Annotated in this window: 49 protein-coding genes (1 of these 49 only partly in view); 24 read left to right on the top strand and 25 right to left on the bottom strand. The window is 73.5% G+C overall.

Going from position 1 to position 56,825, the window contains the following annotated elements:
• Positions 1-86: 86 nt before the first annotated feature.
• Positions 87-1,076, top strand: a complete 990-nt coding sequence (locus AB0C12_RS35130) for a serine/threonine-protein kinase (RefSeq protein WP_360554469.1) — start codon at positions 87-89, stop codon at positions 1,074-1,076.
• Positions 1,077-1,091: 15 nt separating this feature from the next.
• On the opposite strand, the gene AB0C12_RS35125 is transcribed toward AB0C12_RS35130, so the two are convergent.
• The 3 genes from AB0C12_RS35125 to AB0C12_RS35115 all read right to left on the bottom strand — a co-directional run bounded on the left by AB0C12_RS35125 (position 1,092) and on the right by AB0C12_RS35115 (position 4,152).
• Positions 1,092-1,715 (bottom strand): hypothetical protein, encoded by a 624-nt coding sequence (locus AB0C12_RS35125; protein WP_360554467.1) that lies wholly within the window; start codon positions 1,713-1,715, stop codon positions 1,092-1,094.
• A gap of 71 nt (positions 1,716-1,786) precedes the next feature.
• Positions 1,787-2,668 carry a universal stress protein gene (locus AB0C12_RS35120; RefSeq protein WP_360554466.1) on the bottom strand — a complete coding sequence of 294 codons (882 nt, stop codon included), beginning with the start codon at positions 2,666-2,668 and terminating at the stop codon, positions 1,787-1,789.
• Positions 2,665-4,152 carry an amino acid permease gene (locus tag AB0C12_RS35115; protein WP_360554464.1) on the bottom strand — a complete coding sequence of 496 codons (1,488 nt, stop codon included), beginning with the start codon at positions 4,150-4,152 and terminating at the stop codon, positions 2,665-2,667. The genes AB0C12_RS35120 and AB0C12_RS35115 overlap by 4 nt, the downstream gene beginning before the upstream one ends.
• Positions 4,153-4,521: 369 nt before the next feature.
• On the opposite strand from AB0C12_RS35115, the gene AB0C12_RS35110 reads away from it, so the two are divergent.
• From AB0C12_RS35110 to AB0C12_RS35090, 5 genes are all read left to right on the top strand, one after another.
• Complete coding sequence (locus tag AB0C12_RS35110; RefSeq protein WP_360554463.1) at positions 4,522-4,872, top strand: STAS domain-containing protein; 351 nt, start codon at positions 4,522-4,524, stop codon at positions 4,870-4,872.
• 41 nt (positions 4,873-4,913) lie between these two features.
• A complete protein-coding gene (locus tag AB0C12_RS35105) occupies positions 4,914-5,939 on the top strand; it encodes an alpha/beta hydrolase-fold protein (protein WP_360554461.1) in 1,026 nt (341 codons plus the stop codon).
• Positions 5,940-5,950: 11 nt separating this feature from the next.
• Positions 5,951-7,186 (top strand): hypothetical protein, encoded by a 1,236-nt coding sequence (locus AB0C12_RS35100; protein WP_360554459.1) that lies wholly within the window; start codon positions 5,951-5,953, stop codon positions 7,184-7,186.
• 79 nt (positions 7,187-7,265) lie between these two features.
• On the top strand, positions 7,266-7,589 hold the full coding sequence (locus tag AB0C12_RS35095) for a metalloregulator ArsR/SmtB family transcription factor (protein WP_360554457.1): 324 nt from the start codon (positions 7,266-7,268) through the stop codon (positions 7,587-7,589).
• The gene (locus tag AB0C12_RS35090; RefSeq protein ID WP_360554455.1) at positions 7,586-8,068 is read left to right on the top strand and encodes an SRPBCC family protein; all 483 of its coding nucleotides are present in this window, start codon (positions 7,586-7,588) and stop codon (positions 8,066-8,068) included. The genes AB0C12_RS35095 and AB0C12_RS35090 overlap by 4 nt, the downstream gene beginning before the upstream one ends.
• On the opposite strand, the gene AB0C12_RS35085 is transcribed toward AB0C12_RS35090, so the two are convergent.
• The gene (locus tag AB0C12_RS35085; RefSeq protein ID WP_360554453.1) at positions 8,065-9,336 is read right to left on the bottom strand and encodes an MFS transporter; all 1,272 of its coding nucleotides are present in this window, start codon (positions 9,334-9,336) and stop codon (positions 8,065-8,067) included. The genes AB0C12_RS35090 and AB0C12_RS35085 overlap by 4 nt on opposite strands.
• Before the next feature lie 94 nt (positions 9,337-9,430).
• On the opposite strand from AB0C12_RS35085, the gene AB0C12_RS35080 reads away from it, so the two are divergent.
• From AB0C12_RS35080 to AB0C12_RS35070, 3 genes are read left to right on the top strand one after another with little or no spacing between them, the layout of a single operon-like run.
• A complete protein-coding gene (locus AB0C12_RS35080) occupies positions 9,431-9,874 on the top strand; it encodes a DUF5990 family protein (protein WP_360554451.1) in 444 nt (147 codons plus the stop codon).
• Entirely contained in the window at positions 9,871-13,203 is a 3,333-nt protein-coding gene (locus AB0C12_RS35075; RefSeq protein ID WP_360554449.1) for an SNF2-related protein, read from the top strand. The genes AB0C12_RS35080 and AB0C12_RS35075 overlap by 4 nt, the downstream gene beginning before the upstream one ends.
• Positions 13,196-13,939, top strand: a complete 744-nt coding sequence (locus AB0C12_RS35070) for a hypothetical protein (protein WP_360554448.1) — start codon at positions 13,196-13,198, stop codon at positions 13,937-13,939. Before AB0C12_RS35075 ends, AB0C12_RS35070 begins: the two co-directional genes overlap by 8 nt.
• A 203-nt stretch (positions 13,940-14,142) precedes the next feature.
• Here the strand turns inward: AB0C12_RS35070 and AB0C12_RS35065 are convergent, their stop codons facing one another.
• On the bottom strand, positions 14,143-15,189 hold the full coding sequence (locus tag AB0C12_RS35065) for an NAD(P)-dependent alcohol dehydrogenase (RefSeq protein ID WP_360554446.1): 1,047 nt from the start codon (positions 15,187-15,189) through the stop codon (positions 14,143-14,145).
• Positions 15,190-15,382: 193 nt separating this feature from the next.
• Between AB0C12_RS35065 and AB0C12_RS35060 the strand changes: the two genes are divergently transcribed.
• Entirely contained in the window at positions 15,383-15,688 is a 306-nt protein-coding gene (locus tag AB0C12_RS35060) for an aldo/keto reductase (RefSeq protein ID WP_360554445.1), read from the top strand.
• Here AB0C12_RS35060 and AB0C12_RS35055 read toward each other — a convergent pair.
• The gene (locus tag AB0C12_RS35055) at positions 15,672-16,028 is read right to left on the bottom strand and encodes a nuclear transport factor 2 family protein (RefSeq protein WP_360554443.1); all 357 of its coding nucleotides are present in this window, start codon (positions 16,026-16,028) and stop codon (positions 15,672-15,674) included. The two genes, AB0C12_RS35060 and AB0C12_RS35055, sit on opposite strands and share 17 nt — an antisense overlap.
• Before the next feature lie 59 nt (positions 16,029-16,087).
• Positions 16,088-16,783 (bottom strand): M23 family metallopeptidase, encoded by a 696-nt coding sequence (locus AB0C12_RS35050; RefSeq protein ID WP_360554441.1) that lies wholly within the window; start codon positions 16,781-16,783, stop codon positions 16,088-16,090.
• A 213-nt stretch (positions 16,784-16,996) separates the two neighbouring features.
• On the opposite strand from AB0C12_RS35050, the gene AB0C12_RS35045 reads away from it, so the two are divergent.
• Complete coding sequence (locus AB0C12_RS35045; RefSeq protein WP_360554439.1) at positions 16,997-17,641, top strand: class I SAM-dependent methyltransferase; 645 nt, start codon at positions 16,997-16,999, stop codon at positions 17,639-17,641.
• A gap of 124 nt (positions 17,642-17,765) precedes the next feature.
• On the opposite strand, the gene AB0C12_RS35040 is transcribed toward AB0C12_RS35045, so the two are convergent.
• Positions 17,766-18,068: a hypothetical protein gene (locus AB0C12_RS35040; RefSeq protein WP_360554438.1), complete on the bottom strand. Its 303-nt coding sequence runs from the start codon at positions 18,066-18,068 to the stop codon at positions 17,766-17,768.
• A gap of 51 nt (positions 18,069-18,119) precedes the next feature.
• On the opposite strand from AB0C12_RS35040, the gene AB0C12_RS35035 reads away from it, so the two are divergent.
• The gene (locus AB0C12_RS35035) at positions 18,120-18,275 is read left to right on the top strand and encodes a hypothetical protein (RefSeq protein ID WP_360554436.1); all 156 of its coding nucleotides are present in this window, start codon (positions 18,120-18,122) and stop codon (positions 18,273-18,275) included.
• Here the strand turns inward: AB0C12_RS35035 and AB0C12_RS35030 are convergent.
• From AB0C12_RS35030 to AB0C12_RS35020, 3 genes are all read right to left on the bottom strand, one after another.
• Positions 18,254-19,720 carry an SDR family NAD(P)-dependent oxidoreductase gene (locus tag AB0C12_RS35030; RefSeq protein WP_360554833.1) on the bottom strand — a complete coding sequence of 489 codons (1,467 nt, stop codon included), beginning with the start codon at positions 19,718-19,720 and terminating at the stop codon, positions 18,254-18,256. The genes AB0C12_RS35035 and AB0C12_RS35030 overlap by 22 nt on opposite strands.
• 144 nt (positions 19,721-19,864) lie before the next feature.
• Complete coding sequence (locus AB0C12_RS35025) at positions 19,865-23,146, bottom strand: MMPL family transporter (RefSeq protein ID WP_360554434.1); 3,282 nt, start codon at positions 23,144-23,146, stop codon at positions 19,865-19,867.
• A 77-nt stretch (positions 23,147-23,223) separates the two neighbouring features.
• Positions 23,224-24,192: a hypothetical protein gene (locus AB0C12_RS35020; RefSeq protein WP_360554432.1), complete on the bottom strand. Its 969-nt coding sequence runs from the start codon at positions 24,190-24,192 to the stop codon at positions 23,224-23,226.
• A 345-nt stretch (positions 24,193-24,537) separates the two neighbouring features.
• On the opposite strand from AB0C12_RS35020, the gene AB0C12_RS35015 reads away from it, so the two are divergent.
• Positions 24,538-25,149, top strand: coding sequence for an FKBP-type peptidyl-prolyl cis-trans isomerase (locus AB0C12_RS35015; protein ID WP_360554431.1), 612 nt, complete (start codon positions 24,538-24,540; stop codon positions 25,147-25,149).
• Between the two features lie 9 nt (positions 25,150-25,158).
• Here the strand turns inward: AB0C12_RS35015 and yaaA are convergent, their stop codons facing one another.
• Genes yaaA through AB0C12_RS35000 form a run of 3 tightly spaced genes read right to left on the bottom strand, consistent with a single transcriptional unit; the run spans position 25,159 to position 28,006 of the window.
• Positions 25,159-25,965 (bottom strand): peroxide stress protein YaaA, encoded by an 807-nt coding sequence (yaaA, locus tag AB0C12_RS35010; RefSeq protein WP_360554429.1) that lies wholly within the window; start codon positions 25,963-25,965, stop codon positions 25,159-25,161.
• A 9-nt stretch (positions 25,966-25,974) separates the two neighbouring features.
• Positions 25,975-26,319, bottom strand: a complete 345-nt coding sequence (locus AB0C12_RS35005; RefSeq protein WP_360554427.1) for an STAS domain-containing protein — start codon at positions 26,317-26,319, stop codon at positions 25,975-25,977.
• A 43-nt stretch (positions 26,320-26,362) separates the two neighbouring features.
• Positions 26,363-28,006 carry a copper resistance protein CopC gene (locus AB0C12_RS35000; RefSeq protein ID WP_360554426.1) on the bottom strand — a complete coding sequence of 548 codons (1,644 nt, stop codon included), beginning with the start codon at positions 28,004-28,006 and terminating at the stop codon, positions 26,363-26,365.
• Positions 28,007-28,168: 162 nt separating this feature from the next.
• Here AB0C12_RS35000 and pgm point away from each other — a divergent pair, with 162 nt between their 5' ends.
• Positions 28,169-29,812, top strand: a complete 1,644-nt coding sequence (gene pgm / locus AB0C12_RS34995) for a phosphoglucomutase (alpha-D-glucose-1,6-bisphosphate-dependent) (RefSeq protein WP_360554424.1) — start codon at positions 28,169-28,171, stop codon at positions 29,810-29,812.
• A 41-nt stretch (positions 29,813-29,853) separates the two neighbouring features.
• On the opposite strand, the gene AB0C12_RS34990 is transcribed toward pgm, so the two are convergent.
• Both AB0C12_RS34990 and AB0C12_RS34985 read right to left on the bottom strand, forming a co-directional pair.
• Positions 29,854-30,501, bottom strand: a complete 648-nt coding sequence (locus AB0C12_RS34990; RefSeq protein WP_360554423.1) for a response regulator transcription factor — start codon at positions 30,499-30,501, stop codon at positions 29,854-29,856.
• Positions 30,501-32,909: a sensor histidine kinase gene (locus tag AB0C12_RS34985; RefSeq protein WP_360554421.1), complete on the bottom strand. Its 2,409-nt coding sequence runs from the start codon at positions 32,907-32,909 to the stop codon at positions 30,501-30,503. The genes AB0C12_RS34990 and AB0C12_RS34985 overlap by 1 nt, the downstream gene beginning before the upstream one ends.
• A gap of 175 nt (positions 32,910-33,084) precedes the next feature.
• Between AB0C12_RS34985 and AB0C12_RS34980 the strand changes: the two genes are divergently transcribed.
• Positions 33,085-35,409, top strand: a complete 2,325-nt coding sequence (locus tag AB0C12_RS34980) for an EAL domain-containing protein (protein WP_360554419.1) — start codon at positions 33,085-33,087, stop codon at positions 35,407-35,409.
• 36 nt (positions 35,410-35,445) lie between these two features.
• On the opposite strand, the gene gndA is transcribed toward AB0C12_RS34980, so the two are convergent.
• Positions 35,446-36,876 (bottom strand): NADP-dependent phosphogluconate dehydrogenase, encoded by a 1,431-nt coding sequence (gndA, locus tag AB0C12_RS34975; protein ID WP_360554417.1) that lies wholly within the window; start codon positions 36,874-36,876, stop codon positions 35,446-35,448.
• Positions 36,877-37,036: 160 nt separating this feature from the next.
• Between gndA and AB0C12_RS34970 the strand changes: the two genes are divergently transcribed.
• Both AB0C12_RS34970 and AB0C12_RS34965 read left to right on the top strand, forming a co-directional pair.
• Complete coding sequence (locus AB0C12_RS34970; RefSeq protein WP_360554416.1) at positions 37,037-38,449, top strand: GGDEF domain-containing protein; 1,413 nt, start codon at positions 37,037-37,039, stop codon at positions 38,447-38,449.
• Between the two features lie 42 nt (positions 38,450-38,491).
• Positions 38,492-38,806: a type II toxin-antitoxin system PemK/MazF family toxin gene (locus AB0C12_RS34965; protein ID WP_360554415.1), complete on the top strand. Its 315-nt coding sequence runs from the start codon at positions 38,492-38,494 to the stop codon at positions 38,804-38,806.
• On the opposite strand, the gene AB0C12_RS34960 is transcribed toward AB0C12_RS34965, so the two are convergent.
• Complete coding sequence (locus tag AB0C12_RS34960; protein ID WP_360554413.1) at positions 38,807-39,637, bottom strand: transglutaminase family protein; 831 nt, start codon at positions 39,635-39,637, stop codon at positions 38,807-38,809.
• A 286-nt stretch (positions 39,638-39,923) separates the two neighbouring features.
• Between AB0C12_RS34960 and AB0C12_RS34955 the strand changes: the two genes are divergently transcribed.
• The gene (locus AB0C12_RS34955; protein ID WP_360554411.1) at positions 39,924-41,780 is read left to right on the top strand and encodes a SpoIIE family protein phosphatase; all 1,857 of its coding nucleotides are present in this window, start codon (positions 39,924-39,926) and stop codon (positions 41,778-41,780) included.
• On the opposite strand, the gene AB0C12_RS34950 is transcribed toward AB0C12_RS34955, so the two are convergent.
• From AB0C12_RS34950 to AB0C12_RS34935, 4 genes are read right to left on the bottom strand one after another with little or no spacing between them, the layout of a single operon-like run.
• The gene (locus tag AB0C12_RS34950; RefSeq protein WP_360554409.1) at positions 41,762-42,499 is read right to left on the bottom strand and encodes a 3-keto-5-aminohexanoate cleavage protein; all 738 of its coding nucleotides are present in this window, start codon (positions 42,497-42,499) and stop codon (positions 41,762-41,764) included. The genes AB0C12_RS34955 and AB0C12_RS34950 overlap by 19 nt on opposite strands.
• A complete protein-coding gene (locus tag AB0C12_RS34945) occupies positions 42,496-43,254 on the bottom strand; it encodes a DUF427 domain-containing protein (RefSeq protein WP_360554407.1) in 759 nt (252 codons plus the stop codon). Before AB0C12_RS34945 ends, AB0C12_RS34950 begins: the two co-directional genes overlap by 4 nt.
• A 1-nt stretch (position 43,255) precedes the next feature.
• Entirely contained in the window at positions 43,256-44,104 is an 849-nt protein-coding gene (locus tag AB0C12_RS34940) for an alpha/beta hydrolase (protein WP_360554406.1), read from the bottom strand.
• Positions 44,105-44,132: 28 nt separating this feature from the next.
• Entirely contained in the window at positions 44,133-44,588 is a 456-nt protein-coding gene (locus tag AB0C12_RS34935) for a DUF1772 domain-containing protein (RefSeq protein WP_360554404.1), read from the bottom strand.
• A gap of 73 nt (positions 44,589-44,661) precedes the next feature.
• Between AB0C12_RS34935 and AB0C12_RS34930 the strand changes: the two genes are divergently transcribed.
• Positions 44,662-45,060, top strand: a complete 399-nt coding sequence (locus AB0C12_RS34930; protein ID WP_360554402.1) for a helix-turn-helix domain-containing protein — start codon at positions 44,662-44,664, stop codon at positions 45,058-45,060.
• Positions 45,014-46,066, top strand: coding sequence for an alpha/beta fold hydrolase (locus AB0C12_RS34925; protein ID WP_360554401.1), 1,053 nt, complete (start codon positions 45,014-45,016; stop codon positions 46,064-46,066). Before AB0C12_RS34930 ends, AB0C12_RS34925 begins: the two co-directional genes overlap by 47 nt.
• Before the next feature lie 55 nt (positions 46,067-46,121).
• Here AB0C12_RS34925 and AB0C12_RS34920 read toward each other — a convergent pair whose 3' ends face one another.
• Positions 46,122-46,994 (bottom strand): alpha/beta hydrolase, encoded by an 873-nt coding sequence (locus tag AB0C12_RS34920; RefSeq protein WP_360554832.1) that lies wholly within the window; start codon positions 46,992-46,994, stop codon positions 46,122-46,124.
• 149 nt (positions 46,995-47,143) lie between these two features.
• Between AB0C12_RS34920 and AB0C12_RS34915 the strand changes: the two genes are divergently transcribed.
• From AB0C12_RS34915 to AB0C12_RS34900, 4 genes are all read left to right on the top strand, one after another.
• Positions 47,144-48,571, top strand: a complete 1,428-nt coding sequence (locus AB0C12_RS34915; RefSeq protein WP_360554399.1) for a phthalyl amidase — start codon at positions 47,144-47,146, stop codon at positions 48,569-48,571.
• Positions 48,572-48,642: 71 nt separating this feature from the next.
• The gene (locus AB0C12_RS34910; protein WP_360554397.1) at positions 48,643-53,196 is read left to right on the top strand and encodes a glycoside hydrolase family 2 TIM barrel-domain containing protein; all 4,554 of its coding nucleotides are present in this window, start codon (positions 48,643-48,645) and stop codon (positions 53,194-53,196) included.
• A gap of 25 nt (positions 53,197-53,221) precedes the next feature.
• Positions 53,222-53,638, top strand: a complete 417-nt coding sequence (locus AB0C12_RS34905; RefSeq protein WP_360554395.1) for an NUDIX domain-containing protein — start codon at positions 53,222-53,224, stop codon at positions 53,636-53,638.
• Positions 53,639-53,745: 107 nt separating this feature from the next.
• The gene (locus tag AB0C12_RS34900) at positions 53,746-55,464 is read left to right on the top strand and encodes a cellulase family glycosylhydrolase (protein WP_360554393.1); all 1,719 of its coding nucleotides are present in this window, start codon (positions 53,746-53,748) and stop codon (positions 55,462-55,464) included.
• Here AB0C12_RS34900 and AB0C12_RS34895 read toward each other — a convergent pair.
• Positions 55,445-55,858 (bottom strand): group II truncated hemoglobin, encoded by a 414-nt coding sequence (locus AB0C12_RS34895; protein WP_360554391.1) that lies wholly within the window; start codon positions 55,856-55,858, stop codon positions 55,445-55,447. The two genes, AB0C12_RS34900 and AB0C12_RS34895, sit on opposite strands and share 20 nt — an antisense overlap.
• A 61-nt stretch (positions 55,859-55,919) precedes the next feature.
• A protein-coding gene (locus AB0C12_RS34890) for a hypothetical protein (protein WP_360554390.1) crosses the window boundary here: on the bottom strand, positions 55,920-56,825 show its 3' portion. Its footprint extends 294 nt past the window's final position; 906 of the gene's 1,200 nt are visible here — the last part of the coding sequence; the start codon falls outside the window, past its right edge; its stop codon occupies positions 55,920-55,922.

The raw sequence follows: 56,825 nt of genomic DNA, 5'->3' as shown, positions 1-56,825 counted from the left end.
GGGAGCGTTTGCCCTGCCGGAGGCGGGGGTACGTCGCCTGCAACCTCGAGGGGGGCGAACTCGCGGTGACGGAACAGGGGGCGGCAATGCGGACGCTGGGCGGGCGGTATCAGCTCCAGCAGCGCATCGGCATCGGCGGTATGTCCGAAGTGTGGCGTGGACACGACCAGGTGCTGGACCGGCCCGTCGCCGTCAAGATCATGGCGCCCGCGGTCGAGGGCACGCTGGGTGAGGTCAACGGCGTCGACCTGGTCCGCACCGAGGCGCGCTCGGCCGCCCGGCTGGCCCATCCCAACGTCGCCGGGGTGCACGACTTCGGCACGTCGTTGTCGCCGGGCCGCGAGGTGCCGTACATCGTCATGGAGCTGGTCGACGGGCAGACGCTCAGCGAGCACCTCGGCGCCGGGCTCTTCGACTGGCGCATCGCCGTACGGGTCTGCGCCGAGGTCGCGGCCGCTCTGGCCGCCGCCCACGCCGAGCACGTCGTGCACCGCGACATCAAGCCGGCCAACATCATGCTGACCCCGGCCGGGGCCAAGGTCCTGGACTTCGGCATCGCGGCGGCGGTCGGCAGCCACGACCCCGACCCGGACGGCCCGGTCATGGGCACGCCGGCCTACGTCGCCCCGGAACGCTTCGAGGGACTGCCCGCGACCCCGGCCTCGGACATGTACTCCCTCGGCGTGCTGCTCTACCACTGCCTGTCCGGGCGGCTGCCCTGGCAGGCGGCCAGCCACACCGAGCTGGTCGAGGCCCAGCGCCACCGCGACCCGGACCCGTTGCCGGCCATCGAGGGCATGGCGCCGGAGGTGCTCGACCTCTGCTCGCGTTGCCTGCACCGGGACCCGGCCGAGCGGCCCACCGCCCTGGTGGCCGCCCTGCTGCTGGCCGAGGCCGTGGACGCGCGGGTCTACGTGCCGCTGGTGGACCTCAGCTCGGTCATGCCCCGGCCCTCGCGGGTGTCGGCCTGGGACGAGCGCGCGGCCGAGGCCCCGACGAACATGGCGCTGCCGGCCGAGGCCGAGCCCGACACCTCGTACCTCGGTGACCGCCCGGGCCGCCACCGGGCCGGCTGAGCCGGCCCGCCCGCTTCAGCCGCCGATGCGCCCGGCCAGCCAGCGCGGATAGCTCGTGCGGGTGATCGTCCGTTCGGGATGCGCGAGCACGTGCCGCACGAAGCCGGCCCGTTCGTCGTCCAGCTCCGCGAGCTGCCCGGCCGGCGGCGCGACGTGGCGCAGCAGGCCGGCGTACATCCAGTCCTTGCACCGGTACGGCCGCCGCAGCGCCGCCATCGTCAGCTCCGCGAGATCGGCCTCCTGCTCGGCCGGCACCCCGTCGCGGATGAAGTCGCGCAGCACCACCTCCTTGGTGGTCCACGGCGAGCAGCCCCACGACCGGCGCAGCTCCGGCAGGAAGCGCTCTTCCCAGCGCAGGTAGAGCACGGCGTAGGGCGCGTAGTGGGCCCGCACGGCCGGGTCCTGGGCCGCGCAGAACGCGCCGATCAGGCCGTCGAGGGTCAGGTCGAGGCGGCGCTGGGCCGTGTGCACGACGGCCCGGTTGAAGCCCTGCCGGAGCACGATGTGGTCGGCGCGCCGCCGCGACTGCCACGCCTCGGCCAGCAGCGCGTCGTGCCGGGCCAGCGCGGCCGCGCGCCGGGCGTCGTCGGGGGAGACCAGGCCGAAGAGCCACGGCTGGTCGTCGGGGAGCGCGCGCACTGCCGCAGCATGTCAGGTATGAGCCCGGGCCGCCCGGCGGGAGCGCTCCGCGCGGCGGCCCGGGACACCTCTCAGCCGCTGCGCGGGACCACCACGACCGGCCGCCGGGCCCGGCGCATCAGCCGCGCCGACACCCCGCCGAGCAGCACCCGCCGGGCCGGCCCGTAGCCGCGGGAGCCGCAGAAGAGCACGTCCACGTCCTCCAGGTCGGCGAGCGACTCCACCACGTCACCGGTACGGACCTCCCAGTCCGCCTCGACCCCGGCGACCGTCTCCGCCGCCCGGGTCAGCGACAGCTCGTAGGTCTCCCGGGCGGTGTCCAGGAACGCGTGCTCGGCGTCCTGGCCGACCAGGAACGGCAGCGTCGCGTCGGCCTCGGCGACGACGGTGTAGAGCCGCAGCGGGCTGCCCGTCCGCCGGGCCAGCCGGGCGGCCGTCTCGAGCGCCGCGCGGCCGTCGGGCGTGTCCACGTACGCGACGCCGATGCGGCCCACCGCACCCGGCGGCGTCTGCATCCCGGCCGGGGCGACCGCGACCGGGCAGAGGCTGCCGGCCAGCAGCCGGTCGGCGGTGCTGCCGGCGAAGAGGCGGTGTTTCGGGCCGGCCCGGCCCGAGCCCACCACGATCGTCTCGGCCGACAGCTCCTCGGCCAGGTCGTGCAGGCCGTGGGCGGCCGAGGTGGAGGCGACGACCCGGTAGGTGACGTCACTGTGGTCGCCACTCAGCACGGACCGGGCCTGGTCCAGCACCGCCTCGGCGGCCCGGTGCCGGTCGGCCACCCACTCGGCGTCGACCCGGCCCGAGCCGAGCGCGGACGGCGCCGGGTGCACCACGGCCACCACCAGCGGCGCGCCCAGCGTCGTCGCGGCCCACCGGCCGAACACCAGCGCGTCCTCCGCGGAGGGGCCGCCGTCCACCCCGACGACCACCGGGGCGGCGGCCGGGGCGGTCACCGCTGGTCCCCGGGCGGCGTGTCGGGCGTGGTGTCGCGGGCCCAGCTCGGTGTCCCGCCGTCGTCCGGGCGAGCGGTGCGCAGCTTGGAGTGGCGGTAGCCGTACAGGAAGTAGATGGCCAGGCCGAGGACCAGCCAGACGACGAACCGGATCCAGGTGCTCAGCGGCAGGTCCGACATCAGGTAGACGGCGAACAGCACGCCGACGATCGGCAGCACCGGCGACCACGGCACCCGGTACGGCCGCGGCATCTCCGGCCGGGTCCGGCGCAGGATGATGACGCCGATGTTGACCAGGACGAACGCGAACAGCGTGCCGATGTTGACGAGCTTGACGATCTCGGACAGCGGCACCAGCGCGGCGAGGATCGCGATCAGCACGCCGAGGCCGATGGTGAGCCGGGCCGGGGTCCCGTACCGCTGGTTGACCACGGCGAAACGCTGCGGCAGCAGGCCGTCGCGGCACATGGCGAAGAAGATGCGGGTCTGGCCGTACAGGATGACCAGCACCACGCTGGTGATCGCCACGACCGCGCCCAGCGCCAGGATCGACGCCGCCCAGCTGATCCCGGCCCCCTGGTCCAGGGCCGCGGCCAGCGGCGCGTCGGTGGCCTCGAGCTGCGCCGGGCTGGCGATGCCGATGGCGCCGACCGCGGTCAGCACGTAGAAGATCGTGCAGATGATCAGCGAGCCGATGATCGCCAGCGGCAGGTCGCGGGCCGGGTTGCGGGCCTCCTCGCTGCCGGTGGAGACCGCGTCGAAGCCGATGTAGGCGAAGAAGATGATCGCCGCCGCCGCGGTGACCCCGTCGACGCCGCTCGGGGCGAACGGCTGGAAGTTGCCGGTGCCGAAGTTGAACAGCGCCACCACGATGAAGAACAGCAGCACCGACAGCTTGACGCCGACCATCACCAGGTTGACCCGGGCGCTCTCGGTGACGCCCCGCACCAGCAGGGCGGTGATCGCCAGCACGATGAAGACGGCGGGCAGGTTGAAGATGCCGCCGTCCTCGGGTGACTTGGCGATCGCGTCCGGCAGGGCCACCCCGAACGCCGAGTCGAGGAAGGCGTTGAGATTGCCGCCCCAGCCGACCGCGATGGCGGCCACCGAGACCCCGTACTCCAGGATCAGGTCCCAGCCGATGATCCAGGCCACGATCTCGCCCAGGGTCGCGTACGTGTAGGTGTAGGCGCTGCCGGAGACCGGGATGGACGAGGCCAGCTCGGCGTAGGACAGCGCGGAGAACGCGCACGCCACCGCGGCGAGCACGAAGGAGAGGATCACCGCCGGGCCGGCCACGCCGGCCCCCTCGCCGATGACCACGAAGATGCCGGTGCCGATGATGGCGCCGACGCCCATGGCGGTCAGCTGGGTGGCGCCGACGGCCTTCTTCAGGCCGTGGCCTTCCTCGGTGGTCTCGGAGATCAGCGAGCGGACATCGCGGATCGCGAAGATCCCCGGCCTTCGGTTCGAGCCTGTGACCATGCTGGGTCCACCCTCCACATGCCTCGGCGGCCGCGTGGAGACCGCCGTCGTGGACACCTCCCCGGCCGCGCCCCGGGAGTGGCCGGATGCGAGCGGGTGCATCGGTGACCACCGCTGTCACCGTGGCCGCTCACCTGCGGAAACCGCAAGATGATCTGCATGATGTGGCGAACTTGCCCGCTCAGGTTGCTCTTTGCCTTTCGTGATGGGTGGCGCTGCTGCTCTTTGCGCCTCGCGGTGGGTGACGTCGCCATGACGCTCGGCGCACCGGCTGTCCGCTCGGCGCACGGAAACGTCCGGCAGCCTGCGAGGTGAACGGCGGGCGTTGTAGCGTGGGCCCACGGGTAACCGGGTGCGGAGGACGAGACCATGGGCGAGGCCGTGATGACCACGCGGCGGCAGGCCGACGGCGCGATCGTGGTCGACGTGCGCGGCTCGCTGGACGCGGCCACCGTGGACGCGCTGCGGCACGCGCTGGTCAGCACCCTGCACGGCGAGCGCCCGGTCTCGATGATCGTCGATCTGACCTTCGTGACGTTCATGGATTCGATGGGCGTCGGCGCGCTGGTCTCCGGCTACAACGCCGCGCGCGAGACCGGTAGCCGGTTCGTGCTGCGCAACCCCAGCGAGTTCGTGCACCGCCAGCTGCGGATCACCGGCCTGGCGGAGATGTTCGGGCTGCCGTCGGCGTCGCCGGGCCCGCAGACATACACCCCCTGAGACTGCTGCCGGGCGGGCCGTCGGCCGGTTATGGTGCCGTCATGGAACCGGCGGTGGGGGCGTGGTGCGACGGCACCGAGGTCTGCTTCCGGCTCCAGGATCATGAGCATCGGCTGACCGCGGTCCGGCTGCGTTCCGGCGTGGCCGCCGGCGACTTCGCCTACGACGGCGAGAGCCGCACCTGGCAGCTGCGCCTGCCCCGCCCGGCCGTGCACCGCATCGAGTACCGGCTCGAACTGGGCCACGGCGACGGCAGCACCGAGACCGTGGCCGATCCGGACAACCCGCGGCGCGAGGGCGACGCCTCGGTCCTGTGGTGCCCCGGCTACCGCGAGCCCGGCTGGCTGCACCTGCCGCAGACCACCGGCCAGTGGCGTGACGTCTACCTGCCGCTGCCCACCCTGCACGGCGAGATGGTGGCCCGGATCTGGTCGCCGGACACGCCCACCGACCGGGTGCTGGTCGCGCACGACGGGCCCGACTACCACCGGTACGGCGAACTGGGCCGTTACACCGCGGCGATGATCGGGGCGGGTCGGGTGCCGCCGTACCACCTCGTGCTGCTGCCGCCGGGGGAGCGCTTCGAGTGGTATTCGGCCGGTCCCGCGTACGCCCGGGCCCTGGCGCGCGACGTGCTGCCCAAGCTCGCCGCCGAGCTCGGCACCGACCGGCCGGTGCTCGGCGCCGGCGCCAGCCTCGGCGCCCTGGCCATGCTGCACGCCCAGCGCCGCCACCCACAGCGCTTCGCCGGGCTGTTCCTGCAGTCCGGCAGCTTCTTCCAGCCCCGCTACGACCGGCAGGAGTCGGGCTTCCGGCGCTACCTGCGCATTGTTCGGTTCACCGGCCGGGTGCTGCGCGCCCCCTCGTTCGCGAGTCCGGTCCCCACGGTCATCACCTGTGGTGCGGTGGAGGAGAACCTGGCGAACAATCGCGACATGGCGGCGGCACTGGGCCGCCAGGACTACCCGGTCAGCTTCACCGAGGTCCCCGACGCGCACAACTGGACCGGCTGGCGCGACGCCCTCGACCCGCACCTGACCACGTTGCTGCAGACAGTGTTCCACTAACAGGAGGCGCCATGGCCGACGTCGAGCACACCATCGGACTGCTGCTGGGCACCGAGGACGACTGGCCGCGGGCGTACGAGGCGTTGCTGCGCCGCGTCGGACTGGTCACCGACGCGCAGGGCCGTACCCACCGCACCCGCAGCGTGCGGGTCACCATCGAGCCGTTCAACCTGCGCGACTCGCCGAAGCACGACCTGGTCATCGACCGGCTCGCCTACTGGTACTACCACCCGCGCGAGTGGCTCAAGAAGATCGCGCTGATGGACGACGTGTACCTGCTGAACAGCCCGTTCACCTTCCAGTCGATGGAGAAGCACGCCGCGTACTGCGCGATGCTGCGGCTCGGGCTCAAGGTGCCGGAGACCGTGCTGGTGCCGTTCAAGAACCCGCTGGACAACTCCCGGTACGCCTACACCGCGGCGCGCTACAACCAGTCGTTCGACCTGGAGGCGCTGGCCGAGTCGGTGGGCTACCCGATGTACATGAAGCCGTACGACGGCGGGGCCTGGGTCGGCGTCTCCAAGATCCGCAACGTGGCGGAGCTGCACGCCGCGTACGACGCCTCCGGCGAGCGGCTCATGCACCTGCAGGCGGCCGTCGAGGACTACGACGTCTTCGCCCGCTCGCTGACCATCGGCCCGGAGACCATGGTCATGAAGTTCCGGCCCGAGCTGCCCATGCACGAGCGCTACGCGGTGGACCACAACTTCCTCACCCCCGAGGTGGGCGACGAGGTGGTGACCATCTCGCGGCTGGTCAACGCGTTCTTCCGGTGGGAGTTCAACAGCTGCGAGTCGCTGGTCAAGGGCAGCGAGGTGCACCCGATCGACTACGCCAACGCCTGCCCCGACGTGGCGGTGACCTCGCTGCACTACTACTTCCCGTGGGCGATGTCGGCCCTGCTGCGCTGGACGATCTACTGCGTCGTCACCGGGCGCAAGCCGCGGCTGGACACCGACACCGCCGAGTACTTCGCCGTCGCCGACGATCCGTCGCTGGACTACGGGCAGAAGCTCGCCCGCTACCGCCGGCTCGCCGACGACTACTTCGAGATCGAGCGGTACGAGGAGTTCTGCGCCAAGTACCTGGGCCACGTCGACGAGATGGTCGCCGACTGGGTCGGCTCGGAGGAGTTCCGCTCCCTGCTGCGCGAGACGGTCCGGGCGATGTACCCGCCGCACGAGCACGAGCGCTTCCTCGGCCACTTCAACGGCCTCATCGACGCCTGGCTGCGTGACCACGGCTGAGTCGCGCCGGGCCGCCGCTTCGGTGGCGCCCGCACCCGCCCCTTGACGAGGACCATCGGTAAGTCGTAGCTTTCCGTTCGTGGCTACTTACCAAGCGGAGGACGGGTGGGACGCGTTGGGCGATCCCAGCCGGCGCGCCATCCTCGAGTGCTTGGCCGTACGGCCCCGGGCCGTCGGGGAGCTCGCCGACGAGCTGCCGATCAGCCGGCCGGCGGTCTCCCAGCACCTGAAGGTGCTCAAGGAAGCCGGGCTCGTCACCGATCGCGCGGCCGGCACCCGCCGGGTCTACCGGCTCAACCCGGCCGGCGTGGGTGCGCTGCGCGATCAGCTCGAGACGTTCTGGACCCGCGCGTTGGAGGGCTATCAGGACGTCGCCGACCAACCGACCGAGGAGACGTCATGACCGGGACAGCCGACCAGGTGGTCCGCCGCCAGATCGTCGTGCAGGCACCCATCGACCGCGCGTTCACCCTGTTCACCGAACGCTTCGGCGGCTTCAAGCCGAAGGAGCACAACCTGCTGGGGGCGCCGATCGTCGAGACCGTGTTCGAGGCCAAGCCCGGCGGGCACATCTACGACCGGGCCGCCGACGGCAGCGAGTGCCGCTGGGCCCGCGTGCTGGCCTGCGACCCGCCGGACCGGGTGGTCTTCAGCTGGGACATCAGCCCGCAGTGGCAGCTCGAGACCGACCTCGCGCACGCCAGCGAGGTGGAGGTCCGCTTCGTCGCCGAGACCCCGCAGCGCACCCGCGTCGAGCTCGAACACCGCCACCTCGACCGGCACGGCCCCGGCTGGGAGTCCGTCCGCGACGGCGTCGCCCACGACGAGGGCTGGCCGCTCTACCTGAACCGCTACGCCGCCCTGATCGACCAGGCAGGCTAGCCGGGCATCCCGGCGGCGGCGGCGGGCCGTCGCCGGGTGGTGGCGTACAACGCGAGCAGCAGCAGCGACAGCACGATCAGCGCCGGGCCGAGGACCTGCGCGCCCATCCGGTCGATCAGGACCCCGACGCCGGCCGGGATGAGGGCGCCGCCGAGGCCCGACGCGCCGATCTGCACGCCGATCGTCCGGTCGGCGTGCAGCGACCCGACCCGGTCGGCGGTGGTCAGCGTGAGCAACGGGAACACCGGCGCCGCCGCGAACCCGATGACCATCAGGCCGGCCACCGCCAGCCAGCCCGGGCCGGGCAGCGCCACCAGCACCGACCCCGCGACCAGGCCCAGCAGGCTGCCGACCAGGATGCGGGTGGTGCCGACCCGCTCGACGACGAACCCCTGCACGACCCGGCCGACGAACAGGCTGGCCCAGTACGCCGACACGCAGATGCCGGCGACCGTCGCGCTGATCCCGCGCTCGCCGGTGAGGAACAGGAACGCCCACAGCCCGGCGCTGATCTCCAGCGCCACATAGACGGCGAAGGCCGCCGCACTGATCCACACCGCGGGGATCGCCAACGTCACGGCGATCCGCGTCGGGACGGGTGCTCCGCTGCCCGCCGCCTGCTCCCCGGTCGTCGGCCGGGTGCGGTGCTGAGCCCAGGAACGACGTGTCAGGGCGAACGCGACCGCGAGCAGCGCCTGGCCGGAGGCGACGATCCCGTAACCCCAGTGCCAGGAGATCCCGCCGCTGAGCACAGCGGTCATGATGAGCGGCCCGATGGCGACGCCGAGGCCGAAGAAGGCGTGCATCCAGTTCATGTGGCGGGGCCCGAACGCGCCGGCCGCGTACGCGTTGAGCCCGGCGTCGATGGCCCCGCCCCCGAAGCCGGCGATCAGGGCACAGGGCACGAGGAAGGCGAAGGCCGGCGAGATCGCGTACCCGGCCAGCGCCAGACTCGCCAGCGCGGTGCTGACCGCCAGGAGCGGGCCCACCCCGAGGCGGGCGATGCTGAAGCCGGCCGCGACGCTCGACACCAGATAGCCGGCCGTACCGGCGAACAGCAGCAGGCCGACGGTGTCGGTGCCGACCCGGAACTCCGTGGCCATCGACGGCCAGCCGACCCCGAGCAGGCCGTCCGGCAGGCCGAGGCTGATGAAGGCGAAATAGGCCAGCACCAGCACCGACAGGCGAACAACCGGCGCCGCGCCCGGCGCCCCGGCCGGCGTCGGCGGAAGGGCATCGGCAGCGGCGTCGGGCGGCAACGAAGTCACCGGGCCATGGTGGCACGCGAGCGGGGCCGCGCGATGCCCCACGGGGATCGGCGCCGCGGCGGAATTGTCGGGGGGTCGGCCTAGAGTTCAGGACGTGCATATCCGGATCGAGGGCAGCGACCTGCCCGGGCGCCGCACCGGCGCGCAGGCCGACGAGCTGCGGCTGAGCAACGTGCAGGTCGGCGTCCAGCGCAAGCAGGAGGTCGTCGAACGGATCAGCGCCACCGCGGCCGCCGCGGTCTGGGAGTTCGAGATCACCAGCCGCGAGGTCGACGACCTGCTCGACGTCGGCGGGCCCTACGTGCACGGCCGGCCCGGCGCCCGCTTCCTGTACCTGAGCTGGGGCGCGGTGCACGGCGAGACCTTCGCGGGGTTCCGGCGGGCCAAGCTGATGTTCGGTGACATACCGACGCCGCTGCTGCGCGCGGCGCACGACAACGACGGCACCCTGGTGGCCCGGCTGGGCCTGACCGACGCGGCCGGCGGCCCACGCTGCGCCCGGGTACGCCCACCCGACATCACCTGGCAGCTCGCATGACGGCACCCCGGGCCGACGGGGTCACGGTCCTGCACGGCTTCATCGCCCGCGACGGCACCCTCTGCCTCTGGGCCGAGACCGACCACGCCCCGCCGGGTGCGGCGCCGGAGAGCGGTCACGCCTTGCGGGACGCCGGCTCTGAGGCCGGTCATGTCGCGGAGGTCGAGGTTCTGGAGGGCGGTCACGCCTTCCGGGACGCCGGCTCCGAGGCCGGTCATGTCGCGGAGGTCGCGGTTCTGAAGGGCGGTCACGCCTTCCGGGACGCCGGCCCTGAGGCCGGTCATGTCGCGGAGGTCGCGGCTCCGGAGAGCGGTCACGCCTTTCCGGACGCCGGCTCCGAGGCCGGCCACGTCGCGGTTTCCGGGACGGCTGTGGGTCCGGCAGTCCCGTCCGAGGGCTTCGGGCGTGCCTCCGTAACCGTGCAGCGGCGTTCCGGCGCCAGGCGGGCGCGGCCGCGCGGGGCCGTGCCCGAGCACGGCTTCGCCTTGCGGCTGGCCGGGCCGGGGCGGGCCGCGACGCTGGTGCTGCCGTCGACGAGCACCGGGCCGTTGCCCTCGCCGCAGCTCGGGCTGCCGCCGCGACGCGGCGAGCCCCGCCTGCGGGCCTGGTCCGTGCCCGCGGTCACCGTGCCGTTCGTGACCGCCGACCTCGCCGACGAGTACGGCGGTCGCGCCGCCCCCTCGTTCAGCTATCTCGCCGAGGTCTGTGCCTTCGCCGCGTCGCTCGTCGCCCGCGGCCGGGTCCTGCCCGGCGTGCTGCGCGACGGCCCGCGTCCCCGCGCGGTCTGGCGGCTCGTGTTGACCGGGGCCGACGCCGCCCGGCACGCCGACCTGGTGCGCCGCATGCCGGCCGCCTGCCGCGCCGAACGCGCCCGCCCCGGCGACGTCGACGGGCTGCCGGCCGCCGACACCCTGCACGCCGGGCTGCACCGGCTCGTCGACGGGCTGGTCCGCACCCGGCTCGCCGAGGCCGGCGTGTCCCTCGACGGCGCCGTCTGGCTGACCGCCCTGGCCGCCGAGCCCGAGTTCGACGCGCGGCCCGGCGAGCTCGATCCGCTCACCGACGCCCTCGACGCCTGGCATGCCGAGGCGACCAGCGGCGCCGCCGTCCGGTTGTGCTTCCGGCTCACCCACCTCGACGACCTGGAGCCGGAGGAGCCCGATGCCACCGGCACCCCCGAGCCGGTCGTGGCCGAGGACGCCTGGCTGCTCGAGTTCCTGGTGCAGCCGCTGGACGAGCCCAGCCTCCTGGTCACCGCCGAGGACGTGTGGCGGGACCGCAGTGCGCCGCTACGGCGCTGGACCCACCACCCGCACGAGCGGTTGCTCGCCGGCCTCGGCCGCGCCGCCCGCCTGTTCGGTGACCTCGACGCCGCCCTGCGCGTGGCGCGGCCCACCGAGCTCGTCCTCGACACCGAGGGCGCGCACCGCTTCCTGAGCCACGCCACCCTGCTCGAACAGGCCGGTTACGGCGTCCTGCTGCCCGCCTGGTGGCGTGAGCCGCAGAGTCTCGGCCTGGCGCTGGAGGTCCGGCCCCGCGACGAGACCGCCCCGGTGTTGCGCGACGACGCCGCCGACCTGGCCACCATCGTCGGCTACAACTGGGGTCTCGCGCTGGGCGGGCGCACGCTGACCGAGGACGAACTGGCCGACCTGGCCCGGGTGAAGGTGCCGCTGGTGAAGCTGCGCGGCCGGTGGGTCTACCTCGACCCGGAACGGCTGCGGGCCGGGCTCGAGTTCCTGCGGCGCGGCGGCGGCACCATGACCGCCGGGGAGGCGCTGCGCCTGATCCGGCTGCTGCCGCCCGAGGAGCTGCCGCTGCCGGTGACCGCCTTCGGGGGCAACGGGTGGCTCGCCGACCTGCTCTCCGGGCGGCTGGGGGAGCGGCTGGAGCTGCTGGAGCCGCCCGCGGGGCTGGCCGGTGAGCTGCGGCCTTACCAGTTGCGGGGTTTCTCCTGGCTGGCGTTTCTGGACGGGCTGGGGGTGGGCGCCTGCCTGGCCGACGACATGGGTCTGGGCAAGACGGTCCAGCTGCTGGCGCTGCTGCTGCACCGCGGGGGCGGGCCGACGTTGCTGATCTGCCCGCTGTCGGTGCTGGGCAACTGGCAGCGCGAGGCTGCCCGTTTCGCGCCCGGGCTGCGGGTCCGGGTGTTGCACGGCGCCGATCGGCCCGAGCCGGCCGAGCTGCTCGACGGGGCGGAGGTGGTGCTGACGACGTACGCGATCGCCGCCCGCGATGCCGACCAGCTGGCCGCCGTGGCCTGGGACCGGGTGGTTCTCGACGAGGCGCAGCACATCAAGAACAGCGCGGCGGGCGTGGCCCGGGCCGTCCGCCGTTTCCCGGCGCGGCACCGGGTCGCCCTCACCGGCACCCCGGTGGAGAACCGCCTGGCCGAGCTGTGGTCCATCCTGGACTTCCTCAACCCCGGGCTGCTGGGCAGCGCGCACACGTTCCGCGCCCGCTACGCGGTCCCGATCGAGCGGTACGCCGACGAGGACGCCGCCGCCCGGCTGCGCCACGCCACCCGGCCGTTCATGCTGCGCCGGGTCAAGGCCGACCCGGCCGTCATCCAGGATCTGCCGGACAAGCGGCACACCCGGCACCTGTGCGGGCTGACCGTCGAGCAGGCCACGCTCTACCAGGCGGTGCTCAACGAGATGAGCGAGCGGCTCAAGGAGGAGACCGAGATCCGCACCAAGGGCATCGTGCTGTCCGCGATGACCAAGCTCAAACAGGTGTGCAACCATCCGGCGCAGCTGCTCGGCGACGGTTCCCCGCTGCCCGGGCGCTCCGGCAAGCTGGAACGGCTGGAGGAGATCCTCGACGCCGCCCTGGCCGACGGGGAGAGCGTGCTGTGCTTCACCCAGTTCGCCCGGTTCGGCGCGATGCTGGTGCCGCACCTGGCCGCCCGGTTCGCCGTACCGGTGCGTTATCTGCACGGCGGCACGCCGCGCCGCGAGCGGGACGCGATGGTGGCGGCGTTCCAGGCCGACCGCCGCCCCGGGATCTTCGTGCTGTCGCTGAAAGCCGGCGGCACCGGCCTCAACCTGACCGCCGCCAACCACGTCGTGCACGTCGACCGCTGGTGGAACCCGGCCACCGAGACCCAGGCGACCGACCGGGCCTTCCGCATCGGCCAGCACCGGGACGTCCAGGTGCACACCCTGGTGTGCCTCGGCACCCTGGAGGAACGCATCGACCGGCTCATCACCGACAAGGGTGTGCTGGCCGAGCGGGTGGTCGGCAACGGCGAGGGCTGGCTGACCGGCCTGAGCACCGACGACCTGCGGTCCCTGCTGGCGCTGTCCCCGGAGGCCGTCGGTGAGTGACCGTTTCTCGGCGCCGTTCATCGCCATGTTCGAGTCCCTGCGGATGGCGCCGACGTTCGCCCGCGGCCGCCGCGACGCCCGGGCCGGGCACGTGCGGCACCTGGCGATCTCCGGCAGCCTGGTCGCCGCGCAGGTGCGCGGCCCGGACGACCCGGCGGCGTTCCGGTCCCGGATCGCGGTCCGGGCCTTCGGCGCCGCGGAATGGGCGCGGATCGAGGACGACCTGGCGGCCCAGGCCCGGTACGTGGCCGACCTGCTCGCCGGACGGATGCCGGACGACATCGACGCGGTGTTCACCCGGGCCGGGCTGACCCTGCTGCCGTTGTCGCTGGACGAGGTGGCGATGGACTGCTCGTGCGAGCGCTGGCCGATGCCGTGCGTGCACCTCGCCGCGACCTGCTACGCGCTGGCCGAGTCGTTCGAGACCGACCCGTTCGGCGCGTTCACCTGGCGGGGGCGGGGCCGTGACGAGTTGCTGACCCGGCTCAGCCAGCTGCGCGGGACGGTGACTCCCGCGCCGGAGCCACGGGAGGAGGCGGCGGACGCGGGTCTGGGCGAGCTCGCCGATTTCTGGGGCGGCGCCACCACGACGATGACCCTGCCGGTTCCCGACGCCGGCCGGCCCGACCTGTTGCTGGATCAGCTCGACCCGCCGCCGCTGCGCCCGGGTGGCGTGCCGCTGATCGAGGCGCTGCGGCCCGCGTACCGGGCGCTGCCGGGACAGCCTGGAGAGTGAGCCGTCCGGCGTGACGCCGCCGCCGGGGAGCGGCCGACGACGTCACTGGTGCAGATACTCCGGATCCGGGGCGGGCTGATCGTTCGGGTCCGGGACTGCTTCGCGTCGAGCTGACCGCTCGACGGCCTGCGCGCAGCCGGCCCGGTCGACGACCGGGCCGGCTGCGGGAGTGGGCCGGCTGCGGGAGTGGGCCGGCAGCGGGATCAGGCGAAGGTCGCCGCGTCGATGACGAAGCGGTAGCGCACGTCGGAGTTCACGACCCGCTCGTACGCCTCGTTGATCTGCTCGGCCGGGATGGTCTCGATCTCCGCCCCGATGCCGTGCTCGGCGCAGAAGTCGAGCATCTCCTGCGTCTCCCGGATCCCGCCGATCGTCGATCCGGCGAACGCCCGCCGCTTCGGGATCAGCGAGAAGACCTGCAGCGAGAGCGGCTTCTCCGGGGCGCCCACGTTGACCATCGTGCCGTCCACGGCCAGCAGCGACAGGTACGCGTCCAGGTCGAGCGACGCGCTCACCGTGTTGATGATCAGGTCGAACGAGTCCGCCAGCTCGGTGAACGTGTCCGGGTCGGAGGTCGCGTAGTAGGCGTTCGCGCCCAGGCGCAGCCCGTCCTCCTGCTTCTTCAGCGACTGGGACAGGACCGTCACGTCCGCGCCCATGGCGTGGGCGATCTTCACGGCGACGTGGCCGAGCCCGCCCAGGCCGACGACGGCGACCTTCTTGCCGGGGCCCGCCTGCCAGTGGCGCAGCGGCGAGTACGTGGTGATGCCCGCGCACAGCAGCGGTGCGGCGACGTCGAGCTCGAGGCCGTCGGGGATGCGGACGACGAACCCCTCGGTGACGACGATGCTCTGCGAGTAGCCGCCCTGGGTGGGCCGGCCGTCCTTGCCGACACCCGCGTACGTGCCGGTGTTGCCCTTGGCGCAGTGCTGTTCCTCGCCCGCGGTGCAGTACCGGCACTCGCCGCAGGAGTCGACCATGCAGCCGACGCCGACGCGGTCTCCGACGGCGTACTTCGTCACCTGGTCGCCGACCTCGGCGACGATCCCGGCGATCTCGTGCCCGACCACGATCGGGTACGGGGTCGGTCCCCACTCGCTGCGCGCGGTGTGGATGTCCGAGTGGCAGATGCCGGCGTACTTGATGTCGATCCGGACGTCGTGCGGGCCGACGTCGCGGCGCTCGATCGTGGTCGGCGCCAGCGGCTCGGTGGCCGACGGGGCGGCGTATGCCTTCACGGTGGTGGTCACGGTTCTCCTCGGTGTTCCGGTGCTGTGCGTCCAGGTAACCGCCGGCCGTCCGGATGTGGGAGGGCCTGACGATGGGGGTACTGGTGGAACCTCCCAGCGCGGCCCGGCCCGGCACGACGTCCGGGGCGGGACACCGCGCCCGGCTGTAGGTGCCCTCACGAGCTCCCGTTATGCCTGCCGAAGGGGTAGCGCGGTGGAGAGGCGACCGCTGGGCCGGACCGGAGTGCAGGTCAGCCAGCTGTGTCTCGGCACCGTGACGTTCGGCGACGGAGGGACCAGGGACCACGACGAGAGCATCAAGATCGTACATCGGGCGCTGGACGCCGGGATCACGTTCGTCGACCTCGACGGGACGCCGGGCGCGCTCACCGACCTGGTCCGGGCCGGCAAGATCCGCTGTCTCGGCCACTCCACGGAGAACCCGGCCGGCAACGGCTGGGCCGGCCCGGCTCTGCTGCCCGCCGCTGAGCCCGGCGACCATGTCAGCTCATGGAGCTGAACTGGACCGCGGCCAGCTTCCAGGCGCCCGCCTGCCGGACCCACACGTGACTGACCCGGACGGTCAGGTCGATGGGTGTGCCCTGCCAGGTGGCCCGGCACCGCTGCACGCCGCGGACGATCGCGGTGCCGTCGTAGTGCCGGACGTCCGTTTCGGTATTGTCGACGGAGAGGAACCGGAAATCGTCGTGGCGGGCGATCCACTGCTGTCTGCCGAGCACGTATCCCTGTTCGCCGATGGACCGGAAATCGTCGGCCAGCAACGATTCCAGCCGGCCGGTGTCGCCGTGCAGCTCCGCCTCGTCGAAGGCGGCCTGCAGGGTCAGGATCTCGTCCGTCATGATTCCTCGGGTCCGGTCCGGGCCGCCGCGGCAGCGCGTCACCGGGCCACCCTAGCGGCTCAGGCGGGGAAGTCCCCGGCGACCGGTTCGACGATCTCGGACTCGTGCGGGACGCCGTGGGCGACCAGGACCGGGGTGGCGCCGGGCCGCCGGTGGGCGCGATACCCTCCGAACGCCATGGGTACGCCGCGCGCGGTGAACGGATCCACGTTGTCCATCACCTGGATGTGCAGGTGCGGCTGGAGCGAGTTGCCGGAGTTGCCGCAGTCGCCGAGCGGCTCGCCGGTGCCGACCTCGTCGCCCGGCCCGACCCGGATCGAGCCGGCGCGGAGGTGGGCGAGGACCACGTACCGCCGCTGGTCCCGCAGTTGCAGGATCACGTGGTTGCCGGCGATGGCCCCCGCGCCCTGCCGGGCCCGGGCCGCCTGGGTCACGGCGTAGGCAACGCGGGTGAGCTGGGAGCGCCGGGCCTCGTGGTCGGGCTCGCCGTCGTGGACCGCGACGACCGTGCCCGCGGCGGGGGCGAGGATGGGCAGGCCGAACGCGTGGAACCGGTCCGGCGGTTCCGTGGCCAGCAGCGTGCGCCAGTCCCGTACGCCGGCCGTCCGCCGTCCCCGCACGGCGATGAAGTCCATGGCGTAGGTCGTGGCGAACAGGTGGGTGCCGTGGCTGGGCACCCGCCGGGCCGGGCTGTTGCGGGCCAGCCAGGTGCCCCGGAACGGCAGCGTGAGGGTGACCTGGTCGAGATCGGACATGCGCTTTCCCCCGGTTCGCGAATCGTTCACCGTACCGGCGGGACGCATCGACCGCGCTGCAAACGTTTGCGGCAGGGCGGCGCTGCCAGTGGGCGCAAAGCGGTCCAGAGTGGGTAGTCCGGGCCGCCCCGGGGTTCAGCTCGGCGCAAAGCTTCGCCGGGGCACCTGGAAACCCCTGCATATCGGCGGGGTCGGGCCGTTAAGGTGGCCGGCATGGACTGGGCCGCCTGGCATGCCGGCTACGACAACCCGGACTCCGTGCTGGCCGGGCGGCTCGCGGCCGTGCAGGCGGTCATCCGGGCCGCGCTCGACCAGGCGCCGCCCGGACCGCTGACCGCAATCAGCATGTGCGCCGGTCAGGGCCGCGACCTGATCGGCGCGCTGGCGACCCACCCGCGCCGGGACGACGTGCGGGCCCGGCTGGTCGAGCTCGATCCGCGCAACACGGCGGTGGCCGAGCAGAGCGCCCGGGAGGCGGGCCTGACCGGGATCACGGTCGTGCCGGGCGACGCCGGGCTGATGCGCCACTACCGGGACATGGCGCCGGTGGACCTGGTGCTGGCCTGCGGGATCTTCGGCAACCTGACGGACGCGGACGTACTGCGCACGGTCGAGGCGTGTGCCCAGCTGTGCCGCGAGGGCGGCACGGTGGTGTGGACCCGGCACCGGCGGCCGCCGGACCTGGTCCCGGTGATCGCGGACTGGTTCTCGGCGCGAGGCTTCGAGCAGGTGTTCGTGAGCGACCCGGCGGCCGGCTTCGGGGTGGGCGCGCACCGTCTCTGCCACCCACCGCGGGCGTTGCAAAGCGCCGACCGCATCTTCACCTTCGTCCCGGAGAAGCAGCCGGCCCAACCCTGACCGCCCGCCCGCGCCTGACCCGCCCGGCCGGGCCGCGCAACGGCTGGGACGTGGCGCCGCACGGTCGGGCAACTCAGCGGAAGGCGCCGCGTGGTCGTCCGCCCCCGCGGCGAACGAGCGCGGATCACGACCGAGCAGCTGCGCCACGTCCCCGCTGACCTGCTGTTCGCTCCGGGATGGCGGAGCCCAGGATCTCCAGAGTGCCCGCCACGGCCTCCGGCGGCATGACGGCGCCCATCGCGGCCGCCGTTTCCCCGCGGGTCAACTCCACGAAGGTCACCTCCTCGCCGATCGTCGCCACACCGCCCGCCACCAGCACGAACGGCGCCTCGGCGCCGGCGAGCGCGGGGCGCAGCGAGCCCGGGTCGGTCAGGTCGGCCGACGCGTGCCGGACCCCGGCCGGCAGGACCGCCGGCCGCCGCGACACCGCCGTCACCTGCTCGCTCGCCGCGACACCGCCGTCACCTGCTCGCCCGCCGTGGCCAGCCCGGCCACCAGCGGGGCGCCCATCAGCGAGCTCGGCCTGACCCGGACACCCCCGTTCGCCGCCCTGGCCGACTGCGGCTCGGGCCACCTGGCCCGCGTCGCGCAGGCCCGCGCCGACTTCGACGGTCACCAGGCGATCGGGGCGTAGTCCTTCAGGAAGCAGCCGTACAGGTCCTCGCCCTGCTCGCCGCGCACGATCGGGTCGTACACCCGGGCCGCGCCGTCGACCAGGTCCAGCGGGGCGTGGAAGCCCTCGTCGGCCAGCCGCATCTTCGTCGGGTGCGGGCGCTCGTCGGTGATCCAGCCGGTGTCCACGCTGGTCATCAGGATGCCGTCGGTGAACATGTCCTCGGCGCTGGTGCGGGTCAGCATGTTCAGCGCCGCCTTGGCCATGTTGGTGTGCGGGTGGCCCGCGCCCTTGTAGCCGCGGGCGAACACGCCCTCCATCGCGGAGACGTTCACCACGTACCGGCGGGGGAAGGGCGATGCCGTCATCGCCGCGCGCAGCCGGCTGACCAGGACGAACGGGGCCGTGACGTTGCAGAGCTGCACCTCCAGCAGCTCCAGGGCGTCGACCTCGTGCACCCGGTCGCTCCAGCTGTTGGTCGGTGCCAGGTCCGGCACCAGTCCGCCGGCGTCGATCGCGGTCAGCGCGGCGATCCGGTCGGGGCTGGCCGAGCCGCTGGTCAGCGCCAGGGCGGTCAGCGCGTGCGGGCTGAACGAGGAGCCGTCGGTCAGTGACGCCGGGTGCGCCGCCATCGCGTGGCCGCCGAGATATTCCAGCTCCGGCAGCGGACCGTCGGGCAGCGGCGCCGACTCGGCCGCGACCAGCGCCGAGTAGGAGCCGGGCGAACGCCGTACCGTCTGGGCCGCGTTGTTGATCAGAATGTCGAGCGGGCCGCGGGCCGCGACCGAGTCGGCCAGCGCGACCACCTGCCCCGGATCCCGCAGGTCGATGCCGACGACCCGCAGCCGGTGCAGCCAGTCCGCGCTGTCCGGCATCGCGGCGAAGCGCCGCACGGCGTCGTTCGGGAACCGCGTGGTGATGGTCGTGTGCGCGCCGTCCCGCAGCAGCCGCAGCGCGATGTACATGCCGATCTTGGCGCGGCCGCCGGTGAGCAGCGCCCGGCGCCCGCTCAGGTCGGTGCGGGCGTCGCGGTGGCTGTGGTTCTTCGCCGCGCAGGCCGGGCAGAGCTGATGGTAGAACGCGTCGACCTGCACGTAGCGCTGCTTGCAGATGTAGCAGCCGCGCGGCTGGCGCAGGACGCCCGCGCTGGTCGTGGTGGTCGCGGTGGCCAGCGGGATGCCGGCGGTCTCGTCGTCGATGCGGCTGGGCGCGCCGGTCGCGGTCGCGGCGGTCACCGCACGGTCGTTGGCCAGGATGGCGTCGCGGCGGTCCCGGCGGCGGCGCAGCTTCACCGTCTTGAAAAGACCGGCGGTCGCCCGGCGTACGGCCACAGCGTCGGGGTGCTCCGGGTCCAGCTCCTCGGCCTCGGCGATGACCTGCAGACAGAGCGCGAGCCGCTCGGGGTCGATGCGGGTGGTGTCTGCGGGCGCGCCGGCGTAACCGCCTGACGTGGCGGACTCGTCCATGGTCGCGGTCATGCTCATTCCCGTCCCGGTAGAACCCCGACTTCCCCGGGGCATGGTACTGACTGCGCCGGGCGCACGGCTGATCCGTACGGCCCGGCGGGCCACAATAGCCGCAGGACCGCCGAAACGGTCAGCCGGTGGTGGTCAGGAGGACGACTCCGTCCGGCCTGGGGGTAGTTCGAGGATGGCGGTGGTGTCGACGCCGGGCTCGCGGCGCTCGGCGCCGTTGTCGCCGGCCGGATCGTCGTCGCTGGTGGCTGAGGAGCGGCCGGTCGTGTGGCGGTCGGCCTGATCGCGGTCGGTCTGATGGCGGTCGGCCGCGGTGGGGTAGGCGGAGGTCGGACCGGCCGGACCTGGGCCGGCCGGAGCTGGGCCGGCCGGAGCTGGGCCGGCCGGGGCCGTGCCGGCCCGGGCCGGGCCGGTCGGGGCGGGATCGGTCGGCGTGACCCGGCCGGAGAGGTCGACGGTGACCGGCGGGTCGTCGGCGGTGTCGGCTCCGGCCCGGCGGCGTTCGGCCGCCGGTGGCCAGGCCGGCGGAGCCGGAGGGCTCGTCGGCGCCGGGAACGCGCCGCCCTCCCCGGAGGCCAGCGGTGAGCGACCGGCGGCGAATGGCGATGGGCCGGTGGGAGATGGTGATGGGCCGGCGGGGGATGGTGATGCGCCGCCGGAGGACGGCGGCCGACCGGCCGCGGCGGCGGCATCCGGATCCGGCGACGACCCGGCACGCGGAACGGAATCACTCGCCGCCGGGCGGGGCCTCCACGAGGTGTCCCCGTCGTCCCGCTCGTCCAGGGTGATTCGCGTGGACGAGGGATGCGGGGCGGACCCGGCGACCGGGTAGCCGGACGAGGCGCCGCCCGAGACGGGCGCACTGGCGGAGAACCGCCGTCCGGGTGACGCCGCCGAGTCCGATCCGGCGGCCGGCGACCCGGATGGCGCGGCCGGCGAGTCCGACCCCGCGTCCGGGACCGGAGATGCCGCCGGGGAGACCGATGCGGTTCCGGAGAAATGGTCCGCTCGGGCCGGGACGCCGGGCGAGACGGGAGCTGTCGCGGCCAGGTCGGAAGCGCTCGGGGACACCGGAGCGTCATCATCGTCGGCGAGCGGCGTTGCCGGGGACACCGACCGTGACGCCGGCTGCGGAGGCCATGCCGACGCCGTGCCGCCCGCCCCGGCCGGCGGCTCGAACCAGGACGACGCCCGCACCGGCTCCGCCACCCGGCCACCGGAAGCCGCTCGCGAACCCACTGCCTCCGGAGCCGCGTGCCGCCCCACCGACACCGTCGGGAAGAGCTCCTCGTCCTCGTACTCCTGGAGCCCGGCCCGCTGCTGCAGGCGCCGCATCGGGCCCGGTGCCCACCAGGCCGCGTCGCCCATCAGCTTCAGCACCGCCGGGACCAGCAGCATCCGGACCACGGTCGCGTCCAGGAACAGCGCCACGATCATGCCGACGCCGATGAAGCGCATCGTGGTCACCGACGACAGGGCGAACGCGCCGGTCACCACGATGAGCAGGACCGCCGCCGCGCTGATCACGCGGCCGGTGCGGGCCAGGCCGGTGGTCACCGCCTCGGCCGTGGTCGCGCCGCGGGTGCGGGCCTCGACCATGCGGGACAGCAGGAAGACCTCGTAGTCGGTGGACAGGCCGAAGACCACCGCGGCCATCAGCACCACGATGCCGACCTCGGGCGGCGCCGGCGTGACCCGCAGCAGGTCCGCGCCGTGGCCGTCCTGAAAGATCCAGACCAGGATGCCGAACGTCGCGCTCAGGCTCAGCGCGCTCAGCACCACGGCCTTGACCGGCAGCAGGATCGAGCCGAAGGCCAGGAACATCAGCACCAGCGTCGCGCCGACCAGCAGGCCGATCATCAGGGGGAGCTGGTCCGCGGTCGCGCTCAGGCTGTCGACGTTGCGCGCGGTCGTGCCGCCGACCAGGACCTCGGTGCCGGGCGGGGCCCGCAGCGAGCGGATGTCCGCGACCGCGTCGCGCGCCGCCGTGCTGAACGGGTCGGTGCCGGTCAGGGTGGCGGTGTAGAGCAGCACGTCGCCGCCGCTGCCCGTGGGCGTGACCGCGGCGACGCCCGGGACCTTCTTGACCTCGTTCGCGAACGCCGTACCGTCCGGGGCGGCCGGTGCGGCACCGCGGGTGCCGCGCAGCACCACCTGGACGCCCGCGCTGCTCAGCGCCGGGAAGTCGGTCTTGAGGGTCTCGATCGCCTGCCGGGCCGGGTCGCCCGCCGGCAGGATGCGCTCGTCGTTCTCGCCGAAGCGCACCCCGGTGATCGGGGCGGCCAGCACCAGCAGCCCGGCCAGGATCGGCAGGGCGACCAGCACCGGGTGGCGCAGCACCGCGCCGGCGAGGCGGGCCCAGCCCGTGCCGGCCGGCCGGGTCCTGCCGCGGCGCGGCAGCCGCACCGGCAGCTTGTCGACCCGTGGGCCGAGGACCGCCAGCAGGGCGGGCAGCAGCGTCAGGGACAGCAGCGCGGCCAGCGCGACCGCGGCGAGGCCGCCGTAGGCCAGGGACTTGAGGAAGCCCTGCGGGAAGAGCAGGAGCCCGGCCAGGGCGATCATCAGCAGCGTCGCGGAGAAGATCACGGTGCGTCCGGCGGTCGCGACGGTACGGGCCACAGCCTCAGCCGGCGTACGCCCGAACCCCTGCTCCTCCCGGAACCGCCCGACCATGAACAGCCCGTAGTCGATGGCCATGCCCAGCCCGAGCAGACTGGCCACGTTGACCGCGAACGAGTTGACGTCGTGCCCGTACGCGATCGCGTGCAGCACCCCCAGCGAGCCCAGCACCGCGCACCCGCCCACCAGCACCGGCAGCGACGCGGCGACCAGCGAGCCGAAGATGAACAGCAGCAGGATCAGCACGATCGGCAGCGACACGGCCTCGGCGAACGCCAGGTCCCGCGTCGACAGCGTGGACGACGCGTCACTGAGCGGCGCGCCGCCGGCGAGCTGGATGCTCGCACCCTCGACCGACAGCTTGTCGTCGATCTCCCGGTACGCCTCCAGCTTCGCGCCCTCGTCGTCGCCGGCCAGCGTCAGCACCGCCACAGCCCGCGACCGGTCGGCCGACGCGTACTGCGCGACCTTGTCCGGCCAGTACGACGCGACGGCCGTGACCGCCGACGGCGGCAGCGCCCCGAGCCGGGTCCGTACCCGCTGGCCGAGCCCCGCGTCGTCGATGGTGCCCGAGGTGGGCGTGTAGATGACGACGACGTCGCCGCCCTGCGTGCCCAGCTCCGCGCGGACCACCTCGGCGGCCCGGGTCGACTCGCTGCCGGGGTCGTTGTAACCGCCCTCGGTCAGCTGGCCGAAGACGCCCAGCCCCCACATCCCGGCCGCGGCCACCGCCACGACCGTGCCCACCAGCACCGGCCACCGGAACCGGGCCACCCATGATCCCCAGGCGGCGAACACACCGATCTCCTTAACACCCGCGTCCCGCACCCCACGGAACGCCCGGCTCCCCCCACCCCAGGGGGAGCCGGTTCACTTCAGCGCAGCGTGGCCGCTTCGAGCGCGACGCCGCCGCAGTCCTGGCTGAACGCCTCCTCGGTGACCCAGCTCAGGTTGATCCTGCCGTTCTTCGGCGCGCGGTACGTGATCACGAAGACCGCCGTGTCGAGATTGTTGCTGCGTTCCTCGAAGGTCGAGCTGGCCGCGGCCGAGCCGGTCGTCAACTTGGCCGTCAGCTTGCCGCGGCCGGCCAGCGCGCCCACGTAGAGCCGCAGGGTCCGCGCCGAGTTGCCGGCCGGGGCCGAGATGGTGAAGCCGTTGCCCTTGCCGCAGGTGCGGATGCCGGTCGGCGTGCCGTCGCTGTTGTTCACCGGCGAGCCGTCGCGCCAGCTGAAGCGCTCCGGGCTGAAGCCGTGCCGGAAGCGCGGCGCGGTGGGGGAGCCCTCGAGGATCTGGAAGTCGCCGTCGGCCCGGCGTTCCAGCGAGAACGTGCTCTGCTCACCCCAGTGCACCCAGTCGCGGCTGCCCTCGCCGGTCAGGTCGACCCGCGACGGGACGTCGTTGCGGTCGACCTTGACCGAGCCCTGGTCCGGCGGCTTCGGCTTGGTCGTCGTGGGCGCCGGCTGCGTGGTGCGGCTCTTCGACGGTGTGGGCGACGGCGTGGGCGAGGCGTCGTCGGAGGCGCTCGGCAGCGGGATCGGGAACTGGTCGGCCGGGTTCAGCGACACGTCCCCGAGCGCGGGCGGCTGCACCGGCGGGATCGCCTGCTGGTCGTCGTCGCGCATCGCCCGGCTGATGATGAAGCCGAAGGCCACCACGATCAGCACGCCCGCGAGGATGACCGCGGCGGGCATGAGGAACTCGGTCAGCCGGCGCCGCCCGTCGTCGAGCAGCAACGGTGGCACGGCCGCCCCCCGGCGGCCGGTCGTGCGGTAGCCATAGCTGGTGCGCGGGTTCGGTGCGGCCGGGTAGGGCCTGCGATGCCCCACGTCGGCCGGTCGTCCCACGGACTCAGGCTGGCGACCTGTCGTACGGTCGTCGTCCGGCAACCGACCCTCCCCGGTCGTTCGCGGGCGCGCGCCGGCTGCCGGTGGCGGCCGCGCGGGTTGTCCCTGGTGCTGTGCTGCAATAAGCCGGTGTGCCGGCGACGAGCGGTCGCCGTGGTGCTGTGGGGAGGTACACCGTCTCACCTTCCGTGAGTGACGGAGAAGAGCGAAATGAGTAACCAAGCCGTCCGGATGATCACCGGGGTCGGCGGTTCGGCGGAGGTTCGCCCCGGGTCCCGCAGGTGTGGCGAGTACGGTGTCCGGAGTCTGCCAGCATGTCCCGTCCGACAGGAGAGTCCGATACAGATGAGCGTCCAGGACAAGACCGGTACCAGTCGCCGGGGCCAGGCCCTGACCGGCGCCTTCGCGGGTGTGGCCGTGATCGCCGTACTGGTCGCGGTCTATATCGGCATCCAGGTGTCCGACGGCGACGACAAGCCGGCGACCCCGGCGGCCGCCTCCGCTCCCGCCGACCCGGCCGCCGCGGCGCCGACCGAGCCCGCTCCCGCGCCGAGCCAGCCGCCGGCCGCGGCGCAGGTCCCGCTGGACCCGGCGCTGCAGCAGCCGCCGGTGGTCAAGGCCGGCAAGGGCAAGGTCGCCGAGCTCAAGGTCACCGAGATCATCGCCGGCAAGGGCCCGAAGCTGCAGGCCGGCCAGACCATCCAGGCCAACTACGTGGGCGTGACCTACGCCGACGGCAAGGAGTTCGACTCCTCCTGGAAGACCGGGCAGCCGGCCCAGTTCCCGGTCGGCGCCGGGCAGCTCATCGAGGGCTGGGACAAGGGCCTGGTCGGCGTGGCCGTCGGCAGCCGGGTGCAGCTCGACATCCCGGCCAAGATGGCCTACGGCGACCCGGCCCCCGAGGGCCGTCCGGGCGGCGACCTGCGCTTCGTCGTCGACGTGCTGGCCGCCCAGTAACCAGCTCGGTCAGAGTTCCCGCACGATCACGTCCACCTGCCGGGGGCGGCCCGCCGCGACGGGCCGTTCCTCGGCGGTGTACTTCAGGTCCCGCAGCGCGGCCAGCAGCTCGTCCACCGACGCCGGCCGCACCCCGGCCTCGGCCAGCGAGCGCACCAGCCGGCCCTTGGTGGCCTTGTTGAAGTGGCTCACCACCGAGCGTCGCGGCTCGCCGCCGACGATCCGCTCGTGCAGCACCCGGACGGTGGCGGTGCGCCCGGCGAGCGCGCCCGAGGGCGCCCACATCGCCGCGTAGGCGCCGGACCGCAGATCCAGCACCGGGCCGTCGGCGGCCGCGCGGTCCAGCGCCGGGCCCAGCGCCTTCTTCCAGTACGCGGTGAGCCCGCCCAGCACGGGCAACGTGACCCCGACCGAGCACCGGTACGCCGGGATCCGGTCGGTCAGCCGCAGCACCCCCCACAGCCCCGAGAAGACCACCGCCCGCTCGTCGACCCAGGCCCTGGCCTCAGGCGCGAGCCCGGCCGGGTCGAGCGCCTCGTAGAGCACCCCGCTGTAGACCTGCGCGGCGGGCGCGGCCGGTGCCGTGGCCAGTCCGGCGTTGCGGGCGACCTCGGCGTGCTGGGCGGCGCTGAGGCCGAGCACCGCCAGCGAATCGGCGACGCCGCGGGCACTCGTGCGCCGGCACAGCGCGACGAGCCTGGACAGCACCCGGCGCCGGGCCGGGACGAGCCGGGGGAGCCACAGCTCCGCGGGGTCGGCGGGGGCACCGGTGGCCGGTGCGGTCTTGCCCTCGGACGGCGGCAGCAGGATGAGCACGCCGCGAGGTTACAAGTCCGGCTCGGTGGCCAGCGCGTCGGCCACGCTGGGATAGACCGCCAGCACCGGCAGCAGCCCGGCGACGTGCAGCAGGCTGCGCAGTTGCTCGCCCGGGGCGGCCAGCCGCAGCCAGCCACCGGCGGCGACGGCGCGTTCGTGCCCGTTGACGAACGAGCGCAGGCCGGTGGAGTCGCAGAACCCGATGCCGGAGACGTCGACGACCACCCGCGGCACCGGCCGGTCCAGCACCTGCTCCAGGGTGGTGCCGAGCACGGTGTCGGTGCCGCCGTCCAGGTCGCCGCGCACAGAGATGATCACCGAGTCGTCGGGGTTACCGATGACGGACACTTGCACGACTGAGCCTCCCAGGCCACGACGGAGACCCTTCTCTGCCCAGTCAGGAGGCCGGTGGAACCTGTGGCACCGTGATCGTCGTACGGACCGTCGCCTGGTCGATCTCGCTGACCCGGACGGTGAAGCTGATCTCGTACGTGCCGGGCAGTGGGAACGTCAGCGCGCCGACCGCGTCGTTGCGGGGCGTGAGCGGCAGCATCGGCTCGGACACCGGTTCCAGATCCTGGCCCTGCAGGCGGGTCGTGACGGTCCACTCGGGGGCCGGCAGCGGCTTGCCCTCCGGCGTGTAGGTGAAGCCGTGCACGGTGTTGTTCTCGCCCAGCTCCACCGGGTAGACGTAGTACTGCAGCGTGAACAGCTCCGAGGTGAGGGTCTGCGAGACCCCCTTCTCCGTGCTCGCGGCCCGCTCACCGGTGGCGCTGCGGCCGGGCGTCACCTGCACCAGTACGGCGCTGAGCCCCAGCACCAGCACGGTCGCGGCCACCTCGGCCCCGACCGTACGCCGCAACGTGGCCACCCCACCGGCGCGCACCTGGGCCCGCCGTACCATGCGCCGCGCGAAGGCCGCCGCGGCCAGCACCCCGGCCAGGATCGCGATCTTGCCGAGCAGGAGGCGGCCGTACCCGGTGCCCCACAGCGCGCCGACGGACCCGACCTGGACCACCGCCTGCACCGTGCCCGCGCCGACCAGCCACACCACGGCCAGCGCCGCCCAGCGCGACCAGGCCGGCAGGATCACGCCCAGCACCCGGGGATGGGCCCCGCGCAGCAGGAACACCGTGAGGGTGATCAGCCCACCCAGCCAGACCGCCATCGCGGCCAGATGCACCACGTCGGCGGTCACGATCGCCGCGGCCAGCGGCGAGTCGGCGGCGTGCCCGGTCAGCGGCCAGGTGGTCAGCCCGGCGGCGGCCAGCGCGAGCAGCGCCCCGCTGTGCCACCGCTTACCGGTGCCGTGCAGAACCGGCGGCAGCAGCGCGGTGGCCACGGCGAGCACGGCCAGGCGGGCCAGCAGGACGACGCCGAACGGGCTGGCCAGCACGTCGGCGAGCTCGGTGACCGAGACGTCCCACAGCGGGGCGCCGCTGCTGTTCGGTGCCTGCGTCCAGAGCGCGCCCAGGGTCGACGCCGCGGTGCCGATCACCCCGGCCCGGACCAGCAGGATCGGCCCGCGACGGGACAGGCGGCGGGGCCACAGCAGGGCCAGCAGCAGGGCGGGGCCGATGATGAGGGTCAGTCCGGCGTACCCGATGAACTTTCCCGCGGGGACCGCGACCGCGACCGACGGGTGCACGCTGCCGGGATCGCTCTCCGGCGGGCGCGCCGAGGGCGCGCCCACCGAGAAGGTCATGGCGCCGCCGACCGGGTGGCTGTCGCTGGAGACGATCCGATAGCTGACCAGGTACGTGCCCAGCGGCTGGTCCGCGCGCCGCACCTGGATCCGCAGCGTCGAACCGATCGCGGCGACCGCGCCGGTGATCCGCTTGCCGTCCGGCGCGAGCACCTGGGTGCGGTCCGGCACCGGGGTGATGCCCTCGGTGAAGGTCAGAGTGATCTCGCCGGGTGCCGTCGCCACCACACTGCCGGGCTCCGGCGTCGCCGTCGTCAACGCGGCGTGCGCGCTCGCCGGCGCCGCCGGAAGCAGCACCGCACCCAGTCCGATCATGGCCACGATGAGCACGCGCACGATCCGCGGCCCCCCAGCCGCTGCAGCCCCAGTCACGACAGGTAGTTCGGATCATCGGGGGGAAAGGTTCAATCCGCGCACGGCGGCTTACCGATCCGCCCGGCCGGGTACCACCCGGCGATACGATCCCGGGCAGGTCCACGCCCTCAAGGAGGCTCCTCGATGTCCGTGCATCCCCGCGCCGGCACCCCCGCCGAATCCCGCGACCGAATCGACGTGCCCCGGGTGGTCCTGAGCTACTACACCGACCACCCGGATCCCGGGATCGCGGAGCAGCGCGTCGCCTTCGGCACCTCCGGGCACCGCGGTTCCAGCCTGAAGACGGCGTTCAACGAGGACCACATCGTGGCCACCAGCCAGGCCATCGTCGAGTACCGCCGCGAGCAGGGCACCGACGGCCCGCTCTACCTGGGCCGCGACACGCACGCGCTGAGCGAACCGGCGATGATCTCGGCCCTGGAGGTCTTCGCGGCCAACGACGTGCGCGTGCTGATCGACAGCCGCGACGGCTACACCCCGACGCCGGCGCTGTCGCACGCGATCCTGACCTACAACAAGGGCCGCACCTCCGGGCTGGCCGACGGCGTGGTCGTCACCCCCTCGCACAACCCGCCGGACGACGGCGGCTTCAAGTACAACCCGCCGCACGGCGGGCCGGCCGACACCGACGCCACCAAGTGGATCCAGGACCGGGCGAACGCGCTGATCGCCGCCGGCCTCAAGGATGTGCGCCGGGTGCCGGCGGCCCGGGCCCGCGCCTCGGAGCTGGTCGGCGGCTACGACTACCTGGCCACGTACGTCGACGATCTCGGCTCGGTCATCGACATGGAGGCGATCCGCTCGGCCGGCATCCGGATCGGCGCGGACCCGCTGGGCGGCGCCAGCGTCGCCTACTGGGGCGAGATCGGCTCCCGGTACGGACTGGACCTGACCGTGGTGAACCCGGACGTCGACCCGACCTTCGGCTTCATGACGCTGGACTGGGACGGCAAGATCCGGATGGACTGCTCGTCGCCGTACGCGATGGCCTCGCTGATCGCCGGCAAGGACAAGTTCCAGCTGGCCACGGGCAACGACGCGGACGCCGACCGGCACGGCATCGTCACCCCCGACGGCGGCCTGATGAACCCCAACCACTACCTGGCCGTGGCGATCTCGTACCTGTTCAAGGTCCGCACGGACTGGCCGGCCGCGGCGGCGATCGGCAAGACCCTGGTGTCCTCGTCGATGATCGACCGGGTGGCGGCGGACCTGGGCCGCAAGCTGGACGAGGTGCCGGTCGGCTTCAAATGGTTCGTGCCGGGCCTGCTGGACGGCTCGGTCGGCTTCGGCGGTGAGGAGAGCGCGGGAGCGTCGTTCCTGCGCCGCGACGGCAGCCCGTGGAGCACGGACAAGGACGGCATCCTGCTGGACCTGCTGGCCTCGGAGATCGTGGCGACGACCGGCCGCACCCCGAGCGAGCACTACCGCGACCTGACGGCGAAGTTCGGCGACCCGGCGTACGCCCGCATCGACGCCCCGGCGACCCGCGACGAGAAGGCGATCCTGGGCAAGCTGTCGCCGTCGCAGGTGACGGCCAAGGAGCTCGACGGCGAACCGATCACGGCGGTGCTGACGTCGGCGCCGGGCAACAACGCGCCGATCGGCGGCCTCAAGGTGACGACGGAGTCCGGCTGGTTCGCGGCCCGGCCGTCGGGCACGGAGGACGTCTACAAGATCTACGCGGAGTCGTTCCGGGGGCCGGACCACCTGGCGCGCATCCAGGAGGAGGCGCGGGCGGTGGTCTCGGCCGCCCTCAAGGGCTGAGCCCCGGACATCCGGCCCGGACCGCTCGCGGTCCGGGCCGCTCAGGGGTTGGGGCGGACCAGGCCGAGGTCGTAGGCGGCGATCGTCGCCTGCACCCGGTCGCGGACGCCGAGCTTGGCCAGCAGCGCGTTGACGTGCACCTTCACCGTGCCGGTGGTGATGCCCAGGGCGGTGCCGATCTCGGCGTTGGACATGCCGGTGGCGATGCTGACCAGGACCTCACGCTCGCGCGGAGTGAGGCCCTCCAGCCGCCGCCCGGGCTCGGCCGGTCCGGACAACCCACCGCTGGCGAACGCGTCGATCAACCGCCGCGTGACAGCGGGACTGAGCATCGCCTCGCCGTCGGCGACGACCCGGATGGCGGCGAGCAGATCGGCGGGCAGCACATCCTTGAGCACGAACCCGGCGGCGCCCGCCTTCAGGGCCTCGAAGACATACCGGTCCTGGTGGAACGTCGTGAGGACCAGCACCTTGGTCTCCGGCGCGGCGGCGGTGAGCAGCGCGGTGGCCGTCAGCCCGTCCATACCGGGCATCCGGATGTCCATGAGCACCACGTCGGGCCGCAAGCGGGCGGCCAGGTCGAGCGCGGCCTGCCCGTCGGCGGCCTCACCGACGACGTCGAGCCCTTCCTCGGCATCGACGATGGCGGCGATCCCGGCGCGCACCATGAGCTGGTCGTCAACGACCATCACCCGGACGGCGATGACGCCACCTCCTTGTCGTCCCCGGCCGGCGTACCCGGCCCGTCGTCGGCAGGAATGGTCCCAGCCGGCGGTGTCGGGCTCGAAACCGGGCGGCTCTCGCCCGGATGGGCGGCCGCCGGGAGGAGGATCTCCGGGAGGCCGTCGCCCGCAGTGGCCATGCTGCCGCCCACCGCGGCCAGCCGGGCCCGCAACCCGGCCGCGATCTCCCCGCCCTCGTCCGCCGGCATCGGCCGCACGCTGATCCGCAGCAAGTCCCCGCTCAGATCCACCGACACACTCACCGGCCCGGTGTCCCCGGCCAGCAGCAGCTCCACCACCCGGAACGCCGACAGGTCCACGTCCGCCGGCAGCACCCGCCCGGCACCGCGGATTTCCAGGCCGACTTCCCGCCCGTTCGCCCGCCATCGGTCGGCCAGGCCGGGCAGGGCCGCCGTCGTCGGCTGGGGATCGCGCTCGCCGGCGTCGCGGGCCGGGTCCGGTTCGGCGCGCAGGCCGTTGAGGAGGCCGCGCATCGCCTCCAGGGCGGCCCGGGCCGAGGTCAGCACCTGGTCGAGGTCGCCCGCGTCGGCCGCCGTCGCCACCCGGGCCGTGTCGCGCAGGACCGCCGCCTGCAGGCCCGCGGCCACCCGGGCGCGTTCGAGGCCGGCTTCCCAGATCGCCTGGGCCGTCGAGGACGCGACCGCGTCGTGCTCCCGGGTCTCCAGCTCGGCGCGGCGTCGGCGCACCAGGAAACCGGTCAGCCAGGAGCCGGTCATCGGCACCGCGAGCGGGCATCCGACGACCACCGACATGAAGATCACCCATACGGCGAACGGGACGTCCTCCTCCGGTGGCGCGTCCAGCGCCAGCGTGAACCCGGCGGCCAGCACCGCCGCGGTGAGCGCGGCCGGGATCGCCATGGCGGTCAGGTTGTTGCGGGGGGCGTAGCGGGCCACCGCGTACACCGCGACGGCTTCCGCACCCAGGCCGGCCAGCATGAACCAGCCCAGCGCCGGTGCGACCAGGCCCGCCGCCATCAGCGCCGGCAGCAGCCAGGAGGTGAGCGCCACCGCGGCGAGCACGGCCCAGGGGCGGGTCCGGCGCCAGATCACCGGTACGGCGTGGGCCGACGCGACCAGGATCAGCAGCGGCACCGGCGCACCGGCCGTATCGGGGTCGTCGTCGGAGATCAGCAGTGCTCCCACCGGCACGAACAGCGCCAGCAGGAACACGACCACGTCGATGACGTGCTCGGCCCCGGGCAGCTGCCGGCGGCCAGGGGCCGGGGCCGGAGCGCTGGTCACGGGCAGCACCGCGCGGACGCGCCAGCCGCCGCCGGGGCGGGGGCCCGCGGTCAGGGTGCCGCCCAGTGCCGTGGCGCGTTCCCGCATGCCGGTGATGCCCCGTCCGGAGCCCATGCCGGTGACGCCGTCGGTGTGGGCGCCGTCGTCGTCGACGGTGAGCTCCAGGCCGCCGGTCACGGGGGCGAGCCGGATGTCGACGCCGCCGGCCGGGGCGTACCGCAGGGTGTTGGTCAGGGCCTCGCGGGTGATGCCGCAGACCGCCTCGGTCGTCGCGGGCGGCAGGTCGTCCGGGGCGGCCCGCACGGTGACCCGCTGGCCGAGCAGCCGGAAGCCCTCGGCCAGCTCCCGCAGGCGGGCGGCGACCGGGCCGGGCCGTTCGTCGGGCAGTTGCAGCAGCGCGACCAGCCGGTGCAGCGCCGCCAGGGTGTCGCGCCCGGTCCGGGCGGCGAACTCGCGGGCCTCGGCGACCAGGTCGGGACGGGTGCCGCCGAGGCGCTGGGCGGCCGAGGCGATGACCACGATCGAGGTGAGGTGGTGGGCGGTCACGTCGTGCAGCTCGCGGGCCAGGCGGTGGCGTTCGGTGTCGGCGGCCCGGGCCCGCCGGTCCTCCGCCTCGGCGAGCCGGCCCGCGGCCTTCGCGCGCTCGGCGTGCCAGCGGTGCCGGGCCCGGCCGAACGCGACGACGGTCGAGTAGAGCACCAGGATGCTCACCAGCTCGAGGGCGTACTCGTCGTTCAGGCCCGTGGTGGTGGCGATCAGCGCGGCCTGCCAGAGCATCACCGCCGCCGCGATGCCCAGCGTCAGCCGCAGCGGTCGCAGCACGGCGATGCTGTACAGCGTGATCAGGTCGGCGAGCGAGACGACCAGCAGCGCGTCCGCCGGCACGCCGTACGTCCCCACCGTCAGCGCCGCGGCCACGACGCCGAGGGCGGCCGGCGGGGCCGACCGCCGCCACAGCAGCGCCACCGTGGCGACCAGGGTGGCCGCGACGCCGGTGGCCCCGGCGGGCGCGGAGAGCCGGTCGTCCGAGGCCAGCGGGATACCCGGCCAGACCGCCAGCTGGGTGACGGCGAGGACCAGCGGCAGCAACCAGACCGGAATGCGCTCCATGACGCACCGACCCTAAGGGGGCCCGGCCACGCCCCGCATCGGTCCCGGGTGCCACCGGCGTCTATATCCTCCGGTGGAGACGGCCCGGCCCGCGGCGGGAACGCTCAGCTTCGGCTCCCCATCGCCGACTGGTACTGCGCCAGGAGTGACAGAGACCAGGGAGCCGAGCGCAGCGATGAGTCCAGCCGACAAGCGGGTAGGCCGCCGGCGCGCGGTCCGGCCCGCCCGTCCGGGTGTGCTGCCGCTGGCCCTGGCGTTGCTGGCGGTGGCCTGGGTGCTGGGGTGGCTGGTGACGCACCGCGGGGGCACTGTGATGCCCGGGTACGCCGGGGGACCGGTGGCCATGGTGGCCGCGTTCCTGGCCTGCCGGCGGATCGGCTCGATGATCGTGGTGCCGCGGCCGATCCGGGGCTTCTGGCGGCTCTTCTCGCACGCGGCGATCTGCCTGGGGATCGGCTCGGTCGGTGCGTTCGCGTTCGCCAACAACGATCCCGGGCTGTCGCCGTACATGGCCGTGCCGACGATGCTCGGCGTCGTCATGGTGGTGCTGGCCTTCGTACGGCTGCCGGTGGAACACCGGTCGGTGCTGCGCTGGGCCCAGCTCATGCTCGACGGCGCGACCGTCGCGGTGGCCGGTGCGCTGATCTACTGGTACGTCGTCCTCGACCTCGCCACCGCGGCGACCTCGACGCTGACCCAGAACGGCGCCGCCGTCACCGGGGTCGGTTCGCTGATCGCCCTGGTCGTGATCGGCCGCGCGGCGATGAGCCCGGCCAGCGCCGTCGACTCCGTGTCGCTGCGCATCCTGACTGTCGCGCCGCTGGTCGCCGTGGCCACCACGGTGCTGCTCATCGCCGGCGGGGACACCGGACGTCTGATCATCTCGGTGCTGGGCGTGCCGCTCGTCGGTGCGGCGATGGCGCTGGCCGCGTACCGTCAGGAACTTGTCCTGCGCCGCCCCGCGGCGTCGCCCGCCGCCCCGTCGGCGCGCAGCATCTACAACGCGCTCCCGCTGGTCGCGGTCATCGCGACCGCCGCCCTGGTGATCACCGTCTCCGCCCGCCAGCTCGGCTGGCACCAGCGCGTCGTGATCATCGGCGCCGTGCTCATCGCCGCGTTCGTGGTGGCCCGGCAGCTGCTCGGGCTGCGGGCCAACGCCCGGATGCTGGCCGGCATCCGCCGGCAGCAGGCCGAGCTCGAGCACCTGGCGATGCACGACCCGCTGACCGGACTGGCCAACCGCGCCCGCTTCGGCGCCGTCCTCGCCGAGCGCCTCGACGCGCACCGCAGTGCCAGCGTGCTGCTGGTCGACATCGACGACTTCAAGATGGTCAACGACACCATGGGGCACGCCATCGGTGACCAGCTGCTCTTCGAGGTGGCCCAGCGGCTGCGCCACCACAGCGCGGTCAGCCACCTGCCGGCCCGCCTGGGCGGGGACGAGTTCGCGGTGCTGATCGACGTGGACGAGCCGGCCGTGGCCGAGGAGGCCGCCGCGCGGATCCTGGCCGCGCTCGCGGTGCCGTTCCGGGTCGGCGAGCACCAGCTGCTGGCCCACGCCAGCATCGGCGTCGCCCTGGCCGGGCCGGGGGACAACGCCGACGAGGTGCTGCGCAACGCCGACATCGCCATGTACGCGGCCAAGGCCTCCGGCAAGGCGTCCTGGGCCCGCTTCGAACCGCGGATGCACAGCGAGGTCGTCAACCACGCCCGCCTCGGCAGCGAGCTGCACAACGCGATCATCCGGCACGAGCTGGAGCTGGCCTACCAGCCGGTGTTCGACCTGGTCACCGGCCTGATGTCCGGTGCCGAGGCGCTGGTGCGCTGGCGGCACCCGGTACGCGGGCTGGTCTCGCCGGCCGACTTCATCCCGGTCGCCGAGCGATCCGGACTGATCGTGCCGCTGGGCGCCTGGGTGCTGCGCGAGGCCTGCGAGCAGCTGGCCAAGTGGCACGCCGAGTACGGCGCCGCCGCCATCCGCTCGATCAACGTCAACGTGGCGGCCCGGCAGCTGCGCGAGTCCGGCTTCGTGGACGAGGTCGCGGCCGTGCTCAGCGACACCGGGCTGATCCCGGCCAACCTGGTGCTGGAGGTCACCGAGTCCTCGGTGCTCGACGGCCGGCAGGTCCGCGAGACGCTGCAGGCCCTGCACGAGCTGGGGGTGCGGCTGGCGCTGGACGACTTCGGCACCGGCCAGTCGAGCCTGAGCCTGCTGCGCGCGTTCCCGGTGGACGTGCTGAAGCTGGACAAGTCGTTCGTGGACGGCATCTGCGACGGCGAGGACCGCGGCCGGCTGGCGGTGGCCGCGGCGGTCGCCCAGCTCGCCGAATACCTGGACCTGTACGCGGTCGCGGAGGGCATCGAGACGGCGGCGCAGGCCGAGCGGCTGCGGGAGATGGGCTACCGGCTGGGCCAGGGCTACTTCATGGCCAGGCCGCTGCCGCCGGTCGAGATGGCCGAGCTGATGATCCGTACGGTCCTGCCGGTCACCGCGGCGTGACGGGCCGGCCCGCGCGAACGGGCCGGCCCGGCGCTGTTACGCGGAGACCTCGTTGCGCTCGGCGCCCCACATGGTGTGGAAGGCGCCGTCCTTGTCGACGCGGCGGTACGTGTGCGCGCCGAAGAAGTCCCGCTGCCCCTGGATCAGGGCCGCCGGCAGGCGCTTGGCCCGCAGGCCGTCGTAGTAGGCCAGCGCCGACGCGAAGCCGGGCGCCGGGATGCCCTGCTGGGCCGCCGTGGCCGCCACCCGCCGCCAGGCCTCCTGGGCGCCGCTGACGGCGTCCAGGAAGTATTCGTCGACCAGCAGCGACGGCAGGTCCGGGGACTTGTCGTAGGCGTGCTTGATGAAGTCGAGGAACTTGGCCCGGATGATGCAGCCGGCCCGCCAGATCTTGGCCATCTGACCGGGGTCGATGTCCCAGCCGTACTCCGCGCTGGCCGCCTGGATCTGCTGGAAGCCCTGCGCGTACGCGACGATCTTCGAGGCGAACAGCGCCTGCTCGACGTCGGCCTGCAGGTCGGCGCCGCCCGCACCCGCGGTGGCCGTGGGGCCGGGCAGGTGTGCCGCCGCCGCGCGGACCTTCGGGTCGCCGGACAGGGCCCGGGCGAAGACCGACTCGGCGATGCCGGACACCGGCACGCCCAGGTCCAGGGCCGCCTGTACGGTCCAGCGGCCGGTGCCCTTCTGCTCGGCCTCGTCCACCACGATGTCGACGAACGGCTGACCCGTCTCGGCGTCGACCTGCTTGAGCACCTCGGCGGTGATCTCGATCAGGTACGAGCCCAGCCGGCCCTCGTTCCAGCCCTTGAAGATCTCCGCGATCTCCGCCGGCGAGTGCCCGCCGACCGAGCGGAGCAGGTCGTACGCCTCGGCGATGAGCTGCATGTCGGCGTACTCGATGCCGTTGTGCACCATCTTGACGAAGTGCCCGGCGCCGTCGGGACCGACGTGCACGCAGCACGGCTCGCCGTCGACCTTGGCCGAGATGTCCTCGAGCAGCGGGCCGAGCGACTCGTAGGACTCCTTGGAGCCGCCGGGCATGATGCTCGGGCCGTGCAGGGCGCCCTCCTCGCCACCGGACACACCGGTGCCGACGAAGTGCAGTCCTCGCTCCCTCAGCGCGGCCTCGCGCCGCCGGGTGTCGGCGAAGTGCGCGTTGCCCGCGTCGATGAGCATGTCGCCCTCTTCGAGCAGCGGGGCGAACTCGTCGATGACCGCGTCGGTGGCCTTGCCGGCCTTGACCATGATCACCACGCGGCGCGGGCGCTCCAGGCTCGCGACGAAGTCCTCGGCGCTCTCCGAGGGGATGAACGTGCCCTCGTGGCCGTACGACTCCACGAGTTCCTTGGTGCGCCCGTAGCTGCGGTTGTGCAGCGCGACCGTGTGGCCGTGGCGGGCGAAGTTACGGGCCAGGTTGCGACCCATCACCGCCAGCCCGGTTACGCCGATTTGGGCCTTTTCCGTCATGAACGTCCTTCCTCCACGCGAGCGCCGGACCATGGGTCCCGGCGATCGCAAGCCGTCGCGCTCATTCTTACGTGTTCGCGGGTCCGAGGGTTCGACTGTCCCGCCTCCCGGTTACCCCGGAACCCTCACCAGCGGCTCCGGCGCGCCGATGGAGCAGGACGTGAGCAAGGGCCGGAACTGGTATCTGGGCGTCACGGGCGCGTTGACGCTGGCGCACCCGCTGCTGCCCGCGGACGTCCGCTCGGTCACGTACCTGCTGGTCTCGGCCTGCACGGTGGTGCCGCTCACGGCCCTGGCCCGGCGGTCGGAGCGGGCGCAGGCCCGGATGTGGTGGATGCTCGCCGCGGCGATGATGGTGCTCACCGCCGGTAACGCGGTGACCACGATCGGCGGTACCGCGATGCAGCTGCCGGCCGAACTGCTGCTCACCGTCGGTCACGCCGGTCTGCTCGGTGCGGCCGTCAGCCTGGTGCTGCGCCGGGGCCGCAACGACATCGGCGGCCTGCTGGACGTCTCGGTGACCGCGATCGGCCTGGGTGGCCTGGTCTGGACCGCGCTGGTCTTCCCGCGCCTGCGCAGCCTGGACACGCCGCAGGGCGAGCAGATGACGCTGCTGATGAGCATGCTGATCCTGCTGGGCGTGCTCGGCGCGCTGGCCCGGGTGTGGCGGATGGCCGAGACCCGGTTGCCGGCCCTGGTCATGCTGCTCGGGGCGCTGCTGCTGGCCCTGGCCGGCAACATCCTGCTGGCTCTCAGCACCGGCACGATGACCACCGGCCGGCCCGGCTGGACCGAGATGTTCTTCCTGCTGGCCTACATCCTCGTCGGCCTGGCCCCGCTGGACGCCTCCGTGCCGGAGCTGCAACGCGCCGGTCCCGCTCCGGTGGACCGGCTCTCCGCCGGCCGGTTGGTCTTCCTGGGCGCCACCCTGGCCGCGAACCCGTTGGTCGCGGGACTGCGGCAGGTGCTCGACCTGCACGCCGACGGACTGCTGCTCGCCGTCGGCACCGTGCTGATCGTGCCGCTGGTGATGGTCCGGATCGGCCGGCTCGCCACCGAGCGGGGGGCCGCCGAGGAGGCGCTGCGCCATCAGGCGACCCACGACCCGCTGACCGGCCTGCCGAACCGGGCCGAGCTGATCACCCGGCTGCAGGCCGCCCTGGCCCGCGAGCGCGCCACCGGGCGGCCCGCGGTCGTGCTGCTCTTCTGCGACCTCAACGGCTTCAAGGCCGTCAACGACCGCCTCGGCCACACCGTCGGTGACCAGCTGCTGACCGGCATCGGCGCGCGGATCAGGGCCGGCCTGCGGGCCCACGAGACCATCGCCCGCTACGGCGGCGACGAGTTCCTCGTGCTGTGCGAGGAACCGGACCAGGCCCAGGCCGCGCGCCGGCTCACCGGATACGTCGAGAGCGCCCTGGCCGAGCCGTTCGTGCTGGCGGGCACGCGGGTGCGGGCGAGCTGCAGTGTCGGCGCCGTGCTCTCCGACGGCCGGACCGGCGCCGACGAGCTGATCACCCGGGCCGACCAGGCGATGTACCGGGCCAAACAACGCCAGCACGCGGCCGCCTGACGCGCGCTGGGCCGAAGATCGGTCCGACGGTACGCTCCGTGCGTGAAGCGCGGCGAGATCTGGACCATCGGCAGCCGCACCGACCTGCGCTACCGGGTCCTCGTGCTCTCCTCCGACAACTACAACGACCGGGCCGACCCGTCGCCGTTCTGCGCGCCGATCGTGCGCCAGCGCGGCGCCACCGAGCTGCCGCCGTACGCGGTGGCCCTCACCGAGCAGGATCCGATCACCGGCGTCGTGGTGGTCAACCGGATGCGCCGGCTGCCGGCCTCGGTCGGCGCCGAGCGGATCGGCATGGTCACCGGCTCCAGCATGGCCCGGCTGGCCGAGGCCATGCGCGAGCTGTTCGAGCTGTGACTACTCGACGCTGACGACACTGACCTCGCGGGTGCCGGTCAGGGTGCCGCCCGGCGCCCCGACGTAGGTGCCCGAGGTGGGTGCCACGTCCGCGTAGTCGCGCCCGACCGCCACGGTGACGTAGCCGTTGCCGGCCCGGCGGCCGTGGCACGGATCGAAGGCCAGCGCCACCGCCCGGTCCCCCCGCGGCACCAGCACCTCGACCCAGGCGTGCGTGCCGCCCTGACCGATCAGGTGCCCGGAGACGTAGCGGGACGGCACGCCGAGCACGCGGCACATCGCCAGCATCACGTGGGCCGAGTCCTGGCAGACGCCCCGGCCGCCCGCCAGCGCCTGCGCCGCTGTGGTGCTGACCGAGGTCACGCCGTACTCGTAGGTCAGCGCTGTGTGCGCGAGCGCGCACGCCCGCTCGGCCGTCTCCTCGTTGCCGGCCGCGGCGCAGCCGTCCGCCAGCTCCCGCAGCGCCTCGTCCGGCGCGGTCAGCCGGGTGGCGCGCAGCAGGCGCGGGTCGTGCAGCGTCGCCGGCGGCAGCTGCGGCGGGCCGTCACCGACCACCCGGTCGAGCGTGGCGGTGAGACGGAACTCGACCGCCTGCTCGACCCGGGCGGCCACCACCCGCACCACCGTGTTGCCCGCCGCGTCCAGCCGCGAGCGCCGGGCGTGCGCGGCGCCGGTCACGGCCAGGCGGTGGCTGCGCCGGTAGAGGTCGCCGTGGCGGCGCCGGGGCACCACCACGAGCCGCTGGGCGAGGGCCGTCACCGGTTCGCGGTAGGCGTACCGGAAGCTCTGCTCGACCCGGAAGCCGATCCGCCGCGCCCCGTCGAGGTCCATCCCGCCATGATCCGGCATCGCTGTTTCCGGCGCATCACCGCACCGGATCGCACCGGCGGCGCCGCACCGCATCGGACCGGCGCCGCGGTCCGTTCGGTGACCTGCGGGAACCGGGCGGCCGGGGGCCGCCACCGGACGGCCCCCGGGCCCCGGTCGTCCTTCCGGGTGACCCGGCCGCGCTGCGCCGCAGGTCGACCCCGGGGGCAGGTGAACGGGGGATGACGCTGCGCGCCGCGCTGGCGTATGCAGGGAACCGTAGTGGTGAATTCCGGCAGGTGGGAGCGGTATGGGCGGCAGGCAGCAGGCGTACCTGGAGGCGATGGAGAACCTGCGTTCGGTGGCGCGTCCGGCCACCGGGGACGGTTCACGCGCCACCATGGACCGGGCTGTGGGGCTGCTGGCCGGGCGTACCCGGTGCCGGCTCTCGGAGGCCCACCGTCACCTGCTGCAGATGGCCGCCGACCAGGACCGCGACGTGGCCGACGTCGCGGCCGGGGTGATCAGCATGCTGGACATCCCGGAACCCGCCGACGACCGCGGCCCGCCGCTGCGCGCGATGCTGCTCGCGCCCCGGCGCGCCGGCGCCGACGTCCGTCCGGTCGAGCCGTGGCTGGCGGTCGTGCAGGCCGTGCTGGACCTGCTGCCCGGTCAGTCCGCGCTGCTCACGCCGGTGCGCGACGAGGGCGGGGAGCTGGTCGACCTGATCTACGCCGCCGCCACCCCGGAGGCGACCACGCCCGACGGGCGCCGCGGCCGGCAGCTGGTCGGTACCCGGATGGCCGAGCAGTTCCCGCACGCGCCGGTCAGCGACCGGTGGGGGGCCTACCAGCGGGTGCTGGACAGTGGTGAGCCTGTGCAGCTCGGGCCGTTCATGGTCGACGACCACCGCTTCACCGTACGGGCGCACCGCCTCGGCTCCGGGCTGCTCCTGACCTGGGTGCGGCACGGCGCCGGCCCGGACGAGGGTGACCGCATCGCCGGCACCGAGCAGCTCGGCAACCTCGGCTGGGGTGAATGGGACCTGATCAGCGGCGAGGTCCGGTGGTCGGCCCAGCTGTACCGGATCTACGAACGGGACCCGGCCCTCGGCCCGCTGTCCACCGAGGAGACCGAGGCGCTCGCCGTGGCCGAGGACGCCCCGCTGCGGCTGGCGGCGGCGGAAGCCTTCGAACGCGGCGAGCGGGTCGACGTGACGTTGCGGGTCCGGATCAAGGGCCGGATCAAACACCTGCGCACGGTCGCCGACGCCACCCGCGACGGCGCCGGCCGGCCGCTGCGGCTGTACGGCATCGTGCAGGACGTCACCGCCCGGGAGAACAGCACCCGCCGGCTGGCCGAGGTCGAGCAGCAGCTCGCCGAGCACCGCCGCAGCCTGCACGCCGAGCACGAGCTGGCGGCCCGGCTGCAGCACATCATCCTGCCGATCCCGGAGCGCCCGGTGGAACTGCCCGGCATCAAGGTGGCCGTGCGTTACCTGCCGGCCGGCCAGGAGAGCCTGGTCGGCGGCGACTGGTACCACGCGGCGGCCCTGCGGGACGGCTCGGTGCTGCTGGCGATCGGTGACGTCGCCGGGCACGGCACGCCGGCCGCGACCACCATGGCGCAGCTGCGGTACTCACTGCGGGCGCTGGCGGTGACCACCACCGACCCGGCCGAGCTGCTCGGGCACCTCAACCGGATCACCTGTGACCTGGACGAGGAGCGGCCGGAGACGGCGGCGACGGCGATCGTGGCCCGCTACGAGCCGGCCCAGCGCCGGCTGACCTGGGCCCAGGCCGGGCATCCGCCGCCGCTGCTGAGCCGCGGTGGCCGTACGCAGCCGCTGCCGCGTCCGAGCGGGCCGATGCTGGGGGTCGTGGAGGACGCGAGCTACGAATGCGCCGAGCTGCGGCTGGCGGTCGGCGACCTGCTGCTGCTCTACACCGACGGGCTGGTCGAGTACCGTTGCCGCAGCCTGGACGAAGGGCTGGACACGGTGATCCGTACCGTCGACGAGGCCGTGGCCGCGGCGCCCCGGCAGCCGCTCGCGGAGCTGGTCAGCCGGCTGCAGCAGGCCAATCCGGACGACGACACGTGCATCCTGGCGGTGCGTCCGACCACGGGGGAGACCCAGGACCTGCGCCGCTATCTGCGTTCGCGCTGAGCGGTCCAGACCCGCAGCGCCCGCCGGACCAGGTCGGCGTTGCCGGTCGCGGGCCGGCCGTCGTCGGTGACCAGGGTGTCCTCGAGGCCGATCCGGGTGGGCAGGCCGAGGCGTCCGGCGTGGGCGATCAGCGGCCAGCAGGCGTCCTGCTCACCGTGCAGCAGCCGCGGTCCGGTGGCCTCGAGCCGGTCGAGGACGGCGTCGGCCGCGGCCACCGCGTCCGCGGCGGGCGTGCCGAGGATCTCGATCAGGATCCGGTCGACCGGTACGCCGTCCAGCCGCTCGGCGTCCCGTGGTGACCACACGCCCGCCTCGACGCCCACCCCGGCTCCCCGCAGCAGCGTGACCAGCTCGGCGAAACCGTCCTCACCGACGTTGACCGACGCGAACGAGGGCCGCCGCGCAGCGCCGAGGTCCGCCCACCGGGCCACGGTGGCGTGCCGCCGCGCGACGTCCCCGCCGGTGATCCACAGTCCGGTGGACACCCCGACGGGCGTCCCGGGGCAGCTCGCCCGTACGGCGGCCACCGCCGCACCGATGTCGGCCGGATCGAGGCTCTCCGCACCGTCGGCGCCCCGCGGGTGCACATGCACCGCCTCGGCCCCGGCCGCCACCGCCTGCGCCGCGGCCACGGCCAGCTCGGCCGGGGTCACCGGGACGGCCGGGTGCTCGCCGCGGGCCCGGCCGCCGTTGAGGCACGCCTTGATCCGCCGGATCATTCGTCCTCCGGGGAGAACGGGGTCCGCGGCCGGTCCAGCAGCTCGCCGTCGAGGAGAATGTCGACCTTCTCGTTGTAGAAGCTGACCAGCCCGGCGATCGGCAGCAGCTCCCGGGTCGGGAAGTCGTAGGACCAGACCAGGTCGGCGTGCAGGGTGCCACCGGCGCGCACCGACCAGTACGCCGTCGTGCGTCCCTTGTACGGGCAGGCGGTGACCGTCTCGCTGGGCACCAGAGCAGTGAAGTCGACGGCGGTGCGCGGCAGGTAGTAGCGCGGCGGCAGCCCGGTCTCGAAGACGATCACCGGCGTCGCGGACTCGGCCAGCCGTACCCCGTCGAGCTCGACGCGCACGTGCCGGGCCGAGCGCAGCGCGTCCACCCGCGCGTACGGGTTGCGGGGATGGACGAACACCTGCTCGTCCTCCTCGAACCAGGCGTCCAGGGCGTCCCACTCCAGCCGGACCAGCCCGGCCAGCTCACCCGCGGTGTGCCGGTGCCCGGCGGCCGACCGGGTCACCTCGCCGGAACGCAGGCCCACCGGCCGGGCGGTGCCCTCGGTGACCCGCTCCTCGTCGATCAGCACGCCCGGCGCCAGGTCCGCGGCCGGTACGTAGTACTGCGGGTACGGCGGCCACTCCCACACGTACACCGCGCGGGTGGTGTCCAGCACCACCCGGTCGCCGAGCATGCCGCGAATCCGGCGCGGCACCGGCTCGCGGTGCCCGACCGGCGTGATCAGTCCTGGGTAGCCCGCCATGTCACTCCTCCACCCGCGCGTCCAGGAAATCGTCGACGGCCCGCCGGAACGCCTGTGGCCGCTCGACCCACGGGTAGTGCCCGCACCGGTCGAGCACCGCCGTGGTGCCGTCCGAGAACAGCTTCGTCAGCGCGGCGGCGGGCGCGCAACCCGTGATGGCGTCCTCGGCACCGGCGACGACCAGCACCGGCGCGGTGACGGCGGCCAGCCGGCGGGCGAGGTCGGCCGGTGGGTCCACGCCGGGCCAGGCCCGGTTCGCGGCGTAGCTGAACCGGCCGAGGACGGCGTGCGCCCGCTCGGCCGGACCCCAGGTGGCGTAGCCGAGCGGCGCCACGCGGGTCATGAAGTCGTTCAACCCCTCGTCGTCGCGCCGGGCGAGCCCCTCCCGGGACGCCGCCAGGGCGGCCTCGAACACCGGGTCGCCGCGGCGGCGCTCGGTCACCTCGGCGACGTCGGATGCCACGTCGAGCAGCCAGGTCACCGGCGGCGTGACCAGGACGAGGCAGCCGACCCGCTGCGGGTACCGGGCGGCGTAGCTGACGGCCAGCCGGGTCCCGGCCGAGTGACCCAGCAACCGCAGCCGCTCGACGCCCAGGTGCCGCCGCAGCCGTTCCAGGTCGGCCGCCTGCCGCCAGAACGAGCCGAGGGTGACGTCGGCGGGCAGCGGGGTGCGGCCCACCCCGCGCAGGTGCGGGGTGATCAGCCGTCGGTGCCGGCCGAGACCGGCCAGGTCACCCAGGTACGCGGGGTGCCGGCCGGAGCCGCCGGCCAGGGTGACCAGCGGTGGACCGTCACCGCCGGTGTCGTCGTAGGACAGCGGCGTGGCGTCGGCGCCCGGATAGGTCGGCATGGCTCGATTCTGACGGCTGGGCGCCGGTCTACGAGCTCTGGATGACGCCGGTCGTGACGAGGGCGAAGGCGGTGATGATGACGGCCACGCGGGCGTAGTGGTACCGGTCCCAACGGGCCTGCTGCTCACGCCAGTCGTCCGGCGCCTGCTCGGGTGTCCAGTTCTTCGCGCGGTTGTTGATGGGCACCAGCACGGCGAGCGACATGACGATGCTCAGCACGAACAGGGCCGCCCCGCCGACCAGGGCGCTCAGGCCCGGGTCGTGACGGTGGACCACGGCCAGCACGACGGTGAGGATGAGCGACGCCGAGTACCAGACCGGCATGACGCGGCCGAGCACACGTCCGCCGTCGGCTCGGCCGGCCAGGCCGCCGTTGCCCGGTAGCCGGTCGAAGATGGGGTTGACGAAGACGGCGACGCTGAACTCCACGCCCACCATGACGCCCGCGACAGTGAGCGCGGCGACGGCCAGTACGAGATCCATGTCCTCATGAGACCGTGGCACTGCGGATCGCGCCAGTACTGACATTATTGTCAGCACTGACTAGGGTGGGGGCATGAGCCAGGATCTCCCCGACAGTGCCCAGTGTCCGGTCGACGCCGCGGTGAGCGTCATCGCGGGTCGCTGGAAGGGCACGATCCTGTGGCGTCTGGTCGACGGGCCGATGCGCACCGGGGAACTCCGGCGCAGCATCCCGGACATCACCGAACGCATGCTCATCCGCCACCTGCAGGAGCTCGTGGCCGACGGCATCATCGACCGGCACGACGCGCGGGAGGTGCCGCCCCGCGTCTCCTACTCGATCTCGGAGTACGGCCGGACTCTCGTGCCACTCGTCGCCCAACTGTGCAGCTGGGGGGAGACGCACCTGGCCCGGGCTGTTCGGGCGGGTGTGCCAGTATCGGCCGATGGAGAACATCGAGTGGCTTCGCCCGGCCCGCGGCGTCACCTATGACGTGCTCGTCGGCGGACCGGACGACGGCGTACCGGTGCTGCTGGTGCACGGCAACTGCTCGTCCGCGGATTTCTGGCTGCCACTGATCCGCCGGCTCCCGGACGGCATCCGGGTCGTCGCCCCGCACCTGCGCGGGTACGGCCGCAGCGAGGCCGCACCGGTGGACGCCACCCGGGGCCTGCGGGACTTCGCCGACGACGTGGCCGCTCTGCTCGACGACAGCGTCCTGTTCCCTCAGCCGGGCCCCGTCGTAGCGGCTGGTCACTCGATGGGCGGTGGCGTGGTCATGCAGCTGCTCGCCGACCACCCGGGCCGATTCGCGTCGGTCCTGCTGGAGGCGCCGGTGAGCCCGTACGGCTTCGGCGGCACCCGCGACCTCGACGGCACCCCCACATCGGCGGACTTCGCCGGCACCGGGGGCGGCGGCGCCAACCCCGACTTCGTGGCCCGTATCGAGGCGGGCGACCGCAGCGCCGACGTACGGACCAGCCCTCTGTCGGTGCTGCGCTCCTCGTACGTGGCCGACCCGGCAGCGCTCGGCGACGACGAGGATCTGCTGCTCACGTCGATGCTCAGTACCGCCGTCGGCGAGGACAACTACCCCGGGGACAGCAAGCCGGCCAACAACTGGCCGTGGTTCGGGCCGGGTGACCGGGGCGTGCTCAACGCCATGGCACCCAGCTGCTTCAACGTCGCCGACGCCCTGGTCGGCGCGGCGCAGAAGCCACCGATCGTCTGGATTCGCGGCGACCGGGACGTGATCGTGTCGGACACGTCGCTGCTCGACCGGGCGTACCTGGGCTCGATCGGCGCGATGCCGGACTGGCCCGGCGCCGACGCCTGCCCGCCGCAGCCCATGGTCGGCCAGACCCGCGCGGTGCTGGAGCGATACGCCGGGAGCGGTGGCAGCTACCGCGAGGTCGTCTACGACAACTGCGGCCACTCGCCTCACGTCGAACGTCCGGCCGAGTTCGCCGCCGAGCTCCTGAAACTCGTCAACTCCTGATCACGAAACCGGAGCCGGTGGGGCACGCGCCCGCCGGCTCCGGTCCACTGGTCAATCAGGACAGCGGGCAGGTGTTGCGGTAGTCGGAGATGGCCGAGCTGCTCGGGCCGGGGCAGAGGAACTGGTCGTAGCGGGTGTCGTCGTCGACGAAGCGCTTGAGCCAGGCCACCGCCAGCCGGGCGGTCGGGGTGTTGGTGGTCTGCGGGAAGAAGTGGCTGGCGTTGTTGAGCTCCAGGTACGCCTTCTCCGTGGCCGACGGGATGCTGTTGTAGAACGGGATCGAGTGCGACGAGACGGGCGCGATCGTGTCGCTCTCGCCGCCGACGATCAGGGTCGGCACCCGCAGGCCCGACCAGGACTTGGTCAGGTTCCACGGCGCCAGCGGCACCGCGGCCTGCAGCGACGGCCGGTCCTTGGCCGCCTCCAGCGAACCGCCGCCGCCCATCGAGTGCCCGGCCACGGCGAGCCGGCTCGCGTCGATGCGGGTGCGCACCGAGCTGCTGCGGGTCAGGTAGTCCAGCGCCGCGAGCAGCTGGTTGCCGCGGGAGGCGGGCTGGTCGAGGGTCGTGTTGGTCTCGATGCCGATGACCACGAAGCCGTGTGAGGCGATCCGCGGCCCCAGCCAGCTGATGCTCGACCAGCTCGCGGTGTAGCCGGGCGAGATGGCGACCGCGCCGAAGGTGCCCTCGGCGGTGCTGGTCGGGTAGTAGATGACGCCGCCGCCGAAGCCGGAGACGCTGAGCCGCGAGACGCTCTGCTGAGCCGTGGCGAACGGCCCGCGGCCGGCGTCCAGGGCGGCCGTGGTCGGGGCCGGGCCACGCTCGTACGGGCCGGCGGCCCGGGCGCTGGTGGCACCGGTCAGCGAGCCGGCGATCAGGGCCAGCGTGGCCGCGGCGGTGACGAGGAACCGCCGGGACCGGGTGGGGATGGTGGATGACTGCACGTCGGACTCTCCTCGGGTGGGACGGGATCGACGAGCGCCAGTCTTCGGCCGGACCGCACGGCGACACATCGGTGAAATCACCGGCCTTGACAGCGACCGGCCGGGGTTCTTGAGTGTTACTCGGAGGTAACCCTGTGAGAATCAGCCGGAAACACTTCGCGCTCGCCGTGGCGCCGGCCCTGATCGCCGGCGTGCTCGCCGCTCCCGCGTCGGCTGCCGCGCCCACCTGCGCCGCACCCGTCGCCAGCACCACCCGGCCCGGCTACCTGGTCGCCGACCCGGCCTGCGAGCCGAACGGCACCCCGTTCACCGCCATGCCGGACTCCGTCGTGCACACCGGCATCCGCGACGGCGCGGCGTACCGGATCGAGGTGCCGAAGGCCTGGAACGGCCAGCTGGTCGTCTACGCGCACGGCTACCGCGGCACCGGCACCACTGTGTACGTGGACAGCCCGTCGTTGCGCGCGCACTACATCGCCCGGGGCTTCGCCTGGGCCGCCTCCAGCTATCAGACCAACGGTTACGACGTGGGCCAGGGCGTCCGCGACTCGTACGCGCTGATCGACCTCTTCCGCCAGGTCACCGCCCAGCGGGCCCGGTCGGTCTACATGACCGGCGCCTCGATGGGCGGTCACGTCACCGCCGTCGCCATCGAGGAGCACCCGCGCTCGTTCGTCGGCGCGATGCCGGTCTGCGGGGTCCTGGGCGACGCCGAGCTGTTCGACTACTTCCTGGACTCCAACGTCACCGCGGCCGCGCTCGCCGGTGTCGACATCGACTTCCCGCTGACCCCGGACGCCGGCTTCGCGGACCGGTGGCGCGAGCAGGTCAAGCGCATCCTGCCGGCCCTGGGCGTCACGACGGGCAAGCCGCCGGTGCTCACCGGGGCGGGCCGGACCTGGGCGGACGTCGTCGAGCGGCGCACCGGGGGCGAGCGGCCGGGCTTCGCCGCGGCGTTCGCGTACTGGAACGCCGCGCCCTCCTCGGCGCCCACCGCGGACCTGCCGTTCGTCTTCGGTCTCTACCCGGGGCTGTCCGGCGGCACCGCCGGCATCGCGGAGGGCAACCTCACCGACAACCGGTTCACGCTCTACCGCAGCACCGACCGGCTCCTGCCCACCCGGGCCGAGTGGCAGCTCAACCGGGACGTGCTGCGGGTGGCGCCGACCGCGCGGCCGAGCCGGGGCCTGGACGGCGTGCCGCGGGTGGACGGCCGGCCGCCGGTGCCGGTGCTCTCGCTGCACGACATCGGTGACCTGTTCGTACCGTTCTCGATGGAGCAGGTGTACGCCCGCCGCGCCCTGCGGAACGGCCGGGCGAAGCTGGTCGTCTCCCGGGCGGTCCGGGGCGTCGGGCACTGCGACTTCACCCAGGCGGAGCTGCGGCAGGGCTTCGACGACCTGGTGAGCTGGGTCCGCGGCGGCCACCGGCCCGGCGGGGACGCGATCCTGAACCGGCGCACCGTGGCGGCGGCGGACTTCGGCTGTCGGTACACCGTCGGGGAGCGGGCCGTCTTCGGCGCCGCCTGCCCCGTGAAGGCGGGTGCGACCGGCCGGCGGTGACGGTTGACAGGAGGGCAAGCCATTGAAAGGCTTCAATGGCTTGCCTCATCCCGAGCCGTCAGGAGCGACCGATGCGCCGTGCCCCGTCGTGGATTCCGCGCGCCGCCCTCACCGTCGCTCTCGTGCTGCCCCTGGTGACGCCGCCGGCCGCCGCCACGGCCGCGCCGCCGGCCGGGGAAGGCCCGCAGACGGTGGCGGACGTCTACCGCTACCTGGAGGACCCGCAGCTCACCGGCGAGGGCCAGGAGGCGCCGCACACGGACCTGCGGCCGTACGCCGGTGCCCGCGCCGCCGCGGCCGACGTGACCAGCCACGACGCGCGTGATCCCAACGTCACGTCGCTGAACGGCACATGGCGGCTCAAGATCTTCAACCGGCCGGACGACGTGCCCGCGGCCTTCCACGGCGCCGGCTTCGACGCGTCGAGCTGGCCGTCGGTCTCGGTGCCGCACACCTGGCAGTCCGACTTCATCGACCACCCGATGTTCCGCAACATCCCGTCCGACATCGTCCCGGACGACCCGCCGAAGGTGCCCCGCGACGTCAACCCGACCGGGGCGTACCTGCGCACGGTCGACCTGCCCGCCGACTGGACCCGCGACAGCGACCGGGTCCTGCTCCGCTTCGAGGGCGTGACCAGCAACTACCTGGTCTGGGTGAACGGCGGGTACGTCGGCTACGACCAGGGCGGCTACACCCCGGCCGAGTTCGACATCACCGAGCGGCTGCGCCCGGGCCGCAACAGCATCGCGGTCCAGGTGCACCGCTGGGGCAGCGGCGCGTACCTCGAGGACGTCGACCAGTGGCGCTACAGCGGCATCTTCCGCGACGTGCGGCTCTACCGCTTCGACCGGACCCGGCTGCGCGACGCCACCGTCACCACCGACCTGGACGCGGCGTACCGGGACGCGACGCTCAGCGCCCGGGTCGAGCTCACCGGCGCGCCCGGCGACTTCACCGTCCGCGGCACCCTGCAGGACCGGCACGGCCGGACCGTGACCACCATGAACGCCGCGGTGAGCACGGGCGCGGTGACGCTGACCGCGCCGATCAGCAACCCGGCGAAGTGGAGCGCCGAGGAACCGAACCTCTACACCCTGGTGCTGCAACTGCTCGGCCCGGACGGACGGGCCCTGCACACCACCGCGCAGCCGGTCGGCTTCCGCGAGATCGAGGTCCGCGACCGGCAGATCCTGGTCAACGGCCGGCGCATCCTGATCAAGGGCACCAACCGGGCCGAGACCGATCCGGACACCGGCCGGCACGTGACCCGGCAGGCCCAGCGCGACGACGTGTTCCTGATGAAACGGCTGCACCTCAACGCCGTCCGCACCTCGCACTACCCCTCGGACCCCTACCTCTACGACCTGGCCGACGAGCACGGCCTGTGGGTCGACGACGAGGTGGACATCGAGACGCACAGCCATGAGACCTGCCCGTCGAACTGCCTGGCCGACCGCCCGGAGTGGCAGGCCGCGTTCGCCGACCGCTTCCAGGCGATGGTGGCCCGGGACAAGAACCACCCGAGCGTCATCTTCTGGGACACCGGCAACGAGGCCGGTCTCGGCGCCGCGCACTACGCGATGGCGGCCTGGGCCGACACCCACGAGCCGACCCGGCTGCTCTACCACCAGTCCAACAGCCCCGACGGTGACGCCCCGTTCGCCGACGTCGACGGTCCCCGCTACCCGACCCCGGCCCGGCTGGAGAGCCGCACCCTGAGCAGCACCAAGCCGATCGTGATGGGCGAGTACGCCCACGCCATGGGCAACGGGCTGGGCAACTTCGACCAGTTCTGGGCCCTGGCCCGCAAGTATCCGGCCATGCAGGGCGGCTTCATCTGGGACTGGGCCGAACAGAACCTGCGCCAGCCGCTGATCACCACCCCCGACGCGGCCCACGGCATCCAGACGTTCCTGGTCGGCAAGCCCGGCACGGTCCCCGGGCGCCGCGGCCAGGCCGTGGCCCTGTCCAGCCTGGACGACTTCGTCGACGTCTTCCGCGACCAGCGGCTGGACCTGACCGGTCCGCTGACGCTGGACGCCTGGGTCAAGCCGGGCGAGTGGGCCGGCAGCTTCCCGATCCTGACCAAGGGCCAGGGGTACACGCTGCAGATGCGCGACCGCGACACCCTGGAGTTCGGGGTGAACGCGGGCGGCTGGGCGACGGCCGCGGCGGACGTACCGGCCGACTGGTACGGCGCCTGGCACCGCGTCACCGGTGTCTACGACGGCACCGCCCTGCGGCTGTACGTCGACGGCGCCGAGGTGGCGACGACCGCCCGTACGGGGGCGGTGGACCCGGGCCTGTTCGAGGTGAACCTGGGCCGCAACGCCGACACCCAGCAGGACAACGACCTGTGGAGCGTCCGGCTCGGCCGCGGCCTGATCGACGACGCCCGGATCTATCCGTCCGCGCTGACCCCGGCCCAGCTGGCCGCGGGCGCGGACCCGGTCGCCGGCGCGGTGCTGGCCCTGAACTTCGACCGGTTCCAGCGCAAGGGTGACTTCCTGAGCCTGGGCATCAGCCTGTCCGGCACCGACGGCCTGGTCGGCTCGGACCGTTACGTGCAGCCGGAGACCGCCGAGATGGCCTGGGCCCAGGCCCCGGTCCGGATCACCCGCGCCGGCACCACGATCCGGCTGCACAACGAGCAGCAGGCCGGCGACTTCGACCTGACCGTGCGCTGGCAGGTCAAGGAACAGAGCGACGTGCTGCGCTCGGGCAGCCGGCGCATCCGGCTGGCCCCCGGGCAGACCGCCGAGCTGGATCCCGGGCCGCTGCCGGCCAACCCGGCCGACCGGGAACGCTTCCTCACCGTGACCGCGGCCGGCAACCGGGACACCGCCTGGGCCCGCCGGGGCTGGATCGTCGGGTACGACCAGTTCGCCGTCGGCGGCCGCGCGGTGCCGGGCATCCTCCCGCTCCCCGTGCCCGGCGCGCCCGCGGTGGCCACCAGCGGCGACACCGTCACCGTGTCCGGCCGGAACTTCGCCTACCGCTTCGACGACGGCTCGCTGACCTCGATGCGCGCGGCCGGCCGGGAACTGCTGCGCGGCGGGCCGCAGCTGGACGTGTACCGGCCGCCGACCAGCAACGAGACCTACGACTGGGGCACCGACGACCGGCGGATCTGGCACGAGACCGGCCTGGACCGGCTGCGGACCACCGTCACCGGGGTGCGGACCCGGACCGAGGCCGACGCCGTCGTGGTCGAGGTACGCAGTGTCGCCGCCGGCCCCGACACCGAGGCGCTGCTGTCGTTCGACCAGACACTGACGTACCGGATCGACCGGCGGGGCACCGTCACGCTGCGCCAGGACGTCGCCGCGAAGGGCTCACGGGTGGGCGCGCTGCCGTACCTGCCCCGGGTCGGCATCTCGGTGCGGGTGCCCGACTCGATGCAGCGCTTCGCCTACTACGGGCGCGGCCCGCAGGAGTCCTACAACGACCGGCGCAGCGGGGCCCCGATGGGCGTCTACCGCAGCACTGTCGAGAAGGAGTACGTGCGGTACTCGCGGCCGCAGGCGTACGGCAACCACACCGACACCCGCTGGGCCACCCTGCACGACCAGCGCGGCGGGCTGCTGGTCGGCGGCACCTCCGACGTCAGCGTGACCGCCTACGACGAGCTGGACCGCGCCGAGTACGACCATCAGCTGCCGCTGGTGCGCAACAAGGACTGGGTGACGTTGCACGCTGAGGCCGGCGAGACCGGGATGGGGGAGACGCCGAACTCGGTGCTGCCGCCGTACCGGTTGTCGCCGACGCAGCCGTACTCGCACGAACTGGTGCTGCGCCCGCTCACCCGGACCGAGGTCGCCGCGGACGGCGTTCCGGATGCCGACGTGCCGGCGCCGTGCCCGCCGGAGCTGACGGTCACCACGGACGGCCGGATCGAGCCCGGCACGGCCGAACCCGTGCAGGTCCAGGTCGCGGCGCGCTGCGCGGCAGGTCTGCGGGACGCGACGGTACGGCTGAGCGCGCCCGACGGCTGGACCGTGCAACCGGCCTCGGTGGACCTGGGCGCCGTCGCCGACCGCGGGACGGCCACGTTCACCGTCACCGCCCCGGCGGGCACCGACATCGGCACGTACCGCCTCACCGCGACCGCCGAGACCACCACGCCCGACGGCTTCGCCTCGACCACCACGGCGACCGCCAGCACCGAGGCGCCGCTGCCGGCGGGTTACGTCTGGCTCAGTGACCGCCCGTTCACCGCCCCGGTGAACGGCTGGGGCCCGGCCGAGAAGGACCGCAGCAACGGCGAACAGGGTGCCGCCGACGGCAACCCGCTGACCATCGGTGACGTGGTCCATCCCAAGGGCATCGGCGTGCACGCCGCGTCCACGGTCCAGGTGGAGCTCGGTGGAGACTGCACCCGGCTGCGCGCCGACGTGGGCGTCGACGACGAGACGGGCAGCGCGGGCTCGGTGACGTTCGAGGTCTGGGGCGACGGCACCCGGCTGACCCGGACGGGCGTGCTCACCGGCGCGAACCCCGCCCAGCGCCTGGACGTCGACGTGACCGGGGTGCGGAGCCTGGAGCTGCGGGTCACCGACGGCGGCGACGGCAACGGCAACGACCACGCCGACTGGGCCGCCGCCCGGCTCGCCTGCGGCTGAGCCCAGTCGGGCACAATGAACGGCCATGTCCCGTGAACCACGCGTGTCCTGCGTCTTCATCTGCCACGACGGTGCCGGCCGGATCCTGCTCGCCCGGCGTTCCGCCGGTGCCCGCGACGAGCCCGGGACCTGGGACACCGGGGCGGGCGCGCTGGAGTTCGGCGAGACCTTCGAGGCCGCGGTGACCCGCGAGGTCAAGGAGGAGTACGCGACCGAGCCGCAGGAGATCAGCTTGCTCGGCGTCCGCAACGTGGTCCGCGCGGAACCGTTGTCGCACTGGGTCGCGGTGGTCTTCGCGGTCCGCGCCGACCCGGCCGCCGTGGCGATCGGCGAACCGCACAAGTTCGACGCGCTGGACTGGTTCGACCCCGCCGCGCTGCCGGCCCCGCTGCACTCCCAGCTCGAGCCGACCCTCGAGCTTTTCCGCGAGGCCCAGCCGTAACGGCGGGTTTTCTGCCGCGAAACACTGGATTTGGCTTGGTCGATGTTCCATGCTGTGCGTGGGAGCGCTCCCACCATCCTCGTCGTCCCCCTCGGAGGAACTCGCGCATGTTCTCGACCCGATCCAAACGGCGTCTCGCCGCAGCCGCGGCGGCGGTCCTCGCCGCCCCGCTGCTGTGGTTCGCCGGCACCGGCACCTCCTCGGCCGCGGCCGCCGCCCCGGCCGAGGACTGGTTGCACGTCAGCGGCAACCAGATCGTCGACGAAGCCGGTAACCCGGTCTGGCTCACCGGGACCAACTGGTTCGGCTTCAACGCCGGTGAGCGCGTCTTCCACGGACTGTGGTCGGCGAACCTCACCGAGGTCACCAAGTCCATGGCCGACCGCGGCATCAACATCGTCCGGGTGCCGATCTCGACCCAGCTGCTGCTGGAGTGGAAGGCCGGGCAGGCCGCCGTGGCCTCCGGCGTCAACACGTACGCCAATCCGGAGCTGACCGGCAAGACCACCCTGCAGGTCTTCGACGCGTTCCTGGCGCTGTGCCGCCAGTACGGCATGAAGGTCCTGCTCGACGTGCACAGCGCCGAGGCCGACAACTCCGGCCACAACCACCCGGTGTGGTGGAAGGGCACCGTCACCACGGAGAACTTCTACCAGGCGTGGGAGTGGGTGACCGCCCGCTACAAGAGCGACGACACGCTCGTCGCGATGGACATCAAGAACGAGCCGCACGGCGCGCAGAACGAGACCGTCCGGGCCAAGTGGGACAGCTCCACCGACGCCGACAACTGGAAGTACGTGGCCGAGACCGCGGCCAAGCGCATCCTGGCGATCAACCCCAAGGTGCTGGTGCTGGTCGAGGGCATCCAGGTGTACCCGAAGGCCGGCTCGACCTGGTCCTCGCCGAACACCAACCCGGACCTGAGCTCCAACTTCCACAACACCTGGTGGGGCGGCAACCTGCGCGGCGTCGCCGAGCACCCGATCAACCTGGGGGCCAACCAGGACCAGCTGGTCTACTCGCCGCACGACTACGGGCCGCTGGTGTTCGACCAGCCGTGGTTCCAGAAGGCGTTCGACAAGGCCTCGCTGACCACCGACGTGTGGACGCCGAACTGGCTCTACGTGCACGACTCCGGCACCGCGCCGCTGCTGGTCGGCGAGTGGGGTGGCCGGCTGGGCCAGGACCCACGGCAGGACAAGTGGATGACCGCCCTGCGGGACCTGATCGTGGAGAAGCACCTGCACCAGACGTTCTGGGTGCTCAACCCCAACTCCGGCGACACCGGCGGGCTGCTGCTGGACGACTGGAAGACCTGGGACGAGCAGAAGTACGCCCTGCTCAAGCCGGCCCTGTGGCAGTACGGCGGCAAGTTCGTCAGCCTGGACCACCAGGTCGCGCTGGGCGGCGCGGGCAGCACCACCGGCATCAGCCTGGCCGCCCGGTACGGCGGCGGCACCGACCCCACCGGCTCGGCCTCCCCGTCGGCGTCGGTCTCGCCCTCGGCGTCCACCCCGCCCGTACCGTCCGGCACCTGCACGGCGACCTACAGCCAGACGGGTGCCTGGTCCGGCGGTTTCCAGGGTGAGGTCACGATCAAGAACACCGGTACGGCGGCCACCCGCGGCTGGACGGCCACCTGGACCAACCCGGCGGGCACGGCGGTGTCCTCGCTGTGGAACGGCACGCTGACCACGTCGGGCTCGACGGCGACGGTCCGCAACGCCGCCCACAACGGCGCCCTGGCCCCGGGAGCGAGCGCCACGTTCGGCTTCGTCGGCACCGGTCCGGCACCGACCCCGGCGGTCACCTGCTCAGCGTCGTAGACCGTCGAAGTCCCAGCGCGGCATGGCCGACGCCGCCGGACCCGGGCGCCGGGGGGGGGTACGTCATGACCTCGTCGGTGGCCCAGCGGATGTAGCCGCTCAGGGCGGCGCGCAGTTCCGGATCCGCCGGAAGGTGCGCGCCGTCCAGCGCGGCCACGAAACACGCGACGAACCGGTCGGCGAGCTCCGCCTCGGCACCCTGGTTGGCGTGGATGCCGAGCATGCCGGAGTGCCCGCCGTAGGACTGCGAGTAGACGGGCGGGCCGCCGAACACCTCACCCCAGTAGTCGGCGAGGCGCTGCACGTGCTCGGGATTGCCCTGGTGTGAGAAGGGGTGTTCGAGCTGCGGGTCGGCCAGGCAGCGGGCTTGGAAGTCGGTGGCCAGCGCGAGCATCGCCGGGGCGCCCCGGCCGCCTCGTAGAGGGACATGCGGTCACCCTGGCAGAAAGCCGTCGCTACCGCACGTGTCGTAGGTCGGTCAGTCCGGCGAGCGGTGCCCGCCCGCGTACGTCGCCGGTGGCCGCGTCCAGCCACAGCACCTCGTCGGCACCGCCCACGTAGATCCGGGACGCGTCGCTGCTGACCCCGAGCCCTCGGACCGGCGCCGGCACGGTCCAGGCCGCTTGCCGGGAGCCGCCCGGCTTCAGCGCGGTCACCGTCCGCCCGGCGCCCAGCAGCAACCGTCGCCCGTCCGGGGCGAAGGCCAGGCTTGCCGAGCCCGCCACCGCCGGCACCGCGGCGGTCGCGTCGATCGCCAACGCGGCGGTGTCGGCGTACAGCACCACGCCCGCCATCGCGTGGGCGATCGCCAGGCGCCGGCCGTCCGAGCTCACCGCCAGCGCGTGCCCCTCGGCCGGACCCAGCCCGAACGGGTCCGGCAGGTCCAGGCAGTACGCCCACCCCTGCGCCAGGTGCAGCACGTGCACGAATGCGTGGACGCCGCCGGAGCGCCCGGCCAGCAGGTCGCGGGTGTGCCGATGGCCGGGCTGGTGGGTGTAGAGCGTGTACAGGACCTGCCGGTCGGGGGAGAGCACCGCCTGCCGGCCGTCGCCGCGCATCTCCTCCTCGGCACCGGCCGGCACCGGTGACTTGTCCCGGGTCAGCAGCGGCTCCAGCGAGCCGGTGCCGAGGTCGAGCCGGCGTACCCGGTAGTGATCCGGTGCCGTGGCCGGCAGCCACTCCAGCACGAACAGGCCGGTGGCGTCCTGGGTGAACGCGTCCGGTTCGACGACGCCGCTGAGGTCGTACTGTCGCTGCCGCGTACCGGAGACGACCAGGATCGCGGTCCGGGGCCGGGCCGCCGCGGCCGTGCGGGTCAGCGCGCAGTTCGCGCCGTCGGCGGAGATCACCCGGGGGAGCCA

Origin of the sequence: Actinoplanes sp. NPDC048967, from assembly GCF_040649415.1 — a bacterium.
In the GTDB taxonomy this organism is placed as follows: Bacteria; Actinomycetota; Actinomycetes; order Mycobacteriales; family Micromonosporaceae; genus Actinoplanes.
This window is presented reverse-complemented; position numbering and strand designations above follow the sequence as displayed.

Excerpts from the sequence above, each read along its gene's own strand:
- AB0C12_RS35130 (WP_360554469.1), top strand. The coding sequence starts at position 87 with ATGCGGACGCTGGGCGGGCGGTATCAGCTCCAGCAGCGCATCGGCATC.
- AB0C12_RS35115 (WP_360554464.1), bottom strand. The coding sequence starts at position 4,152 with ATGGTCACAGGCTCGAACCGAAGGCCGGGGATCTTCGCGATCCGCGAT.
- AB0C12_RS35110 (WP_360554463.1), top strand. The coding sequence starts at position 4,522 with ATGGGCGAGGCCGTGATGACCACGCGGCGGCAGGCCGACGGCGCGATC.
- AB0C12_RS35105 (WP_360554461.1), top strand. The coding sequence starts at position 4,914 with ATGGAACCGGCGGTGGGGGCGTGGTGCGACGGCACCGAGGTCTGCTTC.
- AB0C12_RS35100 (WP_360554459.1), top strand. The coding sequence starts at position 5,951 with ATGGCCGACGTCGAGCACACCATCGGACTGCTGCTGGGCACCGAGGAC.
- AB0C12_RS35090 (WP_360554455.1), top strand. The coding sequence starts at position 7,586 with ATGACCGGGACAGCCGACCAGGTGGTCCGCCGCCAGATCGTCGTGCAG.
- AB0C12_RS35075 (WP_360554449.1), top strand. The coding sequence starts at position 9,871 with ATGACGGCACCCCGGGCCGACGGGGTCACGGTCCTGCACGGCTTCATC.
- AB0C12_RS35055 (WP_360554443.1), bottom strand. The coding sequence starts at position 16,028 with ATGACGGACGAGATCCTGACCCTGCAGGCCGCCTTCGACGAGGCGGAG.
- AB0C12_RS35050 (WP_360554441.1), bottom strand. The coding sequence starts at position 16,783 with ATGTCCGATCTCGACCAGGTCACCCTCACGCTGCCGTTCCGGGGCACC.
- AB0C12_RS35045 (WP_360554439.1), top strand. The coding sequence starts at position 16,997 with ATGGACTGGGCCGCCTGGCATGCCGGCTACGACAACCCGGACTCCGTG.
- AB0C12_RS35030 (WP_360554833.1), bottom strand. The coding sequence starts at position 19,720 with ATGGACGAGTCCGCCACGTCAGGCGGTTACGCCGGCGCGCCCGCAGAC.
- AB0C12_RS35015 (WP_360554431.1), top strand. The coding sequence starts at position 24,538 with ATGAGCGTCCAGGACAAGACCGGTACCAGTCGCCGGGGCCAGGCCCTG.
- pgm (WP_360554424.1), top strand. The coding sequence starts at position 28,169 with ATGTCCGTGCATCCCCGCGCCGGCACCCCCGCCGAATCCCGCGACCGA.
- AB0C12_RS34990 (WP_360554423.1), bottom strand. The coding sequence starts at position 30,501 with ATGGTCGTTGACGACCAGCTCATGGTGCGCGCCGGGATCGCCGCCATC.
- AB0C12_RS34985 (WP_360554421.1), bottom strand. The coding sequence starts at position 32,909 with ATGGAGCGCATTCCGGTCTGGTTGCTGCCGCTGGTCCTCGCCGTCACC.
- AB0C12_RS34980 (WP_360554419.1), top strand. The coding sequence starts at position 33,085 with ATGAGTCCAGCCGACAAGCGGGTAGGCCGCCGGCGCGCGGTCCGGCCC.
- gndA (WP_360554417.1), bottom strand. The coding sequence starts at position 36,876 with ATGACGGAAAAGGCCCAAATCGGCGTAACCGGGCTGGCGGTGATGGGT.
- AB0C12_RS34960 (WP_360554413.1), bottom strand. The coding sequence starts at position 39,637 with ATGGACCTCGACGGGGCGCGGCGGATCGGCTTCCGGGTCGAGCAGAGC.
- AB0C12_RS34955 (WP_360554411.1), top strand. The coding sequence starts at position 39,924 with ATGGGCGGCAGGCAGCAGGCGTACCTGGAGGCGATGGAGAACCTGCGT.
- AB0C12_RS34950 (WP_360554409.1), bottom strand. The coding sequence starts at position 42,499 with ATGATCCGGCGGATCAAGGCGTGCCTCAACGGCGGCCGGGCCCGCGGC.
- AB0C12_RS34945 (WP_360554407.1), bottom strand. The coding sequence starts at position 43,254 with ATGGCGGGCTACCCAGGACTGATCACGCCGGTCGGGCACCGCGAGCCG.
- AB0C12_RS34940 (WP_360554406.1), bottom strand. The coding sequence starts at position 44,104 with ATGCCGACCTATCCGGGCGCCGACGCCACGCCGCTGTCCTACGACGAC.
- AB0C12_RS34935 (WP_360554404.1), bottom strand. The coding sequence starts at position 44,588 with ATGGATCTCGTACTGGCCGTCGCCGCGCTCACTGTCGCGGGCGTCATG.
- AB0C12_RS34930 (WP_360554402.1), top strand. The coding sequence starts at position 44,662 with ATGAGCCAGGATCTCCCCGACAGTGCCCAGTGTCCGGTCGACGCCGCG.
- AB0C12_RS34925 (WP_360554401.1), top strand. The coding sequence starts at position 45,014 with ATGGAGAACATCGAGTGGCTTCGCCCGGCCCGCGGCGTCACCTATGAC.
- AB0C12_RS34910 (WP_360554397.1), top strand. The coding sequence starts at position 48,643 with ATGCGCCGTGCCCCGTCGTGGATTCCGCGCGCCGCCCTCACCGTCGCT.
- AB0C12_RS34905 (WP_360554395.1), top strand. The coding sequence starts at position 53,222 with ATGTCCCGTGAACCACGCGTGTCCTGCGTCTTCATCTGCCACGACGGT.
- AB0C12_RS34900 (WP_360554393.1), top strand. The coding sequence starts at position 53,746 with ATGTTCTCGACCCGATCCAAACGGCGTCTCGCCGCAGCCGCGGCGGCG.
- AB0C12_RS34895 (WP_360554391.1), bottom strand. The coding sequence starts at position 55,858 with ATGCTCGCGCTGGCCACCGACTTCCAAGCCCGCTGCCTGGCCGACCCG.